35 protein-coding genes and 1 pseudogene (2 of these 36 cut by a window edge) are annotated in these 57,671 nt (G+C 73.8%); 15 read left to right on the forward strand and 21 right to left on the reverse strand.

Going from position 1 to position 57,671, the window contains the following annotated elements; all coding sequences use genetic code 11:
- The 7 genes from Q8791_RS16540 to Q8791_RS16570 all read right to left on the reverse strand — a co-directional run.
- Positions 1-687, reverse strand: the 5' portion of a protein-coding gene (locus Q8791_RS16540; protein WP_330092613.1) for an ArsR/SmtB family transcription factor. It extends 411 nt beyond the left edge of the window; the window shows 687 of its 1,098 coding nt (coding positions 1-687); its start codon is at positions 685-687; its stop codon lies off the left edge, out of view.
- 113 nt (positions 688-800) lie between these two features.
- Complete coding sequence (locus tag Q8791_RS16545) at positions 801-1,715, reverse strand: GntR family transcriptional regulator (protein WP_330092614.1); 915 nt, start codon at positions 1,713-1,715, stop codon at positions 801-803.
- Between the two features lie 217 nt (positions 1,716-1,932).
- The gene (gene pdxA / locus Q8791_RS16550; protein WP_330092615.1) at positions 1,933-2,964 is read right to left on the reverse strand and encodes a 4-hydroxythreonine-4-phosphate dehydrogenase PdxA; all 1,032 of its coding nucleotides are present in this window, start codon (positions 2,962-2,964) and stop codon (positions 1,933-1,935) included.
- Positions 2,961-4,160, reverse strand: a complete 1,200-nt coding sequence (locus Q8791_RS16555; protein ID WP_330092616.1) for a four-carbon acid sugar kinase family protein — start codon at positions 4,158-4,160, stop codon at positions 2,961-2,963. The genes pdxA and Q8791_RS16555 overlap by 4 nt, the downstream gene beginning before the upstream one ends.
- The gene (locus tag Q8791_RS16560; protein ID WP_330092617.1) at positions 4,157-5,311 is read right to left on the reverse strand and encodes a 2-keto-3-deoxygluconate permease; all 1,155 of its coding nucleotides are present in this window, start codon (positions 5,309-5,311) and stop codon (positions 4,157-4,159) included. The genes Q8791_RS16555 and Q8791_RS16560 overlap by 4 nt, the downstream gene beginning before the upstream one ends.
- 192 nt (positions 5,312-5,503) lie before the next feature.
- Positions 5,504-6,007: a DoxX family protein gene (locus Q8791_RS16565; protein WP_330092618.1), complete on the reverse strand. Its 504-nt coding sequence runs from the start codon at positions 6,005-6,007 to the stop codon at positions 5,504-5,506.
- Between the two features lie 272 nt (positions 6,008-6,279).
- On the reverse strand, positions 6,280-7,602 hold the full coding sequence (locus Q8791_RS16570) for a hypothetical protein (protein WP_330092619.1): 1,323 nt from the start codon (positions 7,600-7,602) through the stop codon (positions 6,280-6,282).
- Between the two features lie 534 nt (positions 7,603-8,136).
- Between Q8791_RS16570 and Q8791_RS16575 the strand changes: the two genes are divergently transcribed.
- Genes Q8791_RS16575 through Q8791_RS16585 form a run of 3 tightly spaced genes read left to right on the forward strand, consistent with a single transcriptional unit; the run spans position 8,137 to position 15,415 of the window.
- A complete protein-coding gene (locus Q8791_RS16575) occupies positions 8,137-9,666 on the forward strand; it encodes a TIGR02677 family protein (protein ID WP_330092620.1) in 1,530 nt (509 codons plus the stop codon).
- Complete coding sequence (locus Q8791_RS16580; RefSeq protein ID WP_330092621.1) at positions 9,666-11,147, forward strand: DUF2398 family protein; 1,482 nt, start codon at positions 9,666-9,668, stop codon at positions 11,145-11,147. The genes Q8791_RS16575 and Q8791_RS16580 overlap by 1 nt, the downstream gene beginning before the upstream one ends.
- Positions 11,144-15,415: a TIGR02680 family protein gene (locus Q8791_RS16585; RefSeq protein WP_330092622.1), complete on the forward strand. Its 4,272-nt coding sequence runs from the start codon at positions 11,144-11,146 to the stop codon at positions 15,413-15,415. The genes Q8791_RS16580 and Q8791_RS16585 overlap by 4 nt, the downstream gene beginning before the upstream one ends.
- A 70-nt stretch (positions 15,416-15,485) precedes the next feature.
- Here the strand turns inward: Q8791_RS16585 and Q8791_RS16590 are convergent, their stop codons facing one another.
- Entirely contained in the window at positions 15,486-16,274 is a 789-nt protein-coding gene (locus tag Q8791_RS16590; RefSeq protein WP_330092623.1) for an SDR family NAD(P)-dependent oxidoreductase, read from the reverse strand.
- Between the two features lie 291 nt (positions 16,275-16,565).
- The gene (locus Q8791_RS16595) at positions 16,566-17,792 is read right to left on the reverse strand and encodes a hypothetical protein (protein ID WP_330092624.1); all 1,227 of its coding nucleotides are present in this window, start codon (positions 17,790-17,792) and stop codon (positions 16,566-16,568) included.
- A 247-nt stretch (positions 17,793-18,039) separates the two neighbouring features.
- Between Q8791_RS16595 and Q8791_RS16600 the strand changes: the two genes are divergently transcribed.
- The gene (locus Q8791_RS16600; protein WP_330092625.1) at positions 18,040-18,636 is read left to right on the forward strand and encodes a histidine phosphatase family protein; all 597 of its coding nucleotides are present in this window, start codon (positions 18,040-18,042) and stop codon (positions 18,634-18,636) included.
- A 66-nt stretch (positions 18,637-18,702) separates the two neighbouring features.
- Here the strand turns inward: Q8791_RS16600 and Q8791_RS16605 are convergent, their stop codons facing one another.
- Positions 18,703-20,208 (reverse strand): hypothetical protein, encoded by a 1,506-nt coding sequence (locus tag Q8791_RS16605; RefSeq protein WP_330092626.1) that lies wholly within the window; start codon positions 20,206-20,208, stop codon positions 18,703-18,705.
- Positions 20,209-20,823: 615 nt separating this feature from the next.
- On the opposite strand from Q8791_RS16605, the gene Q8791_RS16610 reads away from it, so the two are divergent.
- Positions 20,824-22,200 (forward strand): SLC13 family permease, encoded by a 1,377-nt coding sequence (locus Q8791_RS16610; RefSeq protein ID WP_330092627.1) that lies wholly within the window; start codon positions 20,824-20,826, stop codon positions 22,198-22,200.
- Between the two features lie 114 nt (positions 22,201-22,314).
- On the opposite strand, the gene Q8791_RS16615 is transcribed toward Q8791_RS16610, so the two are convergent.
- Positions 22,315-23,013 (reverse strand): FadR/GntR family transcriptional regulator, encoded by a 699-nt coding sequence (locus Q8791_RS16615; RefSeq protein WP_330092628.1) that lies wholly within the window; start codon positions 23,011-23,013, stop codon positions 22,315-22,317.
- A 209-nt stretch (positions 23,014-23,222) separates the two neighbouring features.
- Here Q8791_RS16615 and Q8791_RS16620 point away from each other — a divergent pair, with 209 nt between their 5' ends.
- The 3 genes from Q8791_RS16620 to Q8791_RS16630 all read left to right on the forward strand — a co-directional run bounded on the left by Q8791_RS16620 (position 23,223) and on the right by Q8791_RS16630 (position 28,840).
- Positions 23,223-24,722: a carboxyl transferase domain-containing protein gene (locus Q8791_RS16620; protein WP_330092629.1), complete on the forward strand. Its 1,500-nt coding sequence runs from the start codon at positions 23,223-23,225 to the stop codon at positions 24,720-24,722.
- Positions 24,723-24,849: 127 nt separating this feature from the next.
- Positions 24,850-26,070, forward strand: a complete 1,221-nt coding sequence (locus Q8791_RS16625; RefSeq protein WP_330092630.1) for a CaiB/BaiF CoA transferase family protein — start codon at positions 24,850-24,852, stop codon at positions 26,068-26,070.
- An 811-nt stretch (positions 26,071-26,881) separates the two neighbouring features.
- Positions 26,882-28,840: an ABC transporter ATP-binding protein gene (locus Q8791_RS16630; RefSeq protein WP_330092631.1), complete on the forward strand. Its 1,959-nt coding sequence runs from the start codon at positions 26,882-26,884 to the stop codon at positions 28,838-28,840.
- A 26-nt stretch (positions 28,841-28,866) separates the two neighbouring features.
- On the opposite strand, the gene Q8791_RS16635 is transcribed toward Q8791_RS16630, so the two are convergent.
- Entirely contained in the window at positions 28,867-30,633 is a 1,767-nt protein-coding gene (locus Q8791_RS16635; RefSeq protein ID WP_330092632.1) for a PD-(D/E)XK nuclease family protein, read from the reverse strand.
- A 370-nt stretch (positions 30,634-31,003) separates the two neighbouring features.
- Here Q8791_RS16635 and Q8791_RS16640 point away from each other — a divergent pair, with 370 nt between their 5' ends.
- Positions 31,004-31,459 (forward strand): GNAT family N-acetyltransferase, encoded by a 456-nt coding sequence (locus tag Q8791_RS16640; RefSeq protein ID WP_330092647.1) that lies wholly within the window; start codon positions 31,004-31,006, stop codon positions 31,457-31,459.
- 86 nt (positions 31,460-31,545) lie between these two features.
- On the opposite strand, the gene Q8791_RS16645 is transcribed toward Q8791_RS16640, so the two are convergent.
- Positions 31,546-33,132 carry a hypothetical protein gene (locus Q8791_RS16645; RefSeq protein WP_330092633.1) on the reverse strand — a complete coding sequence of 529 codons (1,587 nt, stop codon included), beginning with the start codon at positions 33,130-33,132 and terminating at the stop codon, positions 31,546-31,548.
- A 648-nt stretch (positions 33,133-33,780) separates the two neighbouring features.
- On the opposite strand from Q8791_RS16645, the gene Q8791_RS16650 reads away from it, so the two are divergent.
- Positions 33,781-34,959: a phosphatidylserine decarboxylase gene (locus Q8791_RS16650; protein ID WP_330092634.1), complete on the forward strand. Its 1,179-nt coding sequence runs from the start codon at positions 33,781-33,783 to the stop codon at positions 34,957-34,959.
- A gap of 37 nt (positions 34,960-34,996) precedes the next feature.
- Entirely contained in the window at positions 34,997-36,379 is a 1,383-nt protein-coding gene (locus Q8791_RS16655) for a S10 family serine carboxypeptidase-like protein (protein WP_330092635.1), read from the forward strand.
- A gap of 202 nt (positions 36,380-36,581) precedes the next feature.
- Here the strand turns inward: Q8791_RS16655 and Q8791_RS16660 are convergent, their stop codons facing one another.
- Positions 36,582-37,769 (reverse strand): AAA family ATPase, encoded by a 1,188-nt coding sequence (locus Q8791_RS16660; protein WP_330092636.1) that lies wholly within the window; start codon positions 37,767-37,769, stop codon positions 36,582-36,584.
- The gene (locus Q8791_RS16665) at positions 37,753-38,538 is read right to left on the reverse strand and encodes an RNA ligase family protein (RefSeq protein WP_330092637.1); all 786 of its coding nucleotides are present in this window, start codon (positions 38,536-38,538) and stop codon (positions 37,753-37,755) included. The genes Q8791_RS16660 and Q8791_RS16665 overlap by 17 nt, the downstream gene beginning before the upstream one ends.
- A 466-nt stretch (positions 38,539-39,004) precedes the next feature.
- Between Q8791_RS16665 and Q8791_RS16670 the strand changes: the two genes are divergently transcribed.
- From Q8791_RS16670 to Q8791_RS16680, 3 genes and pseudogenes are all read left to right on the forward strand, one after another.
- Positions 39,005-41,830: a polymorphic toxin-type HINT domain-containing protein gene (locus Q8791_RS16670; RefSeq protein WP_330092638.1), complete on the forward strand. Its 2,826-nt coding sequence runs from the start codon at positions 39,005-39,007 to the stop codon at positions 41,828-41,830.
- Between the two features lie 588 nt (positions 41,831-42,418).
- On the forward strand, positions 42,419-42,604 hold the full coding sequence (locus Q8791_RS16675) for a hypothetical protein (protein WP_330092648.1): 186 nt from the start codon (positions 42,419-42,421) through the stop codon (positions 42,602-42,604).
- A 63-nt stretch (positions 42,605-42,667) separates the two neighbouring features.
- Positions 42,668-43,081: pseudogene (locus Q8791_RS16680) on the forward strand (transposase); the annotation flags it as partial.
- Positions 43,082-43,090: 9 nt separating this feature from the next.
- On the opposite strand, the gene Q8791_RS16685 reads toward Q8791_RS16680, so the two are convergent.
- Complete coding sequence (locus tag Q8791_RS16685) at positions 43,091-44,392, reverse strand: DUF2786 domain-containing protein (protein WP_330092639.1); 1,302 nt, start codon at positions 44,390-44,392, stop codon at positions 43,091-43,093.
- 440 nt (positions 44,393-44,832) lie between these two features.
- Between Q8791_RS16685 and Q8791_RS16690 the strand changes: the two genes are divergently transcribed.
- Positions 44,833-46,371: a cytochrome P450 family protein gene (locus Q8791_RS16690; protein WP_330092640.1), complete on the forward strand. Its 1,539-nt coding sequence runs from the start codon at positions 44,833-44,835 to the stop codon at positions 46,369-46,371.
- A 15-nt stretch (positions 46,372-46,386) separates the two neighbouring features.
- On the opposite strand, the gene Q8791_RS16695 is transcribed toward Q8791_RS16690, so the two are convergent.
- From Q8791_RS16695 to Q8791_RS16715, 5 genes are all read right to left on the reverse strand, one after another.
- A complete protein-coding gene (locus Q8791_RS16695; protein WP_330092641.1) occupies positions 46,387-47,616 on the reverse strand; it encodes an alpha/beta hydrolase family protein in 1,230 nt (409 codons plus the stop codon).
- 143 nt (positions 47,617-47,759) lie between these two features.
- The gene (locus Q8791_RS16700; RefSeq protein WP_330092649.1) at positions 47,760-48,380 is read right to left on the reverse strand and encodes a LutC/YkgG family protein; all 621 of its coding nucleotides are present in this window, start codon (positions 48,378-48,380) and stop codon (positions 47,760-47,762) included.
- A 101-nt stretch (positions 48,381-48,481) separates the two neighbouring features.
- On the reverse strand, positions 48,482-49,909 hold the full coding sequence (locus tag Q8791_RS16705) for a lactate utilization protein B (RefSeq protein ID WP_330092642.1): 1,428 nt from the start codon (positions 49,907-49,909) through the stop codon (positions 48,482-48,484).
- Positions 49,906-50,691 (reverse strand): (Fe-S)-binding protein, encoded by a 786-nt coding sequence (locus Q8791_RS16710; protein WP_330092643.1) that lies wholly within the window; start codon positions 50,689-50,691, stop codon positions 49,906-49,908. Before Q8791_RS16710 ends, Q8791_RS16705 begins: the two co-directional genes overlap by 4 nt.
- 292 nt (positions 50,692-50,983) lie before the next feature.
- A protein-coding gene (locus tag Q8791_RS16715; RefSeq protein ID WP_330092644.1) for a hypothetical protein crosses the window boundary here: on the reverse strand, positions 50,984-57,671 show its 3' portion. 3,629 nt of this gene lie beyond the right edge of the window; 6,688 of the gene's 10,317 nt are visible here — the last part of the coding sequence; its start codon lies off the right edge, out of view; it ends in the stop codon at positions 50,984-50,986.

Consider the following 57,671-nt stretch of genomic DNA (forward strand, 5'->3'; position numbering starts at 1 on the left):
GGAGACGAAGGCGTTCTGGAGCTTGTCGTAGGCCACCTGGGCGGTCTGGGGCAGGTAGTGGCCCCCCGGCGTCAGCGATGCCAGGACCACGCCCAGCCGGTCCCGGGACAGGCGTTCGCGCACCTCCCGCTCGGCGGTGGACACCTGCGGGACCACCGCGCCCCAGCGGGACCGGAAGAAGGTGTCGTGGCACTCCTCCAGCAGGCGGGTGAGGTCGTCGCGGAAGACGGCCGGGTCCTGGAGGAAGCGCTCGCCGAGCTCCTCCCGCTCCTCGCTCTTGGCGCGGCAGAGTTCGAGGAACTCGGCGGGGGAGGCCCCCGGGTCGCGTGAGCCGTAGCGGCGCTCCCAGGCCCCGCCGGCGATGGTCTCCGCGACCATCGACGCGAACAGGGGCGCGGGCATGTGGCGCAGCTCGGTGAGCTCGTCCGCGAACGTCGCCGGGCGGTTGGTGTCCAGGGGGAGCAGCGCGCGCAGGCGGAACCGGGCCCAGAGCGGGGCGAAGGCGCGCAGCTGCCTGCGCGCGGGGCGGTCCAGCTCGGCGTTGATCACGCGCACGTCGCGTGCCATGTCCAGGTGGTGGCCCGGCTCGGCCAGGCAGTGGAGCAGGGCCATGAGGTCCGCCAGGGGCGAGCGTCTGACCACCACTCGCGAGTCGTCGGTGGAGACGAGATCGAACACAATGGGCACGTCGGCCAGTCTAGTGAGCCGTGTCCCGGCACCGACCCGCGTCCCCGGGCCGTCCGGCCCGTGCGGGCGGCTGCTGCCCCCGGACCCGGCCCGCACCCGCGGGGAGGCCGGCCTCAGCCCCCGTCGCGCAGCCGGGCCAGCTCGGCCCTGAGCCCGTCCGCCAGTTCGACGGCGCGCTCCAGACCGGGCACGGGGGCGGCGCCGCCCGCCTCCGGGGAGGGCGCGGTCCCGGGCCGCTCCGGGGCGGTCCGGCCGATCAGGGACGGGTCGGGTGTGATGCGCACCTGCTCGGAGGCGCCCTCGGCCTCGATGTCGAACACCACCCGGTCCGAGCGGTGCCAGCTCTCGAACCACTCCAGCGGCGTGCCGTCCCGGTCGAACGTCCCGCCCTCCAGGAGCAGGAGCGGGGCCTCGGCGGCGACGCCGAGCTCCAGGGCGATGCGCGGATCGGCGGGCACGGCGCGGATCTGGCGCCGCCCGCTCGTCGGCACGGCCCCGAACCTGTCCTCCATCAGCCGGTGCAGGGAGGCGTCGCGCAGCATCGCGGCGTCCAGGCCGCCGAACCGCTCGGCGGGCAGCCAGGTGCGCACGTAGGACAGCGGATCGCCGTCCACCGAGCGCACGCGCTCCAGCCTGAGCAGGTCCCGCGTGCCCAGGTGCCCGACCGCGGCCGGGACGCCGGAGCGGGAGGGCTCCAGCGACAGCACGGCGGTGGTCAGGCGCAGCCCCTCGGCGGAGAACTGGTCGAACAGCCCGGTGACGCGCTGGACGAGCCGGTGGTGCTCGGTGGGGATCGCCGCGACCGGGGCGCGGCCGTGGATCCGCCTGACGGAGCCCTCGTCCTCCAGGGTGGCCAGGGCCTGCCGGACCACGCTGCGGGAGACGCCGAACCGCTCGCGCAGGGCCGCCTCGCTGGGCAGGGTGTCGCCGGGGGCGATGGACCGGTCGCGGATCTCGGCGCGGAGCACACCGGCGACCTGGGCGTGCAGCGGACGGGGATCGGTGCGGTCGACGGGCATGGGCGCCATTCTAGGGCCGTGGCGGACGGTGGACGGGGTGGGACCGGGCCCTCGCGGGTGAGGCCCGGGGAGGGGAGCAGCGGGTGCCGCGGAGACGGTGCGCCCGCGCCCCCTGGGGAGCGCGGGCGCACCGCACGCGGGTGTCCGGACATGCGGGAGGGGCTGCCGCGGGCGGGCGGGGAGCCCCACCCGCCGGGCGGTGCCGCCCGGCGGGTCCTGTGCGCGGCTACCGGTCGTCGGACCGGGAGGCCTGCCAGACGTGGCCCCAGCCGGGGGCCAGCTCCGCGGCCCGGCGCAGCGCCAGGACCAGGCTGGCCTCGCGGGCGATCCCCCGGCCCGCGATGTCGAACGCGGTGCCGTGGTCGACCGACACCCGGACCACGGGCAGCCCGGCCGTGATGTTGACGCCGTCGTCGCCGTACACCGCCTTGAAGGGCGCGTGCCCCTGGTCGTGGTAGCAGACCGCCACCAGCTTCCACTTGCCGTTCACGGCCGCCGGGATCAGGGCGTCCGCGGGCAGCGGGCCGTGGGCGTTGATGCCCTCCTCGCGGGCGAGCGCGATCGCGGGGGCGAGGACGTCGGCGTCCTCGTCGCCGAACAGGCGGTTCTCCCCGGCGTGCGGGTTGAGCCCCGCCACGCCGATCGGCTCGTCCGGGTTCCCCTGGGCGCGGGCGAACGCGCTCATCAGGCGCAGCACCTCCAGGGTCCGCTCCCGGGTGATGCCGGAGATCGCGTCGCGCAGGGACACGTGCGTCGTCAGGTGGAAGAAGGACAGCTCGCCGGCGGACAGCACGAGGCTGTAGTCCCGCACCCCGAACTCGTGCGCGAGCAGTTCGGTGTGGCCGGGCCAGGCGTGGCCGCCCAGGTGCATGGCGGCCTTGTTCAGCGGCGGGGTGACGATGCCGTCCACCAGCCCGCGCTTGGCCAGGTCGACGGCGGCGATGACGAACCGTGCCGCGCCGTCGCCGGCCTCCGCGCTCAGCTCGCCCGGCGGCACGTGGCCCAGGGACGGGCCGGTCTGGACGACGTCGATGACGCCGGGGTCGTCGGCGGCGTCGGCCGGAGAGGCGATCGGGTTGACCGCGGCGGGGTCGCCGCCGACGGCGGTCACCGCGTTGCGCAGCGCGTCGGCGTCACCGACGACCACGGGTCTGGCGTACTCCCGGACCTCGGGGTGGTGCAGCAGCGACTTGGCGGTGATCTCCGGTCCGATTCCCGCGACGTCGCCGAGGGTGACTGCCAGGGTGGGGCGGCTCATGCGTTCCTGCCTTTCGTGTGGCGGACCGCGTCGGCGGCCTCCAGTAGTGCGGTGGGGGATCCGAATCCCCCGGCCTTGGTGACGATGGCGCGGCCGTGCCGGGGGCCGCCGGACAGCGTGCCCAGCGGGATGCCGGGGGCGACCTCGCCGGTCAGGGCGATGGCGCGCGCGTCCAGCGCGGCGGTGAGGGCGCGGGCCCCGTCGCCGCCGGTGACCACGAAGCCGGACAGCTCGTGGCGGGCGGCCAGGTCGGCGGCGAGCGAGCCGAAGCGGCGGGCGACCGACGCGGGGTCGAGCGCCCCGTCGCGGTCCTCGGGAGCGACCAGCGCGGTGTGGGCCACGGCCGGGTCGAACCGTTCCAGGACCCCGGCGGACCACTCCCGCCAGGCGGTGTCGTCGGCGAGGTCGCGCGGGGCGGGCTGCTCGATCCTGGTCCGCTCGTCGGCGGCCAGCTCCTCCACCTGCCCCCGGGCGGTCTGGTGCAGCGAGGTGACCACGACGAGGGCGGGGGCCGGCTCCGACTCCGCGGCCCACGACTCGGCCAACCGTGCGGCGAGCCCGGCCGAGCCGACCGGCACGGCGTCGGGGCCGAGCGCGGTGACGGCGGCGGCCAGGCGTGCCAGGTCCTCGTCGGTCTCGGCGTCGGCGACCACGACCGGCCCCGCGGCGCGCAGGAGCTCCGCGTCGGCGCGGGCGTCGTCCCCGGTGAGCCGGACGTGCCCGGCGCCGAGCAGGACGGCGATCCGGCTCTCCGACACCGGGGTCACGGGGTCGGTGCCGACCGCGGTGCGGTGCACCTCGACCCCGTCGACGAGGAGGACCCCGTCGCGGACGATGCGCCCCGTGGCGGGGAAGGCCGGGCAGACGACGGCGACCGCGTCGGGCGACCACGCGTCGAGGACGGCGTCGATCTCCGCGCGGATGGGGCCGCGCAGCGTGGAGTCGACCTTCTTGTACAGGCGGGCGGTCCCGGCGTCGCGCAGGCGGCGGACCGCCTCCGCCGCGGCAGCGGCGGCCCGGTCGGCGGGCAGCGCGCGGGAGTCGGTGCTGACGGCGACGACCTCGGCGTTCGGCGGCGCGGCGTCGAGCTGGAGCTCGGTGCTCCACCCCGCCCGCAGGAACTGCACGGCGGTGTCGCCCGCGCCCGTCAGGTCGTCCGCGACGACGGCGACGCGCGGTGGGACGGGGGTGTTCACGAGTCGGACTCCTTCTGCTCGGTGGTGTCGGCGTCCGCGCCGGGGGCGGGGGACGCCGCGCCCGCCTGGTCGGCGCGGTCCGGGAGCGGTTCACGGCCGGGGTGCGCGTCCACGGCGACCGTGCCGGTGCCCGCCTCCTCGGCGGCGCGCGCCTTCTCGGCCTCCTCGGCCTTCTCCGCCTCGGCGGGGGAGGCCCCGGCACGGCGCAGGACCCAGGTGGTCACGAGCGGTGCGAGGATCGCGGTGACCAGGACGCTCGCCGCGATCTGCGAGGTCGCCGTGCCCATGTAGGCGGCGAAGGACGGGTCCGCCGCCACCACGATGGCGGGGGTGGCCACGGCGTTGCCGGACACGGTTCCGGCGGCGAAGCCGATGCCGGACTCCTTGCCGCGGCGGAGCAGCAGCCGGTAGCCCAGGTAGACCAGGCCACCGGTGAACAGGGTGATGACCACGCCCAGCACGATGCCGGTCAGCCCGCCCTGCGCCACGTCGGCGAGGTCGATGCCCGCGCCCAGCGCGAAGGCGAAGAACGGGATCACGATGGAGGGCACGGGCTTGAGCACCTCGCGCCACTGTCCGTCCACGTTGCCGACGACCACGCCGAGCAGGAACGGGACGATCGCGGCGACGAGGGCCAGCACCGGGATCTGGCCCAGGCCCGAGGCGCCGATGAACAGAAGGGCGATGAACGGGCCGTCGTTGATGGCCCCCGCGATGTAGGCGCCCCGGTCGCGGGAGCGCCCGTACTGTCCGGTGATCGCGAGCCACAGGCCGCCGTTGGCGTTGGTGGTGGCGGCGATCAGCGCCAGGATCGACACCCCGAGGATGCCGTCGGGGCCGGTGAAGGCGGCGAGCGCGATGATCAGCAGGCCGGGGATGAGGCTCTTGCCGAGCAGGACCACGCCGGTGGCGGCCAGGACGGGGCCGCCGGTCCGGAGCGTCACCTGGGTGCCGGTGGCGAAGATGAGGAGGGCGATGAGCGGCAGAGCGCTGTCCTTGAACAGCGCCGTGGTGAAGCTGCCGATGTCCAGTGCCCCGGGGGCGAAGGTTCCGATGACCGACCCCAGGACCAGCGGGACCAGCATGGCCCCGCCGGGGATCTTGTTCATCCAGTGGTAGAGGGGCACCAGGGTCCCGTGGTCGTCGCGCATGAGTGTCCGTTCGCAGGGGTGTCCCGGCGGGGACCTCGGAGGGTCCGGACCGGAACGCATCTTGTCCGTACAGAGTGTACGTACAATTTGGGATGATGCCAGTCGGGGCCACAGGAATTCACACCGGGCCCCGTCTTGGCACTCGTGCCCTGCGTATCACCGTGCGTGACGGTCGGCGGGTCGGCGTCCGCGTCAGGGCCGCACGGCCTCGCGGGCGTCGGGGCGGTCCACGGCGGTGGCCGCGGCTCGGCGGGCGCGCAGGTGGTGGACGAGGACGGCGAGCGTCGCCGCCAGGAACACCGCCTGCATCGCGGTCCGGATCGGCAGGCTCTCGGTGAACCCCGCGCTCGCCCCGGTGGTGATCGCGTAGACGTTGGCGGGGAACATCGCGACCAGGAGGGCGCCGAGTCCGGCCGCGGACCACGGCGAGGTGCGCGCCCACAGGAGTCCGGCTGCCCCGGCGAGCTCCAGGATCCCGGTCACGGTGACGAGCAGGTCCGGCGCGGGCAGCGCGGGCGGGACCATGGCGATGAGCTCCTCGCGCAACCCGACGAAGTGCGAGACGCCGGTCAGGGTGAACATGGCCGCGAGTCCGCCGCGCAGCGCGAGCGGCCAGGAGCGCAGGCGCCGCACGCCGGCCGCGCCGAGCGCGAGCAGTGCGGTGGTGACGACGGCGAGGGTGATGAGCGGTTCCATCGTGGGCCTCCATGGTGTGGTGTCCCGAAATCTTTCTAATGGCAAGATTGCCTCGCGCACCCCCAACTTGTCAATGGAAAGATGTGAGGAGGCGGGGTCGGGGAGGCAGGACGGAGCCCGGTGGCTGCGGACGGGGGCGTGCGCCGGGCGGGCCCCTCGGGTGGAGAGGGCGCGCCGGAACCCGGAAGCGGGGCGGGGCCTCGGGGCTCGCAGGCGGGACGGCGCGCGGAGGGGAGGGCGGACGGCGGGAGGCGGCCGGGAGGGCCACGGGATCAGGGCGGGGAGGCGAGCCTCTCCACGGCCTCGCGCGCGGTGGCCGCGATGCCGGGATCCGGGTGCTGGCGGCCGATCGCCTCCAGGACCCGCACGGTGTCGGGGTGCCGGTCCTGCCGGAGCCGGTCGACGTTGTCGAGGATCACGTCCTCGATGCCCTCCGTGCAGTCCGAGGTCAGGAAGGCCCGCAGGTTGGTCTCGTCGGGGGCCAGCGCCGCCGCGAACATGTCGATGACGACCAACGGCCCGTGCCGGTCCATGATCAGGTCGATGTCGTGCTGGGCGAGCATGCCGGACGAGAGCAGGACGGACGCGCCGAGGCCGATCGCCGTCGGGTCGCCGGAGTCGAGCAGGGCCCACAGGTCGGGGACGATCTCCGAACTCGTCGAGTTCAGGACCTTCGTGCCGGTCCACCGGCGCCGGGCCAGGCCCGGTCCCCGCACCGCCTCGGCGATCTCCCGGAGGGCGCGTGCGGGGGTGCGCTCGGCCAGCCACGTGTCGAACGAGCAGAGACGGCCCTCCCGCGAGAGGGTGCCGAGGAGGTCGAGGAGCTCCCCGGCCCCGGTCAGCTCCCCGACCAGGGGTGCGGGTACGCCCACCGCCAGGAGGATCCGGCGGACCCCGAACCGTCCCAGGTCCGTCAGGGACGCCCAGAAGGGGCGGGCGTCGTCCCCCGTCCCGGAACCGTGGCGCCCCACGACGACGGCGCCGGCGCCGGTGAGCCGCCACAGCGCGCGCAGCAGCCGGTCGACGTCCTCGGGGCGGGCGGGTCCGGGGTTGTCGTGTGCGGTGCCGGGGCCCGACCGGGCCCTGCGGGCCAGGGTCTCCAGCGGGGTGCGGGCGCCGTCCGGGGCCTCGTAGAGGAGTCGCAGCGCCTGCGGGAGGAGGTCGTCGGTGCCGCCGGGGGAGAGGTGGTCCTGGGCCTGCTCGACACCGGTCCGGAACACGTTCGCCCACCAGTCCAGCACATGGCCGGGGGAGCGGACCTGCTGTTCCAGGCTCCGGGAGGGGTGGGCGTGGCCCGCACCCAGTTCGACCAGCCCGAGCCGCACGGCGGTCCGCCACGGCAGGACGAACTCCTCCACGTCCGGCACGGGGCCGAGGCGGTCCAGCCACCTCCGGCGTTCGAGGGGGCGTCCCTCCAGGCCGCGGGGCCACAGCCCGCACTGTCGCACGGCGTCGCGCACGTCGGTGATCTCGGGCAGGCCCCGGGGGCAGACGGAGGTGGTCGGCCCGCACCAGCGGGCCACACCGAGGGCATCGCGCAGGGGCGGGGTCCCCAGTGCGGCGCGGGCGAGTTCGTGCGAGGGAGGGAGCGACACGAGGCGGGCCGAAAGCCGTGGGCGATCGGCGTACGCCGGGTCGTGAGGAGGCATGGGCGCTCACGGATTCTCTTGGTGGAACGTGATGCATTCCCTTCTACCGTGCCGGTGCGCGGCGGCGAGGTCGTTTCGCCAAGTCGGGACAGTGGCGCCCGGCACACCGGTCCGACGGCCGCTCCCAGCGGCGACGCGCTCGGGGCCGTCCCGCGTCCCGCGCCCTCGGTCCCGTGACCCCTCGGGCGCCCGCGCCCGGGCCCGCACAGGGAGTCGGCGGTCCGCAGGTCCGATGCGCCCGGCCCCCGGTCAGTGCGCACGCACGGGCGTCGGCGGTCCGGGTCCGCCCCGGCCCGCGAGCCGGCTCGCCGCCCCCGGCTCCGCGACCGCGCGCCGTCCGCAGGCCGGGCCCGCGTTCCGACACGGCCCGGGGAGGGCCGCGGGCGTCCGCACCTGTCCCCGTAGTCACGTAGCGTCATGGGGTGGCGGAACCCCCTCCGCTGCGGCTGTACCCCTCCCACCTCACCGAAAGAACGGCCCGTGGTCGAACGCAGAGCTTTGGACATGGACTCCCTCGCGGTCAGCGACCGGTTCAGGCTGTTCAACTTCACCCGGCGCGACGACCACATCACCTACCTGTGGATCCTGCGGGCCATGGACCGGCTGCGCGAGGTCCACCAGGTGCAGGTGGCCCCCGACGACGTCGCCGCGGCCCTGCGCGAGCTCGCCGCCGCACACGACCGCGTGCCCGTCCCCGACCGCGGCCTGCGCGACCGGTTGGACGAACTCCACGCCGACCGCGTCGTGCACCGCTTCGACGACGCCTCCCGCGCGGGGAACCTGGTGCGCTACCGCAACCGCCAGTCGGTCTACCAGTTCAGCGAGCTGGGCTACTGGGCCTACCAGTCGGTGGAGAACCTGCTCGGCGCCCGCATCGAGGACGTCAACCTGTCCCGCCTGGTCTTCTCCGAGGTCCTGGACGACCTGCGCGCCCTCGCGGAGGCCAACCGCACGGGCCGGGCCGAGCACGTCCACCGCAGGCTCGCCCGCCTGGACGCCGCCATGGAGGACATGGGGCGGCGCTCGGCCCAGTTCCACGTCACCCTGGGTGAGATCCTGCGCTCCACCGACGCCTCCCCGGACGTCTTCCTGCGCCACAAGAACGCCCTCCTGGTGCACATGTCCGACTTCACGGCCGAACTCGACCGCTACCTGCCCCGCCTGGACCGCGCCGTCCGCGAGGTCGAGGAGACCGGCCTGGCCACCCTGCTCTCCCGTGCCGCCGACGCCGACGAGCGCCCGTTCATGGAACGGGACGAGCGCCGCGCCGACTGGGAGCGCCGCTGGCAGGCCCTGCGCGCGTGGTTCTCCTCCGACGACGCCGTCCCCGCCCGCGCCGCGGAACTGCACTCGGCCACGCGGACGGCCGTCTCCGGGGTGATCGCCCTGCTGCGGCAGATCACCGAGGCGCAGCGCGGCGGCGTCAACCGCTCCAGCCAACTGAGGCACCTCGCCTCCTGGGTGTTCAACACCCCCCACGACGGGGCCGCCCACGCCCTCATGGGCGCCGCGTTCAACGTCCGCTCCGCCCGCCACCTCGGCGTGGCCCACGACGACGAGGAACAGATCTCCCCGGGGCTGACCTGGTGGGACGCGCCCGGCGTCGAGGTCTCGGTCACCTTGTTCCGCAGCGGCACCGCGCCCACCACGGGCGTGCCCAGGCCGGTGCGCCGCAACCCCGGAGCCCAGGCACGGCTGCGCGGCCGGCAGGCCGCCGACCGCGAGTCCGAGCGCCGCTCCGCCGAACGCCTGGTCGAGGACGGCGCCCACGACCGCGTCCTGGACGAGACCGACACGCGTATCCTGCTGCGCCTGGTCACCCGCGCGCTGGAGGCGCGCACCGTCGTCGCCGGACGCCTGTCCTCGGCCTCCGGCGAGGGCGACGGCACCATGGTCCGCCTGGTCCCCGACCCGGCGGGCAGTACCGTCCGCACCAGCCAGGGCCGGATCCACCTCCCGGGCCTGCGCCTGGAGGCCACCGCACACCGGACACGAACGAAGAACCCCTGATGCCCCGAACCCCCGCCCCCGCGGTCGCCCCCGCCGACCTGGGCTCCTACCAGCAGGCCATGCGCCGCGTCCTGACCTGCGACCTCATCACGGCCTCCCGGCCCCGGCCCGGCGTCCTCGACCAGGTGTTGCGCTGGGCCGACGAACTCGCCGCCGACCTGGAACGGCTCTTCGGCTACACCCTGATCGCCACCACCGACCACGTGCGGCTGGTCCGCGAGCTGGACGCCCTGGACCCCACCCAGCGCCAGAACTTCTCACGCCGGGGCAGGCCCTTCGACCGGCGCAGGCTCGCCTACCTGTGCCTGCTGCTGGCCTCCTTCCAGCGCTCTCAGATCGAGATCAGCCTCGCCGACCTGGTCGCCCGCCTCACCCCGACCGCCAACACGATCGAGGGACTGGGCTACGACCCCACCGACGGCACCCACAAGGCCGCGCTGGTGGACGCCGCCCACTGGCTGCTCGACAGGGGAGCCCTGCACCTGTCCGACGGCTCCCTGGAGGCGTGGGCGGCACACGGGGACCAGGGCGACGCGCTCTTCGACATCGACCACGAGGTGTGCGAGGTGCTGTTCCGCCCGGCCCGACCGGTCCAGCACCTGGGCAGCGCCGCGGGGCTCCTCGCCGAGCCGCTGACCGCCGCCTCCCCCCGCGAGCAGGCGGCACGCCGGGCCCGGCGCCTCCTGGTGGAGCGCCCCGTCGTGTACCACGCCGACGTCGAACCCGAGGTCTCCGCCGTCCTGCGCGGACGGGGCGCGGCCGAGGAACTGGCCCGCGCCACCGGCCTGAGGGTGGAGCGCCGTGCGGAGGGCGTCCTGCTCGCCGACCCTGCCGGCGCCTTCACCGACCGGCCCTTCCCCGGACGCGGCGGCGCGGTCAACCGCACCGCCGGACTCCTGCTCGCCAAGGTCGCCGACCTGCTGGAGACGTCCCTGGCGGCCCTGGTCCCGATGACCGTGGCCCCGCTCCCCGCCGACCAGGCCGACCTCGTCCGCCTGGTCGACGCCGGCCTGCCCCGCGACGGCGTCGTCGCCGAACTCGCCTGGACCGCGGAGCCCGGAGAGGGGCCCGGCACCGAGCCGTCCGAGCCGCTGGAGGCGCCCCTGGTCGAACGCGCCCGGTGGGAGACGATGATCCACGAGCTGTTCGCCGAGTTCGGCGCCTCCTCCTTCGGCGGCGCCTGGCAGCAGGACCCCTACGGCCTGCTGGACGCCGCCCTGGCGCTCCTCGCGGAGCTCTCCCTGGTCCGCCCGGTCCTGGGCGGGGCCCTGGTCCTCCCGGCGTCCTCCCGCTACCGCAACCTCCAGGGCGCGCTGCCCGAGCGCGCCGACAGCGGCCAGCTCCCCCTGGGGCTGACCGGCTCCGCCCCCGCGGAGACTCCCCCCGCCGACCCGCCCCCCTCCGACACCGGGTCCGCCGACGGCCCCGGCACGGACCCCGAGCCCACGGCCGCCCACGCCCCCGCGGAAGGAAACCGATGACCCCCAGGAGCGACCGCTTCCAGCCCAGCCGCGCCGGCGTCATCAACGTCTGGGACTACGTCGACGAGGAGTTCGTGTTCGCCGACGGCCGCCTCGTCCTGCGCGGCCACAACGGCTCGGGCAAGACCAAGGCCCTGGAGGTGCTCTTCCCGTTCGTGCTCGACGGGTACACCGACGCCCGCCGACTCGACCCCTTCAGCGGCCAGAACCGCACCATGAAGTCCAACCTGCTGTACCGGGGCGACGACTCCGCCTACGGGTACGTGTGGATGGAGTTCGCCCGCGCCGACGGCGACCGCACCGAGACCGCCACCCTGGTCATCGGCCTGCGCGCCCACAAGCACCGCGACGGCGTCGTCCCCTCCTTCTTCGTCACCGACCGGCGCCTGGGCGTCGACTTCGGCCTGCTCGCCTCCGACGGGCGTCCCCTCACCGAACGGCAGCTCAAGGGCGCCCTCGGCGACGCCGCCTGCCACGCCACCGCCGCCGACTACCGCAGGGCCGTGGACGCCCGCCTGTTCGGGCTCGGCGACCGCTACACCCAGCTCCTCGACCTGCTCCTGGCCCTGCGCCGGCCCCTGCTGGCCAAGGACCTGGACCCCGACAAGGTCTCCGAGACCCTCACCAGCGGACTCAGCCCCCTCGACGAGACACTCCTGGACCAGGCCGCACGGGACTTCACCAACCTGTCCGCCGTCCAGCGCAGGTTCGACCAGGCGACCGCCGCCCACACCGCGACCACCGCCTTCGTCGGCGAGTACGCCTCCTACCTCACCGTCCACGCCCGCCACCGGCTCGCCCGCGTCCGCACCGCCACGCGGCAGGCCGCCGAACAGGCCGGGGCCGTCACCGGGGCCCGCGACACCCGGCAGCGGGCCGCCGTCGACCACGCGGCCGCCACCGAGCGCTCCGAGGAGCTCGACACCCGCATCCGCGGCCTCGACGCGCACCGGAGCGGGCTGGAGGCCGACGACGCGTTCAGGAGCCACGCCGCCCTGGAGGTCGAGCGCTCGCACAGCGCGGAGACCGCCCGCGACCTCAGCGAACAGCAGGCCCGGATCGACGCCCAGGCGGGGGAGGTGGGTGCCCTCCGGCGCGAGGCCGACCAGGTCGAGCAGGGCCTCGAACGCGTCCGGGCGCGCACCGGCGAACTCGCCGCCGAGCTGGCAGAATCCGCGGACCAGGCCGGCCTCGGGCACGACGGAGAGGGGCCCGCCGACAGCGGCGACGACCTGCCCGCCACCGCCCGGGCGCGCGCCACCGCCCGCCGCGCCGACGTGGACGCCGTGCGCGAACGCCTCCGCGGGCTCACCGGGGCGGAGACCGCCCGCACGGCCGCCGACCAGGCCGCCGCCCACGCCGACCAGCGGCTCCGGCAGCGCGACCAGGAGTGCGCCCGGGCGGCTGACGCCCTGGCCGACGCGCGGAGCACCGCAGCCGACGCGCTCGCCGCCTGGACCGGGCACTGGGCGGACGGCCCGTCCCCGGTCACCGGCCCCGTCTGCGTCGAAGCCCTCGGACAGGCACTGGAACGGTTCGGCGACCCCGGCACCCCCGCCCTGGCCGAGGTCTACGGCGAGCACACCGACCAGCAGCGCCTGGACGCGGCCGGGCACGTGCGCGCCCTGGAGGACCGCAAGGAGCAGCTGGACGCCGAGGCCGCCCGCCTCACCCGAGAGCGGGCGGACATCGCCGCCGAACGCGACGACGCCCCGGCCGCCGACGCCCGGCGCACCGCCTCGCGCGAGGGCCGTCCCGGCGCCCCGCTGTGGCGGCTCGTCCGGTTCGCCGACACCGTCGCGGACGCCGACGCGGCGGCCGTCGAGGGCGCGCTGGACGGCGCCGGGCTGCTCACCGCGTGGGTCCACCCGGACGCGGACGCCACCCGCTCCGCCCTCGCGGCAGGGGAGGCCGACGCGTACCTGCTGCCCACCGGCGACACGACCGCCGACGGGGGTCCCACACTCGCCGACGTGCTCGTCCCCGAACAGCAGGACCTGGTGCCCGAGGACGTGATCGCCCGCGTCCTCGCCTCGGTCCGGCTGAACGGCCCCGCGGCCGGGGACCCCGGCGCGACCCCCGGACCCGCCACCCCCGCGACCCCGGGCACGGGCGCCCCCGCGGCGCACACCGTCACCACCCGGGCCGGGTTCGCGCTGGGCCTGCTCATGGGCACCAGCCCCAAGGCCGTGCCCGAGTTCATCGGCGCCACCAACCGGGCCCACCGCCGCCGCGAACGCCTCGCCGACTGCGACGCGCGCCTCGCCGAACTCGCGGAACAGGACGCCCTGCTCTCCGAGGACCTCGACCGGGCGGGCGACCTCCTCAAGGCCTTCACCCGGGCGCGGACCGCCCTGCCCGACACGGCCCCGGTCGAACGCGCCGTACGCCGCGTCGAGCACCACTCCACCCTCCTGGCCTCGGCGCGCGAAGAGAGCGGCGAACGGCGCCGCGCGCTGGACGCCGCCGTCGCCGAGGTCGACGCCCACCGCCACCAGGTGCGCGCCGTGGCCGCCGAACGCGCCATGCCCGTCCGGCCGGAGGCCGTCGAGGCCGTCGCCTCGGCCGTCGACGACTACGAGTCCGCCGCCCGCGACCTCCACGCCGCCCGCGCCGAGGCCGCCCGGCACACCGCCGACCTCGACGGGCGCCGGGAGACCATCACCCGGCTGGACGGACGGCTGGAAGAGGACCGCGAACGCCACGAGGAGCGCCGGCGCGAGCACGAGCGGGCCGCCGCCGAACTCGCCGCCCGCGAGGCGAGCATCAGCGCCCCGGTCCGCGAGCTCATGGCCGAACTGGAGGGGGTGCGGGAGTCCCTGCGCGAGGCCCGGACCGAGCAGCGCGACGTCCAGGCCAGGGTGACCTCCTCCCACGAGACGATGATCCGCGCCGACCGCGACCTCGAACACGGCCGGAAGGCCCTCACCGACGCCTTCACCGCCCTGTTCGAGCACGGCGACGCCTTCGCCGCACTCACCCACCCCGACCTGCGCGCCACCCTGGGCGTGGAGCCCGGGCCCGCCTGGCCGGACCGGAGGCTGTGGCCCGCACCGGAACGGGCCGCCGAGGAGGTGCTCGCGGCTGCGGCCGAGGACCCCGCGGACGCCGTCCGCGCCGTCCTGCCGCACCCCGCGGTGGCGCTGACCGACGAGTTCGCCGACGTCGTCGACCCGGGCCGCACCGTCACCGACAGCGACCTCAAGTCCGCCTCCACCCGCGTCTCCAACGCCCTGCGCGCCTTCCAGGACGCCCTGGGCGGCGACGCCGAGGGCTACCGCGTCGACCACGACTTCGGGACGAGCGGCGTCATCACCGTGTTCGTCAACGACGAGACGGGCCGCAACCCGGTGTCGGCCTTCGCGCGGGTCATCGCCGACCGCGTCGAGGACCAGGGGGCGCTCCTGCGGGAGGAGGAGCGCGGCGTCCTGGAGGACGAGCTGCTCAGCGGCATCGCCCAGCAGATCCACGAGAGGGTGCGCGTCGCCCGCGACCTCGTCACCGGGATGGACCGCGACACCCGCTCGCGCCCCATGTCCTCGGGCACACGGATCGGTATCCGCTGGAGCCGGTCGGACCGCCTCACCGACGACCAGGCCGTCGCGGCGGGGCTGCTCAAACGCGACGCCGCGGGCCTGGGGCACGCCGGCCTGACCCGCCTGCGCGAGGTCCTGCGCCAGATGATCAGGGCCCACCACGCCGCCCACCCCAGGGCCACCTACAAGCAGGTCCTGTCCGCGGTGCTGGACTACCGCACCTGGTACCGGTTCGAGCTGCGCATGGCCGTCCCGGGGCAGGACGAGGTCCGCCTCACCAAGAACAAGCACGAGCAGATGTCCGGCGGCGAGAAGTCCGCCGCGATCCACCTGCCGCTGTTCGCCGCCGCGAACGCCCTCTACACCTCGGCGTCCCCCACGTGCCCGCGGATGGTGGCGCTGGACGAGGCCTTCGCCGGGATCGACGACCGCTACAAGCCGGAGCTCATGGGCCTGACGGTCACGTTCGACCTGGACATGTTCATGACCGGGCACGACCTGTGGGTGCACTACGACAGCGTGCCCATGGCCTCCCACTACGACATGCACCACGACAAGGGCTCGCACACCGTGTCGTCCCTGTTCATGCTCTGGGACGGCGCCCAGACGATCGACGCCGACGCCGGGTTCGCCGGTAACGAGGAGCTCGCGGCCGAACTCCTCGGCATCACCCCCAGCCGCTACGCCCCGCTGTCGGCGGCCGGAACCCTCCTGGAGGACACGGGGGACTGAGGCGGCGGGGCCGTGCGGTCCGGCCCCGTGCGCGTGCCGGGGCCGGACCGCGCACTCGCGGGCCGCACGGTCAGCGCAGGAAGGAGGCCCCGTTGACGTCCAGGACGGCCCCGGAGGACCACACCGCCTCCGGTGAGGCCAGGTACAGGACGGCCGCCGCCACCTCCTCGGGGGCGGCCACACGCCCGAAGGGGCTCTGCGCGCGGACCTCGTCGGTCACCCTGTCGGCGACGCGCTCGGTCGCCACGAACCCCGGCGCCACCGAGGCGACGGCGATACCGTGCGGCGCCAGGGCCACGGCGAGGGACTGCCCCAGGGAGTGCAGCGCGGCCTTGCTCGCGCCGTAGGCGGGGTGGTCGGGCTCCCCCTTGTACGCGCCGCGCGAGCCGACGTTGACGATGCGGCCCCGCGTCCCGCGGTCGATCATGTGCCGGGCCGCGAGGTAGCCGATGTTGGCGGCGGCGACCACGTTCACGTCCAGGGTGGTCCGCCAGGCCTCCTGCCACTGCTTGTAGGAGGTCCCGACGACCGGGTGGGCGGTGTTGACGGCCGCGTTGTTGACCACCACGTCGATCCCGCCCAGGGCGTCGACCACACCGGTGACGAGGCCGGCGGTGGCGTCGGGATCGCGCAGGTCGGCCCGGAACAGCGCGTGCCCCTCTCCGGGCAGGCCCGCGACGGTGCGCTCGGCCTCCTCCACGCTGTTCCCGCAGTGGACGGCCACGCGGTCGCCCGCCTCCGCGAAGGCATGGGCGACGGCCCGGCCGATGCCCCGGGCCGCCCCGGTGACCAGGACGTTCCGGCTCGCGGGGGCCTCCCCGTGGGCGGGGCGGGCGGGGGTCATTCGGTGATCTGACATGGGCGGCATCCTAGGGCGTGTTCCGTGGATGCTTTCGGTTGACTCGGCGCTTGCGCCGATCGACGCGAGCGGCTTCCAGGCCATCTCTCGCAAGACGAGTGGCGCAGGTCAGCCCGGGTTTGGCTGTCCAAGCGCAGTCGGCGCAGCGAGAGGCAGCCTGGGGGACGCGAGCCCGGAATGATCCGCGGAACGCGGCCTAGCCCCGCACCCCGGCGGACGACCGGCGCGGGGGCCGCGTCCGGGCGGGACGCGGGGGCGGTCGGGACACGGGGGCGGACACGGCCCGCGGGGTCAGGAACCGCCGTCCGCGACGCGCCCGTCCCCGGCGCGCAGCCCGAAGGGCACCCCGAAGCCGGTCAGCCAGCCGCCCTCGCGCAGAAGGCGGAACACCTCGTGGGTGACGTCGTGGTCCGGCGCCTGGCGCGCCGGCCAGCCGAACTCCTTCTCGATGGCGGACCAGCTGGGCCCGTGCCCGTGCTCGTCACGGTAGGAGCCCACCCACCGCGCCACCGAGGCCTCCCGGCCCGAGAGCAGGTCCCTCGCGCGGTCGGGGACGGGCACGTCGAGCGGTGTGGTCGCCGAGGCCTGCTTGGGAGGGGTCCGCGGCGGTTCCGGCCGCACGGCCAGGGGCAGGGTGACCTCGGTGAGCCGCGCGCCCACGGTGCCGCCGTCGGTGGAGAGGTCCTCGATCCACGAGACCTCGGTCAGCCAGGTGAGGAGCTCGGACAGCTCCTCGGCGCCGGAGAGGGCGCAGGCCGCCACCGCGTCCGCGGCGGGCAGGGACACCGCTCCGCCGTGGTCCGCGTGGACCGCCAGGTAGGCGGCGACCAGGCGGAGCCGGTTGGGCTTCTTACGGAGCTTCTTGTGGGCGAGCGCCTGGGAGAGCCACCCCGAGGCACGGGACCGCACGCCGTTGCCGACCGTCCACAGTTCGCCCCGCAGGCCGGGCAGGTCGCACAGCGCGGGGTCGGCGGCGTCCGCCTCGGCGACCGCCTCCGGGGTCGAGGCCAGCCAGCCGGTCGAGGTGAGCTCGACGAGGGCGGCGTGCGGGTCCTCCAGGCGCAGCATGCGCAGATCCTGGCCGGTGAAGTTCGCCCGACCCGTGACGGCGCCCCGCACGGTGAAGGTGAGGGCCAGGAGCCGCCCGTCCGGGGTGGTGCCCGTGCGTTCGGCGCTCAGTCGCGCCCACAGGTCGCGCAGGAGCGCCGCGTGGTGGGGGCCGATCGGCAGGGCGCGCTTGCGGTCGACGGGCACCTTCACCTGGGGCCTGTCCCGCGCCTCCTCCCGGGCGCGCCTGCGCTCCTTCTTGAACGCCCGCAACTCCGCGTTGGACAGCTTCCTGGGCGCCCCGCCCGGCGGGGTGGTGATGCCCTGCTCCTCGCAGCGCCCGCACGCCATGGCCGCGGCCAGGTCCTTGTTGGGGCGGAGGAAGCGGGGCTGCGCGATCTCGTGGGGAACGGGTTCGTGGGGCGCGGGGTCCGGCTCCCGCACGTCACTGTCCGCGGTGTGCTGCGTCATGGTCAGGAGGGTAGCGACGAATCGGCTCCGGTGTCCGGCATCTGGCAAATGTGACCGGGTGGCCCCGCCCGCCCGCGCCGGTTCCGGGGACGCGGCCCCGCCGTGTGCAGTGCGTGTGGCGCCGGGCAGGGGCCGTGTGCGGAGGGTGCCGGGGCCGTCGGCGGCGTCCACGGCCGTCCGGGGCGGTGCGGGGACCCGAACCGCCCGGAGGGAGTCCGGCGGGGCCCGACGGGGCAGGTACCCGGGCATGGGTGAACTGGTGCTGATCAGGCACGGGCAGACCGAATGGAGCCGGGACCGCCGGCACACCGGGTGGACCGACGTCCCCCTCACGGAGGCGGGGGAGCGCCAGGCGGGGGAGCTGCGGCCCCTGCTGCGGGGTCGCGACGTCGGGCGGGTGGTGACCAGCCCGCTGACGCGGGCCGTCCGCACCGCCGAGCTGGCCGGGCTGCGCGGCGGCGAGACGGACCCGGACCTGCGGGAGTGGGACTACGGGGGCTACGAGGGGGTCACCACCGTGGACATCCGGCGCGAGCGCCCCGGGTGGGACCTGTGGAGCGACGGCGTCGTCCCCGGCGGTACCGGGCACCCGGGCGAGACGGTGGAGGAGGTCGGTGAACGCGCGGACCGCCTGCTGGCCCCGCTCGCGCCGCTGGTCGGCGACGCGGGAGCCCCCGACGTGGTCCTGGTGGCGCACGGGCACGTCCTCCGCGTCGTCACCGCCCGGTGGCTGGGGCTGGACCCCCGCAACGGGGCGCTGTTCGCCCTGGGCACGGGGACGGTGAGCACGCTCGGCCGTGAGCACGACCGGCCGGTGGTCACCTCCTGGAACCTGTCGCCCTGAGCGGGGCCGCGCCTGCGGCCGGACGCCCGGGAGGGCAGACCGCCCCGCGAGGGGGCAACCGGGCCGTCACAGGCCGCGGAGCCGGATACGCCCGGCGGCCTCGTACGCGGCCCGGGCCACGCACGGGTCCCGGTGCAGGCGCCCGATCGCCTCCAGTGCCGGGACGGTGTACGGGTGTCCGCACAGCCACAGGCGGTCGGCGTTCTCCAGGAGGGACGCGTCGAGGCCGGAGGGGAACGCGAAGGCGAGCGCGGCCGTGAGGTCGTCCGCCCCGGACCCGGCCGACGACGCCAGGTCCAGCACGAGCCAGGGCCCGAACCGGTCGAGGACCGCGTCGATCTCCTCCTGCGGCAGCATCCGGGAGGACAGCAGGACGAGGGCGGCCAGCCCGGCGGCGACCCGGTCGGCGTCGCGCAGCATGGCCCGCAGCAGCGGGGTGAGGCGCGAGCTGACCATGTGCAGGACCGCCGCGCCCAGACGCCTGCGCAGCGTCAGCCGGGGGTCGGTGACCGCCCCGACGATCTCCTCCAGCGCCTCCTCCGGTGTGCGCCGGGCCAGCCACGGGTCGATCAGGGCCCCCTGGTCGCTCTCGGCCACGCGGGCCAGGGAGTCCAGGAACTCCGGTGCGCCGGTCAGGGCGAGGTCCTCGGCCAGCGGGGCGCGCACGCCCCGTCGGAGCAGCAGCCGGTGCACGCCGTACCGGCCCAGGTCGGTGAGTTCGACGTCCGGGTACCCCGACGCGTCGGGGACGTCCGCGGCGGGCCCGGACGGAGAGCGCGCGCCGTCGCCCCCGTGCGCCGCACCGTCGCCGTCGTCCCCGCCGCTCCGGGGACAGCGCTGCGGAGGGGCCCAGGCCCCCGGACGTCCCGGGCTGAGGATGACCGCTCCGGTGTCGGAGAGCTGCCACAGGAGGTGGAGCACCAGGTCGGGATCGGGTTCGGGGCCGGGCGGCAGCGGGGGTGCTCCGGGGAAGGGCGGGGCGCTCGTCGCGAGCGAGGGCAGCGGGACCCGGGCTCCGTCCGGCCCCTCGTAGAGGCGGAGCAGGACCGCGGGCAGCAGTTCTGGGCGGTGGGCCTCCGGCGGGTCCGGGTCCAGGAGGCCGCCGCGCGCGCACCGCACGGCGTCCTCGAACAGCCGCCTCCACCAGTCCAGGACCTCCTCGGGGTCGTGGACGCGCTCCTCCAGCCCCGGTGCGGGGCGGGCCCGGTCGGCGTCGAGCTCGATCATGCCGAGGACCACGGCCGCCTGCCAGGGGGCCATGAACTCCGCGGCGTCCGCTGCCGAGCCGAGGCCCCGCAACCAGGCCACGCGTGCGCCGCGGTCGCGGACGAGCCCGTACGGCCACAGGCCGAACCGCTCGATCGCGGCGCGGACGCTCTCCGGGCCAGGCACCCCGGGCTCGGACACGGCGGTCGCCGGGGCGCTCCACCGGGCCAGGCGCAGGGCGTCGCACAACAGGGGGGTGCCCAGGGCGACCTGGGCGAGCACCTGCGGGCGTAGCAGGGACACCGGCCGGAGCGCGGCCTGGTCGATGTCGCAGTGGTCGAGGTGCGAGGTCTCGTTCGACGCCATGTCCGCTCCCGGCTGTCCCTCGTGGTGCCCGTCCCTCCCCTTTTACCGTTCCCCGGCCGTCCCCGTGGGTCGTTTCGGTGAAGACGGGGGCGGGAAACGCCCGCGAGGGGGGCCGTGGCCGGTCTGGGGGCGCCCTGATCGTCGGACGAGGACCCGGTCGGCCACCGGATCGGCGACTCCGGTCGGGGCCGCGACGGGGGAGGGACGGTTCTCCCACCGGCGGCAGGACCGGGGTCGGTGCGGCGTGTGGCCGACATGCGCCGACACCTGTCTCCCCACGAGGGGGACGGTCCCGTCATTGAGGGGTGAGCAGGGGACACTCGGGGCTCGACGGACCGGACCGGTCCCCGCTCCTGTCGCGGGAACCAGGCATTGGTTACGACGTGCCCCTGGGATCACCGGTTCCACATTCGGTGGTTTCGGTGGCGCGGATACCGGGGCCGTTCGGCGGCCACTGGGGGAACATCTGTACCTTCCGGGCACGGGGAGGGCGGGGCGGGTGAGTCAGGAGTGTGCTGGCGAGGGGTTGACATGGAGAGCAAAGGCATATTGGCTAGGCCACTGAGCCGTATGAGCCAGATCACAGCCCTGCTTTTCGTCTGATCGGTACACGACATGACCCCGCAACTCCTCACCATCCTCGCCCTCCTGGCGATGTTCGTCATCGCCACGGTCCTGCCGATCAACATCGGCGCCCTCGCCTTCGTCGGGGCCTTCCTCGTCGGCGTCCTCGCCCTGGGCATGGACACCGACGCCATTCTGGGCGGATTCCCGGCCGACCTCTTCCTCACACTGGTCGGCGTCACCTACCTCTTCGCGATCGCCAAGAACAACGGGACGATCGACCTCCTCGTCCGCGGCGCCACGCGGCTGGTCGGCGGCCGGGTCGTCGCCATCCCCTGGATCATGTTCGGCATCACCGCCTTGCTGACCGGCGTGGGCGCGCTCAGCCCGGCGGCCGTGGCCATCGTCGCGCCGATCGCGCTGGGCTTCGCCGTCAAGTACCGGATCAACCCCCTGCTCATGGGCATGATGGTGATCCACGGCGCCCAGGGCGGCGGGTTCTCGCCGGTCAGCGTCTACGGCGCCACGGTCAACGGCATCGTCGCCGACAGCGGGCTCGCGGTCGCGCCGCTCACCCTCTTCCTCGGCAACCTCGTCTTCAACCTGTGCATCGCGGTGGTCCTGTTCGTCTCCCTGGGGGGCAACCGCCTCATCGGCGCGAGGGCACACGAGTTCGAGGCCGCCGAGAGCGCACCGGTCCCGGCGGGGGCGGCCGCGGTCGGCGGCTCCGGTGCGGGCACGGCCGGAGGCCCCGTCGCGGTGGCCGCCGGCGGATCCGCCGGTGCGCCCGGTGCCGAGGACGGGACCGCGGGCGGACCCGACCGCAGCCCGGTCCGGTTCGACCAGCTCGCCACCATCGCGGGCATCGTGGTCCTGGGCGTGCTCGCCCTGGGCTTCGGCCTCGACGTCGGGTTCGTCGCGCTGTCCGTGACGGTCGTGCTGGCGCTGATCTCCCCCAAGGCCCAGAAGAACGCGCTGTCCCAGATCAGCTGGCCCACCGTGCTGCTGATCACCGGCATGCTCACGTTCGTCGGCGTCATGGAGAGCGCCGGGACCATCGACTACGTCGGCAACGCCGCGGCCGGGCTGGGAGCTCCGCTGCTGGTCGCGCTCGTGCTCTGCTACATCGGCGCCATCGTGTCGGCGTTCGCGTCCTCGACCGCGATCCTGGGCGCGACCATCCCGCTGGCGATCCCGTTCCTCCTGATGGGCGATGTCAGCGCGACCGGCGTGATCGTGGCGCTGGCGGTCTCCTCCACCATCGTCGACGTCAGCCCGTTCTCGACCAACGGGGCCCTGGTGCTGGCCAACGCCTCGGGTGTGGACCCGGACCGTTTCTACCGCCAGATCCTCGTCTACAGCGCCATCGTGGTGGTGGTGGGACCTCTGATCGCGTGGGGGGTGCTGGTCGTCCCCGGCCTGCTGTGAGTCCGGGCCGCACCGGCGCAGGCGCGGTGCGGTGCCCGGGGCCGGTCCGCCGGTGTCGCGTAACCCCTGGCTCGCACCGGACCACAGGCCGAGCCTGTGGTCCGGTGCGGCGCCTCAGGGAACGGCCGGACCGACCACGCGGGAGACCAGCAGCAGGTGGTCGCGCATCGCGTCCGCGGCGGCCTTGGGGTCGGCCGCGTGGATGGCGGCGCCGATCCGCTCGTGCCCGCTGAGCGAGGCCTGGGGCCGGTCCGGCTGGGAGAGGGACTCCAGCCGGGTCTCCCGGATCATCGGTGCGAGCTCGTTCATCATCCGGGTCAGGAGGCGCGAACGCGCCGCCGCGGTGATCGCCGCGTGGAACCGCTCGTCGCCGGTGACCCCCCGGTCGCCGTTCTCGACCTCCTGGCGCATGAGGTCCAGCGCCGCGTCGATGGCGACCAGGTCCTCGGGGGTGCGCCGCTCGGCCGCCAGCTCCGCCAGCTTGACCTCCAGGGCCTGCCGGGCCTCGATGATCTCCGCGCGCCGGTTGGCCCGGTCGCGCAGCAGGGCGAGAACGCCCTGCTCGGAGACGGTCTGGCGGATGATCGCCCCGTCGCCGTGCCGGACCTCGATGACCCCCTGGACCTCCAGTGCGACCAGGGCCTGGCTCACCGAGGCCCGGCTGACCTCCAGGGCGGAGGCCAGTTCCCGCTCGGGCGGCAGCCGGTCGCCGACGCCCAGCCCGGCATCCCGCATGTGTTCGACGAGACGTTCCACGAGCTGTTCGTACAGACGGGGTCGAGCCGGTGGTCGGGGTCGGGATTTGGCAGGCACGCTCGGTGGCTCCTGATCTACGCATCCGGCTGTGTCAGAGGGCTTCCAGGCTAGAGCATCCCGCCCCCGGGCCCCGGGGGTTCGGCGGGTGACGGCGACCGCTCCGGCGGGCGAACGCGGATCGGGAGGGGCTTCACAAACCGGGGGTGGGCATGCCACCCTGGCGTTAAGGCCTAGTGGCCTAGCCACTGAACCATTTGGAGGTTGCTGTGGGGACCCGACGCACCGCTCACGAACTCCTCGACCTCGTCCTCGACACGGGGTCCTACCTCTCCTGGGACAGCGCCCCCGCCGACGTGCGCCCCGACGCCGCCTACGCCGTCGCCCTGGCCGACGCGCACACCGCGAGCGGATGCGACGAGGCCGTCCTCACCGGCGAGGGCCGCCTGCACGGACACCGCGTCGCCGTCGTGGCCTGCGAGTTCGGCTTCCTCGCCGGCTCCGTCGGGATCGCCGCCGCCGAACGCCTCCTCGACGCCGTCGAACGCGCCACCGCCGAAGGACTGCCACTGCTGGCCGCACCCGCCTCGGGCGGCACCCGCATGCAGGAGGGCACCCGCGCCTTCGTGTCCATGGCGCCGATCGCCGCCGCCATCACCGCGCACAAGGCCGCCGGACACCCCTACCTCGTGTACCTGCGCCACCCGACCACCGGCGGCGTCCTCGCCTCCTGGGGATCGCTGGGGCACCTCACCGCGGCCGAACCCGGCGCCCTCATCGGCTTCCTCGGCCCCCGCGTCTACGAGGCCCTCCACGGCGACGCGTTCCCCGAGGGGGTCCAGCGCGCGGAGAACCTCCGCCTCCACGGACTCGTCGACGCCGTCCTCCCCCCCGAGGAACTGCGCGGCGCCGCCGGACTCGCCCTCGACGTCCTCCTCGACCGCGCGGCCGACGCCGCACGGTTCCCGGCCGCGCCTCCCGCCGCGCCCGCCGCCCGCGTCCCCACCTGGGACTCGGTGCTGAGGTCCCGGCGCAAGGAACGGCCGGGCGTACGCGACCTGCTGCGGCACGCCGCCACCGACGTCGTCCGGCTGCACGGCACAGGCGAGGGGGACGACGACCCCTCCCTGCTGGTGGCCCTGGCCCGGTTCGGCGGACGCCCCTGCGTCCTGGCCGGCCAGGACCGGAGCAGGCAGGGCGCCCGGACCCCGATGGGCCCGGCCGCGCTGCTCCAGGCCAGGCGGGCCATGCGGCTCGCGGCCGAACTCCGGCTGCCGCTGGTCACGGTCATCGACACCCCCGGCGCCGAACTGTCCGCGGCGGCCGAGGAACGCGGCATGGCCGCCCAGATCGCCCACTGCCTCGCGGACATGGCCACACTCGGCACCGCGACGGTGTCGGTCCTGCTGGGGGAGGGGACCGGCGGGGGCGCGATCGCCCTGCTCCCCGCCGACCGCGTCCTGTGCGCCCAGCACGCCTGGCTGTCGCCGCTCCCTCCCGAGGGCGCGAGCGCGATCGTCTACCGCACCGTCGACCGGGCCGGGGAACTGGCCGAGAGCCAGGGCATCGGCTCCGCCGACCTGCTGGCCTCCGGCGTCGTGGACCGGGTGATCGCCGAGGACGGAGACGCCGCCGACGAGGACGAGGCGTTCTGCGTCCGTGTCGGCGCCGCGGTCGCCCACGAGCTCGCCACCCTGCCGCCGCACGCCGAGGGGGCTCCGCACGCCGGGCGCACGGGGCGCTACCGGCTGCTCGGGGCGGGGGTCTGACCCGGACACCCGACGGCCGGACCGTGCGGACCGGCCGCCGAGGACGCCCCTCCGACGGGGCTTCCCGATCGACACACGTGCCCGGTCGTCGCCGACCGGGCAGGACGAACAACACCGGAGGTGGAACATGGACCGCTCGGACGGCCCGCTCAAGGGAACCGTGGTCGTGGATCTGTCGCGTGCCCTCGCGGGGCCGCACGCGGCGATGCTGCTCGGAGACCTCGGGGCGAGGGTGATCAAGGTCGAGCAGCCCGGCACGGGTGACGAGACGCGCGGGTGGGGTCCGCCGTTCGTCGGACCGGAGGAGGAGCGGATCAGCACCTACTTCCTGTCCTGCAACCGCAACAAGGAGTCCATCGAACTGGACCTGAAGTCCGACGACGGCGTGGAGCAGCTCACCCGGCTCGTGCGCGCCGCCGACGTCCTGGTCGAGAACTTCAGACCGGGTGTCCTGGACCGGCTCGGGTTCTCCGTCGAACGCCTGGAGGAGCTCAACCCCCGGCTGGTGGTCTGCTCCATCACCGGGTTCGGACACGACGGGCCCGAGGGCGGGCGCGCGGGCTACGACCAGATCGCCCAGGGCGAGGCGGGCCTCATGAGCGTGACCGGCCCCTCGTCCAAGGAGCCGACCAAGACCGGTGTGGCCATCGGGGACGTGCTGGCCGGGATGAACGGGGCACAGGGCGTGCTCGCGGCCCTGGTGGAACGGGGGCGCACCGGACGCGGACGGGTCGTGCGGACCTCCCTGCTCTCCTCCATCGTGGGCGTGCACGCCTTCCAGGGGACCCGCTGGACGGTCGCGCGCGAGGTACCGACGGCGCTGGGCAACCAGCACCCCTCCATCGCCCCCTACGGCGCCTTCGCCTGCATGGACGGGATGCTGCAGGTGGCCGTGGGCGGTGAGGCGCAGTGGGCGCGGTTCGCCGGACTGCTCGGCCTGGACGCCGAGGACCCCAGGTTCCGGGACAACGCCTCCCGGGTGGCGCACCGCGAGGCCCTGATCGCCGAGGTGGAGGCGGTCCTCGCCCAGGGGACCCGGGACGAGTGGCTGAGCCGCATCGGCGGGGCCGGGGTGCCCTGCGGCGCGGTGCGCACCGTCGACCAGGTCTACGAGTGGGACCAGACCCGCTCCCAGGGCCTGGTGGTCTCGGTCGAGCACCCGGTGCTGGGCGACGTCGAACTGCCCGGCTCGGCGCTGCGCTTCGATCCCCGCGGCCCCGACGAGGCGGAGGAGTTCGGACGGGGCTACCTGCCGCCCCCCGCCCTGGGCGAGCACAACACCGCCGTGCGGACCTGGCTCGACGAGGCCGAGCGGGAGCGGGAGGCGGTGGCGGAGCCGGTGGGCTGACCCCCGGCGGAGCACCGGACCGTCGGCCGCCCCTCCCCGCCCGGACGGCAGCCCCGCGCCCCCGCCCCGCGGCGGACCGCCCTGCCGGTGCACCTGCCACCGGCCGCCAGGACCACCACGACAGCCATGCGAACGGCCGTACCGCACCCCCGGGTGCCGGTGCGGCCGTTCGGCTTCCCCCGTCGTCGCGGGGGCGCGCTTCCCGGCCCGGTCGGCGCCGTCGCATCGCGCCCGCCCCGGGGAGGCGGCCCGGGGCGGGCGGCCTTCCCCGCGTGACCTGTGCCGCGGGAGCGGCGAGAGCGTCCCGGCCCCTCGGTCGGCGGGCAGGGCGGCTTCTCCCCGCCCCACCGCACGGGCGAGAACCGGGCCGGGAGCCACTGCCGGACCGCCCGCCCCACCCGCGTCCCGGACACGGGAACCCGGGTTCCGGGTGCCGACCCGGCGGCCGACGACCCGCCCCGGGGATTCCGGGCACGGGCGGGCCTTGGATCGGTGACGGACCGGCCTGCTTCGGGGCGGCCCGTATCCGGGGCCGATCCGGGTGTGCCCCTCCGACAGGTTTTCGATTCGGGCGTGCGGGCCGGGACACCCGGTCCTCAGGGCGACGCCGCGACAGGCCGGGAACGGGTGCCCGGATCCGGTCCGACCGCAACCGCGAAACCCCCTTCGGACTGTCCTGCGGCGGGTCCATGATCAGCAGCACTTCAACGCCGGTCACGGAGGAGGCTGCGGCGGACACACGGCACGGCCGCTCTTTCCGCGCGCCCGGAAACGGGCGTGGACCGGCTCCCGACCACGTGAGGACATCACGATGCGCACCACGTCACCGCCCACACCCGACGACGAGGCCGGTGAGGGCCTCTCCCTGCCCGCACTGACCACACCGAGCTGGCGCCACTTCGGCGCCCAGGCGGCCGAGGCCACCTGGGCCCGGATCGGGCGCCGCCTACCGGCCCTCACCGCCCAGGCCGCCGCCCTGGCCTGGCGCAGCAGCCCGCGGGACGTCCTCGCGACCACCGTGCTCAACATCGGTGTGGGAGCGGCCACCGCGTGGGCGCTCATCGCCACCACCGGTGTGCTCGGAGAGCTGTTCCAGGCGGCGCCCACCCCCGACCGGCTCCGGGCCGCACTGCCCTCCCTGGTGGTGCTGGCCCTCGCCCTGGTCCTGCGGGGGATCTGCTCGGCCGCCGCCGGACGGGCCCAGGCCCGACTGCAGCCCAAGGTGGTGCTCGCCGCGGAGAGGAGGTTCCTGAGCCGGTGCACCGCCGTCGAACTGCGCGCCTTCGACGACAGCGGATTCCACGACCACCTCCACCGCTCCTATGCGCGCGGCAGCGACCAGGCGGGGGAACTCGTCCGCCACACCGCCGACGTCCTCACCGGGGTCGTGGGCGTGGTCGCCGCCGTCGGCGTCCTGGGCGTGCTGCACCCGGCCCTGCTCCCGCTGCTGTTCCTGGCGATGGCGCCCCAGTGGTGGGGGTCCTCGGCGGCGGCCCGCCTGCGGTACCGGATGATCATGGCGTTCACCGAGGGGGCCCGCCGCAAGTTCCTGCTCGAACAGATCATGGTCAACCGCGACAACGCCGCCGAGATCCGCTCGTTCACCATGGAGAAGCGGCTGCTCGCCGAGTTCGACAGGGTCGCCGACCGGGAGCTGGACATCCAGCTCGGACTGGCCACCCGCCAGTCCCTGATCCGGCTGGCGGGCAGCACCGCCGGCGGCCTCGCGGCCGGGGCGGTGTTCGTGGTCCTGGGGCTGCTGCTGGTCGAGGGGGTCGTGGAGATCGCCGTCGCGGGGGCGGCCGTGGTCGCCATCCGGGTCGCGCAGGGCGCCCTGGGCGGCGCCCTGCCCTCCCTGACCCACGTGTACGAGTCCGGACTGTACTTCGCCGACTTCGTCGCCTTCGAGGAGGAGGCCGCGCGCAGGCTCCCCCCGGCGGACCCGGAACCGGCTCCCGAGGGGTTCGAGGAGATCCGGGTCGAGAACGTCACCTTCACCTACCCGGGCGGGAGGGACGGGGACGCCCCCGCGCTCGACGACGTCAGCCTCACCCTCCGGCGCGGCCGGACCGTCGCGCTCGTGGGGGAGAACGGGTCGGGCAAGACCACCCTGGCCAAGCTCCTGTCCGGCCTGTACGGCCCGGGACGCGGACGGATCCGCTGGGACGGAACCGACCTGGCCCGGGTGGACGCGACCGATCTGAGGCGACGGATCTCCGTCATCGCCCAGGACCACACCCACTGGCCGCTGACGGCCCGCCGCAACGTCGTCATGAGCAGTCCCGGCGACGACCCCGAGCGCCTGGACCGTGCCGCGCTCGCCGCGCACGCCGACACGGTGGTGGCGGAGTTCGCCCACGGGTGGGACACCCTGCTGGACAAGCGCTTCGCGGAGGGGGCCGAACCGTCCGGTGGACAGTGGCAGCGGCTGGCCGCGGCCAGGGGCTTCTACCGGGGTGACGACGGCGACGCCACGCCCCTGCTCATCGCGGACGAGCCCACGGCGGCGCTCGACGCCCGGGCCGAGCACGCCTTCTTCTCCTCCCTGCACGCCCACGCGGGACGCACCGGGGCGGCCGTCGTGCTGATCACGCACCGTCTCGCGTCGGTGCGGATGGCCGACCACATCGTGGTGCTTCGCAGGGGGAGGGTGGTGGAGGAGGGCTCCCACACGGAGCTGCTGGAGGCCGACGGGCTCTACCGGGAGCTGTGGGACCTGCAGGCCAGCGCCTACCAGTGGTCCGTACCGCAGCAGCGCCGGAGCGCCTGACCCGGGGGCGGTGGCGGCCCCGACCGTCACCGCCCCTCCCGCCCGGGGCCACGACCCGGGGCGGCTCCGCAGGCGGGGGCCGGGCACCAGCGCCGGTAGGGGCAGTCCCGGCAGATCCTGCCCGGGGCCGGGGGGTACCGGAGGTCGTGGTGCCAGGGCCCGGCGAGCGCGTGGACCACCTGCCGGGCCTCGGCCCGGGCCCAGGCCGAACCGGGGTCGATCGACCGCACGTCCGCGCCGCCGGGGGAGAGGACCTCCAGTTCGACCGCGGACCCCGCCTCCAGGGGAAGCACCCCGAACGCGAAGAGCAGGACGGCCAGGGCCAGCGCGGGCTCGCGGACCATCAGCCCGCGCTCGTCCGAGGGCAGGTCCCCGGTCGTCGTCCCGATGTCCCGGTAGCACCAGGACCCGCCCCGGTGGAGCAGCAGATCGGGCCTGGCCAGGACGAGGACGTCGGCCCGGGTGTCGTCGGCGGCCACGGTGCGGCCCACCCGGGCGTGGCTCCCCGACCGGAGCCCGACCAGCGGACAGACCCCGACGTGGGCGGCGAGCATCGCGGCCCCCAGGCGGGCCTCCCCGCCGCTGAGCTCCCACCCGCCCGCACCCCAGGAGCCGTGGTCCCCGGGGAGGTCTTCCGGACCGCAGGCCCGGCGCGGCTGCCGCCCGTGCAGCCGCCGCAGCCAGGCCCGGACGGCCCCGTCCCGGCGCGAGGCCGAGGGCTCCCCGGGCGCGGAGCCCTCGGGCGGGTCCCCCGGCAGGCCGAGGGTGTGGAAGTGGTGGCGCGCCGGGCAGCCCCGGAAGCGCAGGCCATCGGCCACCGACCACGACCTGCGCGGCCGGGTGCTGTCGTGGACGCCGAGGATGCCGGGCGCGGCCGGAAGGCGACCGCAACCGGACCGCACCCCGCAGGACAGGCAGTCGGTACCGGGGGACCGGGCCCCTCCGACCAGGGCCGAGCGCAGGCCCTCCCGGCCCACGGCGGCGAAGAACTGCTCGGCCTCGGCGGCGGTGGACTCGTAGAGCACGGCGGTGGAGGAGTCCAGGCAGGACGCCTGGACCACCCGCACCCGGTCCGGCGGTTCGCGGTCGGCGGTGGAACCGCCCAGGCGCCCCCGCATCGGGTAGGGGACACCGTGCCGGTAGCGGTCGGGGCGGCTCGCGTAGACGTCGCGGTCGACCCCGGCGCCGGTGGCCAGCACGTACGCGGCGACGGCCACCTCCGCGTCCGGGAGGCGCCGGTCGCCCGCCGGGCCCAGGAGCGGGACGCGCAGCTCCCGCACCCGGTGTGCGCCGTCCCGGTACGCGTATCCGCGGCCCCGGGCGCACACCTCGTAGGGACGGGAGTGGGAGGAGCCCCGGTCCGGCAGGTACTGGCGCACCCAGAAGTCCGGCACCGGGGCGCGGTCGAGGCCGTCCCGCGCACGGTCCCCGGACAGGCCGTCGAGGTAGGCCCGTGCGGCGTGCCGGACCCAGGCCAGCAGGCCGCCGTGCGGCGGGGCGACCCGCTCGCCCATCACGTCCAGGCTCCGTCGGCCGGGGCCGGGGCCGGGGAGCTGCGAGCACGCGTCCTCGACCGTCAGCCCCCGGTGCTCGACCAGGTCCAGGACGGCGTCGAGGAGGGCGAGCGGGGAGCCCGCGAGGGGAGGCGGCCGGAGCGCGGGGTCCCGCCGGACGGCGTGGTCGGCCCGCGTGCGGCGGTGCGTGGGGCAGCCGTCCCGGGCGAGCACCGCGGAACTGCTGAGGAGTCGGATGACGGGGGCGTGGTCGTCGCTGTCACGGGTCCGGTCGGTCACGGTGTCCTCCCTGGAAGAAGGGTGACACGATCCGGGTTGCGCCGCCGGAGGCCTGTGGACAGACCTGGCGGAGTGCGACGGTGCAACGTTCGAAGCGGGCTGGGGCAACGGCCCCGGGACCCTGCCGGGGACGCCTGCGACCGCGACGCCCACCGCGCCGGGGGCGGGCCCGCCCCCGGTACCCGGGGGCACGGCGGGGCCGGTGGCCGGGGCGGATTTCCAGGTGCGGGGAAGCTGGGAATAAACCTCCGTAAAAAGTCACTCACGGTGACGATTTCCCCTCCTTGAGTGGTGCGGCGAAGACCCGTCCGGCACCCCCTCATCATGTTGAATGACCTGCATGATCGTGCGTCGAGTACTTCCCGATGAGATGAACGCCGTCAGCGAACTGCGCGTGATGGCCTACACGGCCGACGGCCTTGTGAACGTGAACCCGGCCTACGTCGATGCGTTGCGGCTCCTGGGAGCGGACGGTCGCGGCGAGGTCCTGGTGACGGCCGACGACGAACGGCTCCTGGGGACGGTCATGTTCGAGCCCTGGTCGCCGGAGAGCGAGGTCGCCCGCAACGCCGACGAGGCCGAGGTGCGCGCCTTCGCCGTGTCGCCCGAGGCCAGGGGCCTCGGTGTCGGCCGGGACCTGGTGAACGCGGTGGTCGGGAGAGCACGCGAGGAGGGGGTCTCACGGCTGCTGGTCGCCGCGCTTCCGGAGATGGTCGCGGCCCGGTACGTCTACGAGGCGCGCGGCTTCCGGCGGGCGCCCGACCGCGACCTGTCGCCGCTGCCCGACGTCGAACTCATGGCCTACGAGCTCGTGGTCAAGGACTGAGGACCGGGCCCGGGAGAGCCGCCTGCCGGACCCGCCCCGGGCGGAGCCGGGGACGGGGGCCGCGCGGGGCGGGCCGGGCGAGCGGCTCAGGAGGCGGCCGGGGCCGGCCGTACCCGGTCGGCGGCCTCGGCCAGAAGCGCTCCCAGCGCCCCGTCGGAGATCCGGTCCAGCACCGTGTCGGCAGCCGGATGGCCGGTCAGCCACACCGCCCGGACGAACTTCTCCGGGCACGCCGCGTACCGCTCCCGGTCCCGCTCCGGGAGCGGCCGGCCCGTGTCGAGCCGGATCGCGTAGTCGTCGAGAACCGCCCACACCGCCTGGTGCGACAGTGGCTCGGCGGCGGGGGACGCGTCGCGCAGCCTCCGCGCCCACCCGCCCAGGACGGGGTGGTGCACGTACAGCTGGAGGACCGGGGACAGGTCCTCGTCCAGGGCCGACAGGACCCCCGCCACCCGCTCCCTGCGGTGCCAGGCTCCGGGCGCGTCGGCGGCCTCGAACAGATCGCACACGGCGCTCTCGGTGTCCCGCGAGGCGAGCCACCGCTCCACCAGGCCCTCGGTGTCCACCGGGCGTCCCCCGTCCGCGAGTGCGAGGACGTCCTCGGCGTCCATCTCGGCGAGCGAAGGGGCGATCACGACCTCGGCCCCCGACTGGCGCAGCTGGCGCACCATGAAGTGGTCGCCGAGCCGGGTGACGCGGAACAACCCCTCGTCGGCGGGGTCGACCGCCCCCAGCGAGGCCAGGACGCCGAGCACTCGCCGGACGTGCCGCCCGGGGTCCTCACCCGGTGGAGCGGCCCCGGAGCCGTACACCTCGACCAACTCGTCCGGCGTGCGTGCGTCACCGTGCGCGAACAGGTCGGTGAGCAGCAGGAAGGTCGTCATCCCGCGACGGCCCGCCATGGTCAGCAGGGCGTCGGCCCAGGCGTCCGCGGCCGCGCCCGGCACCCCCTCCGACCACGCCCGCGCGGACCGTCCCGGCAGGACCCGCGTGTACGTCGTGCGCAGCAGGCCGGCGTCGCGGGCGACGGAGAACAGGGTCCGCACCTCGTCGGGGGACCGCCCCAGTGCGGTGGCGGCCCCGGCGGTGTCGCCCGGGGCCAGCTCGTCGCCCCCGTCCCCGTCGGAGCGCAGGTCCTTGCCGTCGCCCACCCAGGCGGCCAGCCGGACGGCGTCGGCGAGCGGGCGGCACCGGCGGGCGGCGGCGTCCAGGTCCTCCGGGCGCGCGGGGACGACGGGGCGCAGGGGTGCGGGACTCCCGCCCTCCCCGACGCCGAGCCGGTCCAGCAGCGGCAGCGCGGCCTCGTCCACGGCGGTCCGGTCCGCCGGTCCGGGTGCTCCGGCGGTCCCGTCCGGGGAGAGGTCGACCGCGGCGATGGCCCCGCGCAGCCTGCGCGGGCTGTCCGAGGACAGCAGGAGCCCCCGCTCGACCAGGAAGTCGCACCAGGTCAGCCAGGTGCCGCGGAGGTCGGCGGGCGTCTGGTCCCAGTGCCGGACGGTGCGGGCGATGTCGTACACGTCCGCGATGGACCAGTCGCCGGGGTCGGGCGCACCGGCGTCCAGGTGCGCGGTCAGGAGGAAGAGAAGGGTGTCGGGATCCAGCACGGGCTGCGGGTCGACGCCCCTGGCCCAGTTCAGACACGCGTGCACAGCAGAATAGATGCGCTCAGTCATTTCCCTATCACCCAAAGTGGTGTGAGTCGCCGAAACGGCATCAGGCTAACGTCGCCGGACGTACCCGCGCGGGAAAACGCCGAAATCACTCCCATCCCAGGTCGGAGGCGGTGGAACGGGGCGTTCGGCCCGCCCCGGGGCGACGGAGTCGGGGAAGTTCCGGCCGCGCCGCCCCGGGACGTGACGCGAGTGCGGGGGCGGTACCCCTGCGGAGGCCGGGTGAGCCCCGGGGTTCGTCGCCGACCCCCGGCGCGCTCGCCCGCCGCTCCTCCGGCTCACTGGCCGCGGGGGGCTCCCGGTCCGAGTCGATTCACTCCCAAGGTCCCGATGCGGTCATAAAGAAAATACCCCTCAGAATTCAGGTCGGCGCTTTTGTGGAGAGCCGAAAGCGTTTTTCCCTCTTGGGGGTGTTTGTGCGGTCGATGGTTTCATGGCGGGCGAAATAAAGGAACGGTTTGTGGTTACGGGGATCGGAACATGGGGATGTCCGGTCCGCGCGCCGCGATTGTGCCCCGAAAGCCCCGCGGGGAGTCGAGCGCACCCCCTTGGTGAGACGTTCCCCTCTGGCCGAAGATCGCATCCCAGGAGCCGGTCTTCGGTCCCGGTCCACTGCGCGCGCATCCGGCATCCGAAGAATGAGGCATAAAAGTGACACACCACGACATCGCTACCATCGGCGAGTTCACCAAGCTGCTCCGGTACTGGTACGAGACCGACCACGAGGGCTTCGCCACCATGTTCGACGCGGCGATCGAGAACGTGAAGCCGCTTCCCGAGGAGGCCGAGGCCGAGGTCCGCTACGACTGGCGGAACCGCACCATCGACGACCTGTGCCAGTTCTTCCGGGACTGGGACAAGTGGGAGCCCGGGGTCGACAGCGGTTTGGACTACATCGAGAAGTTCAGCTGGATCAACTACGAGAACGACTACGGAATGGTGTTCGTCACCTCCGGCCCCGGGTACAGGATGACCGCCCTGTTCACGGAGCTGCAGGGCCGGTACATGGACTCCGGGGAATCACTCGGGCTCGTGGAGAAGTGGAAGGAGCAGCTCGGCCCGAAGATGGACGACTACGTCGTCCCGAAGGGCGGATACAAGAACTTCAACGAGTTCTTCGTCCGGAAGGTCAAGGACGGCAGGCGTCCGATCGACGCCCCGGCGGACGAGTCCGTGGTGGTCGCGCCGGCCGACTGCGTCATCAACATGATCGTGGACGACCTGACCGAGGAGACCCCGATCCCGGTCAAGACGGTCACCATGAACATCAGGGAACTGCTCGACGGCTCGGAGTACGCCGACAGGTTCGTCGGGGGCACCGCCGTGTCCTGCATCCTCATGCCCTCCGGCTACCACCGGTACCACTCCCCGGTGGCCGGACAGGTCGTGGAGTCGAACGCCGGGATCAGCGGCGTCTACTACGGCATGCGCAACTTCCCCGAACTGCTGAACAAGGGGAACGTGGGCTACGGATACGACTACAGCATGTTCGAGAAGTTCCGCCGGGGCTATCTCCTCATCGACACGGGCAACTCCACCCACGGACTCGTCGGCATGGTGCCCGTCGGCCTCAACTCGATCGCCTCGGTCGAGTTCCGCCCGGAACTCTCCCGCGTCACGCCGGAGAACCCGGTCACGATCGCCAAGGGGGAGGAGGTCGGATGCTTCAAGTACGGCGGTTCGCTGAACATCCTCCTGTTCGAGAAGGGCTGCTTCCCCGCGCTCCAGCTGCTCCAGGGGCAGCGGATCGGGAACTTCGAGAACCCGAAGAAGTCGCGCTCCCTCTTCACCGGTTCCTGGCGCACCCCGTCCCGGCGCCGCCGGATCTGACCCCCACCCCCTCCCAGACTTCGAACGGACAGTGAACATGCCCTCGGATCTCGTCACATCGATTCCGGCGAACGTCGCGAACACCCTCCAGATCGACCTCAACACCGAGCAGGCCAAGAAGGCCCGCTCGTACGCCGGGCACGTCGACATCCCCAGCGCGGGGAACAGCGGTGCCGAGAACCACCTCTTCTACTGGTTCTTCGAGAGCCAGACGTGCAGCCCGAACGTGGCGGTGGACGACCAGCGGGACCTGATCAGCGGGACGCCCCTCATCATCTGGCTCAACGGCGGCCCCGGCGCCTCCTCCCTGGTGGGCCTGTTCCTGGAGAACGGCCCCTTCGCCATGGGCGACGACGCGGCCGGGACCGTCTCGGTACGCTCCGAGAGCTGGAATCAGGAGGCGCACCTCCTCTACTGGGACCAGCCCGTCGGCACCGGGTACAGCTACTCGGACATCCAGGAGTACGTGCAGGACGAGGAGGCCCTCAGCCAGATGTTCTGGGAGGGGCTCCAGGGGTTCTTCGAGCTCCACCCCGAGTACGCCGAGTGCCCGCTCTACCTCTGCGGTGAGAGCTACGCCGGAAAGTACGTCCCGGCGATCGCGAAGCGGATCGACGAGCGCAACCGCGAGACGCCGGGTCACCGGATCCGCCTCAACCTCCGAGGCGTCTCCGTCGGCAACGGCTGGATCACCCCCGAGGTGTCGGTCCGGGCCCTGATCGACTACGCCTACACGACCGGCTTCGTCGGGAGGAGGCAGCGGGAGGACCTGTACGGCCGCTACGCCGAGTTCCAGGAGGCCCTGCACTCGCAGCCTCCCCAGTTCGAGACGGCGACCAAGCTCGGCAACGCCCTCGTGGAGAGGACGCTGGCGCTCGGCGGCGGCTTCGACCTGTACGACGTGCGGCGCTGGGACGACCTGCCCTTCGGCGCACTGCGCCCCTACTTCCTGAGCCCGGCCGTCAAGGCCGCCCTGCACGTGCCCGACGAGGTCACCTGGGAGTTCTCCGACAACGAGGGCCCGGTGGCCGAGGCGCTCGTGAGGGACAACATGGCTGACTGCTCGCAGCTCTACGCCGAGCTCCTCGACAAGGAGTACCGGATGCTCCTCTACACGGGGAACTTCGACACGGCGTGCGGGTACCGGAGCACCGAGGAGATCCTGTCCGACCTCACGAAGTGGGGCGGCGGTCAGGAGGACGAGAACTGGCTGGACGCGCCCCGGCGGGTCTGGAAGCAGGCGCAGGGGGACCCCAAGGGGTTCGTCCGCCAGTACCGGAACCTGACCCAGGTGAGCGTGCCCGACTCCGGGCACGAGGTGCCGGCCTTCCAGCCCCGGATCTGCCGGGAGATGATCTACAACTGGATCTTCGAGCGCCCCTTCCCCGGCTACGACCCGGAACAGTCCCTCCGGGAGTGAGCCGTCCGCCCGGACCCCCACCGGGAACGGCTGAACGCGCGCCTGACGAGGGGCGTCGGGGACGGTACCGGCCGGCCCCGCCGCCCCTCCCGGGGGCCTTCCGCGTCCGGCGGGGAAGGGGAGTCCCCGGCCGACCGCCCCGACGGTGCGGGCCACCGGCCCACCGGCGGGCGGGTGTCCGCGACGGCCGCTCCTGTCCCGGTCAGCGCGGCCCCTGCCCGCCGGACGCGACGCGGACGAGGCGGTACGCCTCCGTGGGGTCGGGGCACTCCCACCGGCGGACCAGCCGCTCGACCGCCGCAGCGGGGACGGGCGACGCCCTGCGGTCCAGGCGCGCCCGCAGGACCTTCGGCGGCGCCTCCACGGAGACGATCTCCACACGGGCCCGGTAGGCGGCGGCCAGACCGACGCACTGGTCGCGCACCTGGCGGGACACGTTGGTGGCGTTCCACACGAACGGCCGCCCCGCGCGCAGGTGCTCGCGGGCGCGCTCGTGGGCGGCGGCCGCCACCGGACGCTGGTCGGCGGTCGGGCGCACACCCAGTTCGGTGCGCAGCGCGTCCAGGCTCACCACCGGCGTGTCCGGGAGGTGGCGCGCGATCCAGGTGTCCTTGCCCGCCCCGGGCAGCCCCGACATCACCGTCACCGAGGCGCGGGTGTCGTCGTGGGCCGCGTAGTCCGGATCGCGGTCGGGTTTGCGGAAGAACCAGAACCGCGCGTGGTCGGAGGGGAAGTCCCGCGGCCGGTCCAGGCACCGCTGCTCGGCGCAGTACTCGCCGTACAGTCCGATGCTGTCCAGCACCTCGGAGGCGTCGGCGCAGCGGCGGCCCAGGATGTCCGCCGTGGCCAGCAGCACCAGGTCGTCGTTGCGCGCGAGCAGGCTGACCCGGAACGCGATCTGGCGCAGGTCCGGGCGTTCCAGCGCCCAGAACGGCACCTGGTGGTGGCGGACCAGCGCTGCCACGTGCTCACGCCACTCCGCCGCGGCGAGGTGCTCGGCCTCGGTCGCCCGGCCCGAGCGCGCCGCGCCGTCCGCGCCCGACTCCCACAGCAGGCGGCGCACCATCAGGTCGCCGCGCCGCGAATGACCGTGCGCCGTCACCCGGCCCTCCCCGTCCCGGCGCGTGCAGTAGGGCTTGGCGACGTCGTGCATCAGGACCGCGGCGAACAGCCTCACCCTCTCCGGCGCGGGCCGTGCCCGCCACGCGGGGAGTCCGGCCAGGGCCTCGCACGCCATCCGCGTGTGCACCTCCACGTCGCCCTCGGCGTGGTGCACCGGGTCCTGCTCCACCCCCGCCAGGTCGCGCACCCACGGGAACGCCTCCCTGACCCGCTCCCAGTCCAGGTCCCAGTACGGGGGAGCCGGGCACAGCTCATCGAAGACCCGCATGGAGCACCTCCGGATCGGCCAGGCCGTTCGCGATCACCGGCCGGTCCAGCCAGTGCGAACCCGAGTCCAGGACGGCGGCCGTGAACCCGGAGCGCACCCACTTGTACCGGTCGACGGTGCGGTCCCCCTCCTCGACCTTGACGTAGAGGCCCTCCATCAGGTCCGAACCGTCCCCCTCGGACAGGGCGCGCTCCGGGTCGGCGCCGCCGGCCACCGCCGCCCGGGTCAGGGACTCGCGCCAGGAGGGCGTGCGGCAGGTCGAGGGCCCCACCAGGGCGGTCAGGTCCCCCAGGCGTTCCAGGGGCCCGGCGTGCAGCACGGGCACCGACACCACGGGGGTCCCCTCCAGGAGTTCCCTGCGGCGGGGTGTGGACAGGAACGCGTCCTCCCGGGTGTCCAGCACGTCGAACTCGCAGAAGTAATGGGGGAGCGCGTCGTAGAAGACCGTGTGCCTTGCGTACAGCCACTCGCCGTAGAGCACGTACCGCTCGCCGAGCCGCGGCCACAGCCGGGGGGCCACGGCCGCGGCCCACGCCTTGAACGGGGCGAACTGCCGTTCGCGGGGGCCGCCCGTCAGGTAGTGGCCCCGGCTCTGGAGGAGGAGCGCGCCGCCGGGCCCGAAGCTGATGCCGGCGTTGGCGCCGTCGAGCTTCTCCTCCACGACCAGGTGCCGCCCGGCCAGCTCGCCGAACGGCACGGCGGACAGGTCGTGGTCGCCCGCCTGGAGGCGGGAGCCGCGGATGTGCCGGGTGCGGGGGTACTTGCGCATGGGTGCGGTTCTACACGCCGGTGCGGCCGTCCGGCCACCCGTTTTCCCGGCGGGGGAGGGGCGCCGTTCCACGCCGCATCCCAGTAGCGGACATCTTTCTCCGGCTCGGGGACGCTGCGGTGGCTGCTGCGTCGGCCAGGCCGTCCGGGCGCAGGTCCAGGAAGCGCTTGCGCCAGATGGTTGCCGTGGTGTCCGACCCGCCCAGCTCTCGTCCCCCGGGTGCTGGTCATGTCTTTCCTTCGGCGCAGCGAGTACGATCCGGGCGCGCAGAGGCCGATTCCGGGCGGTGATGCGGCGTCTGATCTACCGTTGGAGCTCGTCGCGTTCGTGTGCGGTCAGCCCCAGCGGTGGCAACTCCGACCCGGGAGAACTCCTCCTTCAGCACACTGGCGGGCAACAGGCCTTCGAGCGGTTCTGCTTGCAAGCAAGGCTGCTCGAAGGCGATGCTGCGACAGGCACTCCCCTGGTGACCTGGCAGTACGACACCCGCCTCAAGGGACACCTGTCCATGGAGACGCGCCACCACCTGGGGCGCGACTACCGGACGGCGGTCACCGAGCGGGACACGATGTACCGGCCGACCAAGACCGTCGTCGGCATCCCCGACGGGCACAGCGAGCTCACGGGCAACTACACGTTCACCACCTCCTACAACCAGGACGGCACCGTCCGTGAACAGGGCTACCCCGCCCTGGGAGGCCTGCCCGCCGAATCGGTGGCGGTCGGCTACGACGAACTCCGGCGTCCCACCACGTTGACCGGTCATGACACCTACGTCACCCGGACCGACTACGCGCAGACCGGTGAACTGCTCCAGGTCGAGCTCACCACGGGCCAGGGCCCGACCTCCTGGATCACCTACGAGCACGAGAAGGGCACACAACGCCTTCTCGGCGCGCGAATCGACCGCCAGGGCCAGGATCCCCTGGCCAATCACCGGTACACCTACAACGACGCCGGCAACATCCTGAGCATCGCCGACGCCCCGGCGAACTCGGTATCGGAGGTCCAGTGCTACGACTACGACGGACTCAGCCGTCTGGTCGACGCCTGGACGACAACCGGCACCGGCCATGACTCCTGCGCCGCGGAACCCTCGACAGCTCAGGTCGGCGGCCCCGCCCCCTACTGGACCTCCTACACCTACGACGCGTCGGGCAACCGCCTCCAGGAGATCGGGCACGCGGTCGGCCAGGGCACCGCTGCCGACACAGTGCGGGACTACACCTATCCGACGGTGGAACAGGGACGGCCGCACACCCTCACCAGCGTCGCTCAGTCCACACCCGAGGGGGAGACCCTCTTCACGTACGACTACGACGAGGCCGGGAACACCACCCGACGTGTCGAGGCTGCGGACGAGTACACCTTCGCCTGGGACTCCCAGGGGCGCCTGTCGAGCGCAGAGAGCCCCACGGGCACGACCTCGTTCGTCTACTCGTCCCAGAACGAGAAGCTGATCAAGGAGGCGCCGGGGGAGAGCACCCTGTACCTGCCGGGCATGGAGGTGCGCCAGGACAGGCTCACCGACGAGGTTCAGGCGACCCGCTACTACTCCCACGGCGGGACGATGGTCGCCATGCGCGATACCGGTGGTGTCACCTTCTTCGGGGCCGACCACCACGGAACAGCGAACGCGGCGATCAACGCGTCCGACACCCAGAACTGGATCCGTCGATTCACTCCGTTCGGTTCCGAGCGCGGTGAAGAGCAGCAGTGGCCCGATGGCAAGGGATTCCTCGGGAAAACCGTGGACGAGGTACTGGGCGTCATCCACGTCGGAGCCCGAGAATACGATCCACTGACTGGACGATTCCTTTCAGACGATCCCGTCATGGATTTCGAGGACTCACAACAGATCAACGGATACGCCTACGCCAACAACACCCCCGTCGCCGCTTCGGACCCGAGCGGACTCATGCTGGCCGGCTGCCACTGTTCTTCAGGAACGGTCTCCCATGGTGGTGACAGGGCAGCACAGTCCGGCCGTGGAGGAGGCGGCGGCGGTGGGGGAGGTGGAGGCGCGAGGCCCAGCGCTCCTGTATGGTTCGTCGGAAACCAGGGCGGCGCTGTTGTTGGAAATATCAACAGTGTCAGCGACTACCGGATGACCGCGCAACAGTTCAGTTTGTTCATGACGTACTTCGAGGAAACGGACTCGGGGATCATCCGAGTTCCGTCCGTCGACTTCTCCGACATGAGCGAGTACGAGGCCGGCGATCTTGTCGCCCTGATGCACGCAGAGGATGCGGGCATCATTCCCCCTCAGGACAGAATCGATGCGATCATCGTCACTGAACTCCTAATGCTCAGTGGCGGAATCGACATCAACTCGTCCGAGTTCAAAGCTGGATATGACGCACACTTCACCCTGAGAGAACTCAGCGAATCGGGTTACGTTGCTTTCGGTGGGATGAATGCAGGAAGCGGTGCCGCAGGACTCGGTGCGCGCAGTCTGCTGAAAAATACTTCCTGCAGAAACAGCTTCGTCGAGGGGACACTCGTTCTCCTGGCTGACGGAACGCACAAGCCCATCGAGGAAGTCTCGATCGGCGACGAGGTCCTCGCGACCGACCCGGAGACCGGGGAAGAGGGCTTCAGGCCTGTCGTGGCCACCATCATCGGCCAGGGAACCAAGACCTTGGTCGAGATCACCATCGACCCGGCTGTTGAGCGTCTCAGTCCGACAGAAGACCCCCTGGATGGAGAACCTGCCCGGGGTGACACGGAAGAAGCGGGTGTTCCAGGACCGGTTGCGGTCGGCGATGTAGTTACAGCAACCGATCACCACCCCTTCTGGGTGCCAGACTTGGGCACGTGGGTGGATGCGATCGACCTGGCCCCAGGCATGTGGCTGCAGACCTCTGCGGGCACCTGGTCCCAGATCAATGCCATCGCGAGCAGGTCTCAACCGGCCACGGTTTACAACCTGACCGTCCAAGACATCCACACCTACTATGTACTGGCGGATGAGACTTCTGCACTCGTTCACAACGCCGGCCCGTGCTCGCAGTGGGCATCGCGCTATGAAAGGATTGGCGATCTTGTTAACAACTACACAGAGGGCCAATCGACTCGGGACCCGGTATCGCAGTGGTACCACGAGTACCTGACTAATGATGAGCTTGTGAATGGGACCAATAATGCGAAGCCGGGAGATGCTATTGCAGTCACTCCAGGTGGGACAATTGTCGACGGTCATCATCGTTGGGATGAACTGGACGCGAGGATCCGGGGCGGGCGCATCGATCCGAATGCTCTTATACGTGTAGATGTCTATCGTGGAGAATAGCTATCTGATGTCGATGATTAGTTCAACTGACCCCGACTTTCGAATTTGTCGGATAAATTTTAAAACTCTGCTTGATATTCAAGTGGATGCAGAGGGGCGAGGCTGGGGGGCTCGGTGGACCTCGGTGGAGAAACTCCGAAGTCAAGTCAAGGAAGATTCGTCTCTTCTTCAAACCTTTATGCGAGAGGAGTGCGAAGGGGTAGTCAGGTCTTACCGATGTCTTCTCTTGTTCTCCTCGGTCCAAGGGGAGGGGGGTGGTGGTATCACAACGATCGATCTCGACCCGAAAATGCTCTCATCGTTGGAAAGGATCGATCGAGAACTTGATGTAAGAAAGTCGCTCATCCGAGTCTTCTCGCTTGCGATGAATGGGATCGCCATGATGTCAAAGTGTTGATAATTTCTGATTATTTAGAGCTCATCTCATTTGGGTTCTCGGTAGCCTGTCCCCGTGTCGATGGTGGAACGGCTGGTGTCGGACGAGCTGTGGGAACTGTTCCAGCGGTGGCGCCCGGGGAGCCCACACGTCCCCAGGGCGGTGGCAGGCGCTGACACGGCGACTGCCAGGTGCTGGCCGCGATCATCTTCGTGTCCGCCAGCGGCTGCACCTGGGCCCAGCTCCCTCCGGTGTTCGGTCCCTCCCGACCCACCGCGCACCGGCCTTTCACCGAGTGGACCCGGGCTCGGGTCTGGGCGAAGCTCCACCGCTTGGTCCTGGAGGAGCTCGGTTCCCGCGGTGAGCTGACTGGTCGCGGTGCGCGATCGGCTCGGTGAACATGCGGGCCCTCTAAGGGGGACCGGACAGGTCCGAATCCTGTCGACCGGGGCAAGAAAGGGTCGAAGATCCACCTGATCACCGACCGGGCAGGGCTGCCCCTGTCCGGGCGATCTCGGGGGCCAACACCCACGACAGCCAGGCCCTGCAAGCCCCTGGTGGCGGGGCTCCCTCCGATCCGCTCCCGCTGCGGGCCGCGGCGGCGCAGGCCCGCCAAACTGCACGGAGACAAGGGATACGACTACAACCATCTGCGCCGCCGGCTCCGCGAACGCGGGATCGTCCACCGCCTGGCCCGCAAGGGTGTGGAGTCCGCCCGGCGGTTGCGCAGACATCGGTGGCAGGTGGAGCGCACCATGGTCTCGCTGGCCGGATGCCGCCGCCTGCACCGACGCTACGAGCGCAAAGCTGAGCACTTCCTCGCGTTCGCCGGCATCGCCTGCACGTTGATTTGCTTCCGCAGACTCACCAAATGAGATGAGCTCTTAGGGCAGATGGCGGCGGGAGCCCAGCGACGCGGCGTCGGCCGCCGCGCGCCCCTCGACCCAGCCGTCCTCGCTGTAGGGCCCCCGCACCCGTGAGTAGGTCAGCTCTCCGAACGCCTCCGCGACGGCGGCCTCCACCTCGCGCTCGCGTGCGGCGAACACCGGGACCAGGTCCGTTCCGGTCTCGGCCTGCGCGGCCCTCTCCGCGGAGCGCGCCGTCTCCACCAGGCGCTCTCCCACCCGCACCGAGAACGCCGACATGAACGAGGCGCGGAACGCCTTGCCCGCCGCGCGACCCGACCGGTCCCGCACCGAGCCGCTGGCCCGCATCGCCGTCTCGGCCTGCACCAGCAGCGAGGTGAACATCAGGTCCACGGCCTCCACGTCCCCCGGGAAGCCCATCACCGTGCACAGCCCCAGTTCCTGGTGCCACACGGCGCGGCAGTGGTTGGCCTCGGCCACCTCGTGCAGAAGCACGGCCTTGTGCTCGTCGTAGGGGGCGTCCACCGGCAGGCGGCGCCCGGACGCGGCCTCCGACTCCCCGGGCTCCTCGGCCAGCAGGGCCCGGTCGATGCTGTGCCGGGCCATCATCTCCTGGGCGCGGGCGCTCAGCGCCTCCGCCTCCTGCGGGAACTCCGTCGACTCGGCCTTGGCCAGCAGCGCCCGCACGCGGGCGAGCTTGCCCGCGTCCACCCGCTCCGGACTCCGGGCCGCACCCGGCCGACCCGGCCGGAACGCGCCCGGCGGCGGGCACAGCCGCCGCACGGGCGGCAGCACCCGCAGGGCCGCGAGCACCCGCAACACGACCTCCACGGCCTCGAACCGGAGCAGCCCGTGCCCGGTGCCGACATGGGCCGGATACCCCTCGCCTCTGCCCCACGACGCCGAGACCCCGAGGTCGCGCACCTGTTCGGCCCAGCGCGGGTCCACCGTGGCGGGGGAGTGGCGGGCCAGGTCGGACGTCACCGCGTCCGCGCACACCGCCGCGGCCACCGGCCCGAGCTCCCGGCCGACCTGGCGGACCGTCTCCGCGGGCTGCCATCCGCGGGTCCACGCCGAGGCCACCGCGTCGAGGAGGGCGGACAGGAGCGCGCGCCCGGCGGCGTCCGCCCACTCGCGGTCCTCCGCGTCGGCGAGCCGGGCCGCGGCGAGGTCGACGCCGCCCCCCTCCTGGCCGGACACGAGCGCGTCGACGGCCCCTGACACCACCTCGCCGGGGGACGCCGAGGCCGCCGGTCCGGCCCAGCCGGCCGTCGGCGCCTCGGTGGCGCGCCGCTGTCGGCCGCGACCTTTCTTGCCCACGGTGGTTCTCCCCGGTGGTGTCGTCGAGTGGTGGTGGAGCCAGCGGACAATCCTACCGATCCCCGCCGGTCGGATTCACGGTGAGACAACGGAAATCTCCGGGAAAAAGACCGGTCAGGGGCCTGCGTCGCGCTGTGGAGCATTCGAGTGCCCCGCATCACGCCTGTCTCCGCCGAATACGGCAGGGGGTCGCCTGCGGGAGGTCTCCGACCGCGACGGGGCAGATCAGCCCGCACGCGGCCCACCGCCACCTGCCGGCGGGCGGTGCGGTGCCGGTACGGCGACAACGCCCCCGTTGGGCGCCGTGCCGCGAAATCCCGCCTTGTCCCCTCGTGCAACCCGGTGCCCCGGAAGGAAAGGTGGTGCTTTCCTCCCGGAAGCACATCGGAAACACGGGAGGAATACCGTCTGTTCCCATCCGCATCCACCGAGGAGTCTCCATGAGCCAGGGAACCGGACCGGACGGCCGAGACGACGCCCCGGAAGGTGCGGCGGACACGGCGCGCTGCCCCCTCGGAGCGGGGTCGGCCCTCCCGCTCCACGGGAACGCGGCGGCCGACGTGCCCTGGGACCGGTTGCGCAGCCGCTACGGCGGCCTGGTTCCCGTCGAGATCGGCCCGGGCGTGCCCGGTTGGCTCCTGCTCGGATACAAGGAGAACCTCCAGGTCCTGCGTGACCAGAGCCACTTCTCCGCCGACCCGCGCCCCTGGAACCCCGCGGGCACGGCCCCGGCCCGCAGCGCCGCCCTCACCCGCGACGGCGAGGAGCACCAGCGGCTGCGGATCCCCCTCGTGGAGGCCCTGGCCAGGGTGGGCACGCCCCAGCTGGTGCCGGTGGTCGAACGCGCTGCCGTGCAGCTGATCGGCCGGGTCGCCGCCGGTGGGAGCGCCGACCTCATCGGCCAGTACGCCGCCCCGCTTCCCGCGCTCGTGCTCAACGAGCTCTTCGGCCTGCCGGACGCCTACGGCCGCCTGCTGGCCGACCTCACCCTGCGGCTGTGGAGCGGCGACCCGTCCCGTGCCGAGCCCGCGGCCCTGGCCATCCGCTCCTACTTCGCCGGCCTGGTCGCCCGCAAACGCGCCGAACCCGGCGAGGACGTCACCAGCTGGCTGCTGGCGCACCCCCACGCGCTCACCGACGACGAGGCCGTCGAGTCCCTGTCCCTCCTCTGGGAGACCGGGCACGAGCCGACCACCCACCTCATCGGCAACGCGCTGCTCAAGCTGCTGGAGGACCCGTACGTGTGGACCGCCTACCTGGGCGGCACCCTCACCCCGGAGGACTTCGTCGACTACGTCATGTGGACGGACCCGCCGATACGGATGCTCGCCGGACGCTACTCCACGGCGGACATCCGCTTCGCCGGTGCGAGTATCCGGCGCGGCGAGCCGATGCTGTTCGGGTTCGCCTCCGCCCACACGGACCCGTCCGTGTTCCACGGCGGGGACGACGCGATGGCGATGGCGGGCAACCGGTCCCACCTCCTGTGGGGAGCCGGGGCGCACCGCTGCCCCGCCACCGGGTTCTCCCGCGAGCTGGTGCGCACCGCCCTCGACATCGCCGTGGACCGGATGCGCGGCATGGTCCTGGCGGTCGAGCCGCACGAGCTGCGCCGCCGCGGCTCGCCGTCCGTGCACGGCCTGGTGAAGCTACCCGTGTGGTTCACGCCCACCGGCGAGCGCGCCGAACCCGCCGCGGTGGAGGAGGAACAGGCCCCGGCGTCCGTCCGCAGGTGGACCCGCAAGAAGCGCAAGCCCGCGTCGCAGGGCGCCCGATACCAGGCGCCGCTGGCCAGGGAGGGCACGGTGGACGAACGCGTCGTCCGTGCCCCCGCCCCCGCCCCCGCAGCCGGGGCCGGGTCCCGGCCGCGCCGTCCGCCCCAGGGCGCCGGGGCCCGGTACCAGGCGCCCTTCGCCGAGGAGGAGATCCTGCCCGACCCCCTGGAGAGGCTGCTGGCCACCTGGCGGCCCGGGCACTGACGGGTCGGCCCGCCGCTACCCGGGGTCCACCACGACCAGCTCCGGGTGGACGCCCTGCGGGTCGTCGAGGAGTGGCTGGTCGCCGCCGCGCAGGTGGTGGTCGAAGAACGCGACGCTGTAGGCGCGCACGAGCTGCAGCCCCCGGTCGAGGGGGATGTCGCCGTACAGGTTGCGCCATTCCCCGGGCGTGTACAGGTCCCGCAGCCCCAGCTGCTCGGTGACCAGGCCCTGGTCGATGCCGTTCGAGTGCCCGGAGCCGGTCGGCCTGATCCACTGCCGCCACCCGGTCAGACGCGGCCACATCTCGCCGGCACCCTCCCAGCTGTGCCCCTGGTCGTTCTCGATCAGCGCCAGCGGCTTGTCCAGGTCCCCCTCCAGGGCAGAGGCGTAGTAGGGGCCGTCCAGGTTGATCCCGGCGTCCATCCGCTCCTCCGCGCGCAGGGTCTCCGCGGTGGCCGCACCGCCCCAGGAGTGCCCTGCCATCCCGACGCGGGAGGGGTCGATCACGTGTGACCACCTCCAGGCCGGGTCGGGGCCGGTGAGGCGGTCCAACAGGAAGGAGACGTCCTCGGCGCGGTTGGACGCACCCAGGGGCCAGTCCCCGCTGGCGCACCCCGCGCACCCGGTCACCAGACCGTGGGGGTACTCGACGGGGGCGGACTCGTGGGCGTGGTCGACGGCGGCCACGACGAAACCGTGGCTCGCCAGCTCCTCGGCGAGGGAGGAGAACCAGATCCGGTTGTGGCCCGCGCCGGGGGACAGGACGACCAGGGGGAGGCCGCCGTCGGAGCGGACGGGGGCGACGTCCTCGCGGGAGTGGGTGCGCACCCGGTGCAGGACGTCCGCGGGGAGATGGGTCACCCCGTTGGCTTCGACCACCGCCGCCGACTCGGCCTCGGTCATGTACGGTGCCCGCCGCCCCGCGTCCGAGCGGGCCGGGTACCACAGGGTCGTCATCAGCTCGCGGGGCCCGCCGACCCACACGTCCTCGCGGTCCCCGTCCACCAGGTGGAGGGTCGTCCTGCCGACGGGGAGCTGCCCCGTGGGGGCGGGCAGGAAGGCCCGGGGAGCCTCCGGCGGCCCCGGTGCCGGTCCGGCCAGGGCGCCCGCCGACGAGGCCAGGACCAGGGCCGCGGTCAACGCCAGCGCGGTACCGAAACGCAGGGGGAGGGGGGAACCGGAGGCCGCGCGCGGTGCGCGCGGAGCTCGGTGGGAGGGGCGGTCGTTCCGTCGTACGTGGGGCATGGGCGTCCCGTTGCTCGGTGCGGTCGTGTCGCCTTCGACCCTAGGAATTCCGCAGCCGCCGGACCATCCCGCCCACCTGACCATCGCCCGGGGGCACGCACGACCCGGGGGGTGGGGGCAGCCCCACCCCCCGCAGGGCGCGGTCAGGGCGCGGACTCGACCAGTAGCACCTCCAGGGTGCGCGGGCCGTGCACCCCCTCCACCCGGTTGAGCTCGATGTCGCTGGTGGCCGACGGGCCGCTGATCCACGTCAGCGGCCGGACCGGGTCCAACAGGCGCACGGCCTGCGGGACCCCGTCCACCACCTGCTCCGCGCGCACCACGCACAGGTGGTAGTCGGGCACGAGGGTGATCGCGCGGCGCCCCTGGTCGGGGCCGCCGTCCAGGACGATGGTGCCGGTCTCCGCGATCGCGACGGAGCACCCCGTGACCACGCCGTCCACCCCGTTCAGGTCCCCCACGGACAGGGGCTCCTCGCGGGAGTCGGGCAGCCGCTCGGCGGAGGCGCCCTCGAACCACGCGCCGGGAACACCCGGCGGGGCCACCACCCGTCGCGCGCCGCGCCGTTCCAGGGCCGCGGCCACCTCGGCCCCCACCCGGTCGGCGGGAACCCGCCGCACCTGGGCCTTGTAGTCGCGCAGCCGGTCCTCGAACACGTCCAGGGTCGGCCCCGCACCGTGGCTGTCGGCGAAGCCGCCCCCCGGGGTACGCACCGCGGACTCGTCGGAGGGGACGTCGGCGAGCGCCGCCCGGACCCTGCCCAGGACGCGCTCCCTGCCGCCCGGCGCGGAGCCCCTCGGCCCGCCCCCGTCCGCCCCGGCCCGCTCGGGCCCGTTCCCCCGCGACCCGTTCCGACTCGCCCCGCTCACCGCTGCCCCTTCCCACGCTTGTTCCACCACGCCCGGAAGGACTCCGCGGGCACGTCCGGCACGTCCCGGGTGTCCGTCCACTCCCCGGCAAGGCCCGGCAGGTGGTCCGGCACCATGTTCCGGCCCAGACCCGCCGCGCGCTGGGCCGCGCCCAGGGCGCGCGAGGAGGAGAAGACCGCCTCGGCGCCCGCCATCATCGCCTTCTCGCCCAGGTGGCCCGGGGTGGCGGTGACCTCCTCGCGCAGGTGCACCAGCACCTCCGGGATGTCGATCGCCACCGGGCACACCTCGTAGCAGGCGCCGCACAGCGAGGACGCGTACGGCAGCGCCTCGTCCACCGCCGAGGACATACCGCGCAGCTGCGGCGTGAGGATCGCGCCGATCGGCCCCGGGTACACCGACCCGTAGGCGTGGCCGCCCGTGCGCTCGTACACGGGGCAGGTGTTCAGGCAGGCGGAGCAGCGGATGCAGCGCAGGGCCTGGCGGCCCACGGTGTCGGCCAGCACGTCCGTGCGGCCGTTGTCCAACAGCACCAGGTGGAACTCCTGGGGGCCGTCGCCCGGGGTCACCCCGGTCCAGGTGGAGGTGTAGGGGTTCATCCGCTCGCCGGTGGACGAACGCGGCAGGAGCTGCATGAACACCTCCAGGTCCGACCAGGTCGGCACGATCTTCTCGATGCCCACCACCGAGATGAGGGTCTGGGGGAGGGTCAGGCACATGCGCCCGTTGCCCTCGGACTCCAGCACCACCATCGTTCCCGAGTCCGCCACCGCGAAGTTGGCGCCCGAGATCGCCGTCCGGGTACGCAGGAAGCGCTCGCGCAGGTGCACCCGGGCCGCCTCGGCCAGGGCCCGGGGGTCGTCGGTCAGCCCCTCGGGCGCGGGCGTCCCCCACTCCGCCATCTGCTCCAGGAAGATCTCCCGGATCTGGGAGCGCCCCAGGTGGATGGCGGGCACCAGGATGTGCGACGGCAGGTCGTCGCCCAGCTGCACGATCAGCTCCGCCAGGTCCGTCTCGTAGGCGGTGATCCCCGCCTCGGCCAGCGCGTTGTTGAGCTCGATCTCCTGGGTGGCCATCGACTTGACCTTGACCACGTCGGTCTCACCGGTGGCCTTCACCAGCCGTGTGACGATCGCGTTGGCCTCGTCTGCGTCGGCGGCCCAGTGCACCTGGCCGCCCGCGCGCGTCACCGACTCCTCCAGCTGCTCCAGGTAGCGGTCCAGGTGGCGCAGGGTGTGCTCCTTGACCGCGGCGCCCTCCGCCCGGAGCCGCTGCCAGTCGTCGTGCAGCTCGTCGACCACCGACGCCCGCTTGTCGCGGATCGTGTGCGTCGCCTTGCGCAGGTTGTGGCGGGTCTGGGCGTCGTTGACGGCCGTTCTCGCGGCCTCGGGGAAGGGCGGGATGCCCAGGAACGTGGCGCTCATCGGGTGGCGGCCTCCTTCGCGGTGCGGACGTCGTCGGGGCGGGGGTCCGACGAACCGCCCTTCTCGGTACTGGCCAGGATCTCGGCGATGTGCGCCACCCGCATGCCCGACCGCTGCCGGGACAGGACGCCGCCGATGTGCATCAGGCAGGAGTTGTCGACCGCGCACAGCACCTCGGCCCCGGTCTCCACGGCGTGGCGGGCCTTGTCGGCGCCCATGGCGGAGGACACGTCGCCGTTCTTGACCGCGAAGGTGCCCCCGAAGCCGCAGCACTCGGTGGCGCCCTCCAGCTCCACCAGCTCCAGGCCCCGCACGGCACGCAGGAGCTGGTAGGGGCGGTCGCCCAGGCCGAGCATGCGCAGCCCGTGGCAGGTCGGGTGGTAGGCGACCTTGTGCGGGTAGTAGGCGCCCACGTCGGTCACCTCGAGCACGTCCACCAGGAACTCGGTGAGGTCGTAGACGCGCGGGGCGAGGGAGGACACCTTGCGCGACAGCCTGCTGCCGCCGGCGCCCAGGCGCGGGTAGTTGTCGCGGATCATCGCCGCGCAGGAGCCCGAGGGGACGACGACGGCGTCGGCGTCCCCGAAGGTCTTGACGAAGCGCACGGCCAGCCGGGTCGCCGGTCGCCGGTACCCGGTGTTGTAGTGCATCTGCCCGCAACAGGTCTGGTTCTCCGGGAAGACGACCTCGTGGCCCAGCCGCTCCAGGAGCCGTACCACCGCCCGCCCGGTGTCGGGGAAGAGTGTGTCGTTGACACAGGTGATGAACAGTGCGATCCGCATGGGCCTCCCTCGTGCCGTCCCCATGGGTCGGCGTCCCGCTCGCCACGAGCCTTCGAATGGTCTGACCACTTTTGCACACAGAGGGAAGAGCGGCAAGAACAGCGGGGTATTTCCGGGGGTGAGGTGGAGGGGTGTGCGGGATTGGTACGATCACTTGACTTTTGTGTGTCCTGGATCACTCGCGAAGTCGCGGTGGCCGCGTCCCGCCGAGCCGGGGGTGGCACGGGCTCTCCCGGCACTCTGGGCGCCCCTCGGCCGCCGGGCGCGGGCGTGCCGTGCGCGGCTGTCGGTGTCAGCTCCGGCCGGAGTGGGCGGGGGCCGCGGAGCGGTCGGATCCGTCCCCGGCCGACGGGAGCGGAGCGGTTCCCGCCGCCGTCGTGGACCCGTTCCCGGACCCCCGCAGGTTCCGGAGTGCCTCCCCCAGGGCCAGGGCCAGAGCGCGTGCGGCCTCGGCCCTGGTCCTGGCCTGCGCGGCCAGGCGCACCGCGGCGGCGCGGGCCTTCTCCGCGTCGGCGGCGGCCCCGGCCGCGACCGCTGCGGCGGCCTCGGCGCTGGTTCGGGCCTCGTCCGCCGAGTCGCGCGCGCTCCGGGCCTTGGCGGCCGCCGCGTCGGCGGCGTCGCCGGTGGCGCGGGCGGCGGCCTCGGCCGCCTCTGCGGCTCGGAGGGCGTCGGCGGCGCGCGTGGCGGCGGCACCGGCCTGCGCGGCCACCGCGTCGGCCCGGGTCCGCAGGTCCTCGGCCAGGGCCGCCAGCCTCCGCGCCTCGGTGGCGGCAGCCGCGGCGCGCTCCGCCGCGGCCAGGGCCTCGCGGTGGGCCTGTGCCGCCGTCCCGCGCGCGGCTCTGGCGTCCGCGGGGCCGGTGCCGTTCCCCTGCGTGCGGGGGCCGGTCGCGGTCCGGTCGGTGGTGCCGCGTTCCCCCGCCAGAGCCCGCCGGATGGCGCGATCGGCCTCGGTGCGGGCGGCTCGGGCCTCGTTCCGGGCCCGCTCCGCGTCCCGGGTGATCCGGTCGGCGCGGTCGAGGGCGGTCCGGGCGGCGGCGGCCGCGTCGCGGGCCTGCCGGGCCACGTCCCGGGCGGCGGCCGCCGCGGAGTCCGCCCGCGCGGCGGCGGTTCGCGCGTCGTTCGCCGCCTGTCCGGCGGCACCGCGGTGCCGGGCCGCGGCGTCGGAGGCCCGCTGCGCCCGGTCGCGCTGGGCCTCGGCGTCCGCGCGCAGCGCCTCGGCGTCGCGTGCGGTCTTCTTCGCGCCCGTCTCGGCCCGGGCGGCCGAGTCCCGCGTGTTCTCGGCGTTCACCCGGGCGGTGTCGGCCGACCCGGCGAGGCCGTCCAGGTGCGCGGCCGTACGCACGGCGCCCGACCGCTGGTCCCGGAGCCGCGCCTCCCTGGTCTCCGGGTCCTCGCCGAGGCCGTCACGGCCGCCCGCGGATCCCGGCGGGGTGCCCGGGGCCGTGGCATCCGGGCCCTTGTCCGCGTCCAGCAGTGCGAGGTCGCCTTCGAGGGCGGAGACCTCCGCCGTGCGCTGGTCCGCCGCGCCGCGCGCGCTGTCGGCGGGGTCCGCCGCCTGTTCACCGGCCCGGACGATCGGCGGGACCCTGGCGGTGACGGTGTCGGGCAGGCCCGCACGCGCTCCCTCGGCCGCCTGCTCACCGGCGCTGACGGCGGCCGCGTGTGCGGCGTCGGCCGCCGTGCGCGCTGCCGTGACGGCGTCCCGGGCGTTCGGCGCCGCCTCACCCGGCGGGCGCTCTCCGGTGAGTGCCCGTTCCGCGTCGCCGACGGCGTCCCGCGTGCCGCGCAGGTCCCGGGTCACCTCGGCGGCGTCGGTGTCCGCGTCCCGGGCGTGCTGCCGCGCGGTGTCCGCCGTGCCGCCATCCCGGTTCGCGCCGTCCCCGACGGCCGGAGGCGCGGGGGCTTCGTGGCTCGGCGGTGTCAGGTTCAGCTCCGAGCGGAAGCGGTCGACCAGGGACTGCCGGGGGCCGGTGGGCGCCGGCTCGGCCGCGGGGGAGGTGACCGTGATCGTCGGCGTGCTCCGGTCGTCCCTCGCCGTGTGCGGATCCGGTGCCGGGCTCTCCGTCGCCGGGGGCAGCGGGGCGGTGCCCGGCTCCGGCGTCGGCGCCGCCAGCGCGGCGCGCGCGCCGTTCACGGCGCCGACCCAGGAGTCGAGCGCCGTGTCCAACTCCGTCAGCGCCTGCCCGTACTCCGTCGCCGCGTCGGCGTAGGCCTTCGCCCGACCGGTGTCGTCGGGGTTCCCGACGTACCTCTCGGCCAGGCCCTCCAAGGGGGTCCGGGCCCCGGCGTACTTCTTCTCGGAGTCCGTGAACGAGGTGCGCGTGGTGTCGAGCTTGTCCAGGGCCCCGGTCATCGCCTCGGCCTGCTCGGGGGTGAGGATGCCCCGCGCCACGGCGTCGGACTCCGAGATCCATCCGGTCATCCTGACCGTCGTGTGCTCGACGTCCCACCGCGTGGGCCTGGAGTGGAGGGGGGTCTTCGGCAGGCTCGCGTCCCCCTGGTGCAGCAGTCCGGGGGCCTTCAGCCTGGTCGCGGCGCCGATCGCCCAGGTGGCGTCGTACTCGATGAGGTAGGCGGGACCCTGGCGGAGCACCGTGGACTCCGGGTAGCCCTTGACCGCCTGGCTGCCGCCGGCCGAGGACCCCTGGGCGGTGTGGGTGTCGACCGAGGCGTCTCCCGTCTGGACGCCCCGGTGGTCGTCGTAGGGCAGGCCGCCGCTGGTCGTGCCGGTGGGGCGCAGTTCCCCGCCAGTCCCGCTTCCGGCCGTGCGACCGCTTCCGAACGTGTCGGTGCCCGCCACCGTGCGCGAGACGCTGAGCTGGCTGCCCGGGACCACGTCCAGGATGCGGGCGTTTGCGGTGTCGGACAGGACCTTGAGGGCCCATTCGGTCCGGCCCATCGAGGTCAGCCCCACCCCGTCGTCGTTCGTGGCGGCCGACGGGTAGACCGCCTTGAGCGCCAGGGTGTTGATGTGGTGGTCGATGGTGTTGTACTTCGGGTCGAGGCCGAGTTCGCGGGCCACGTGCGCGTATGCCGCGTCGGCGGCGGCCTGTGTGTAGCGGCCGTTCTGCGACGCGTCGGCCGGGGGCGTCCAGCCGAGGGTCCTGGCCACGACGACGGCGGCCGTGTTGCGCAGGGGGCGGGCGTCGTCCTCCACGGTGGTCGGCAGGACGGGGGCGCTGTCGTCTCCCGCCCTGCTGCCGCCGTCCGCGCTCTGGTCGCGCATCATGTCGGGCACGGAGGCGTAGTGGAGGGCGGGCCGGGGCGCGTCGGTCCCCGCAGTGGAGGACGTGTCCGCGGTGGCGGTGTCGGGGGCCGGTGGTGTGCCCTGTTCGCCGGTGGCGGCGGAGGCCGCCGGGTCACGGGAGTCGGAGGCGTTCCGGCCCGCGTCGGAGCCGGCGGGAGATGCGGCGTCCTCCGCGCCCGTCCGGGGCGCCGTCCCGTCGCCGCCCTCCCCGCCCCCGGTGGTACCGGTGGCGACGACCGCAGGGGCCTCCGGCGGGGTGAAGACGACGTAGGGGGACGGGTACACGGTGTCGACGCGACCGCCGTCCCCCGAACCCCGGTAGGCGGTTCTGGAGTCGCCGCCGTGGACGAAGCTCCTCGGCTTGTCGAGTTCGAGCGTGAGGGTGAGCGTGGTCTGCGCGGTGACCTTGACGTACGGGGTCTTCATGCGCAGCTTGACGATCCTGCTGTCGTCCTCGGTGACGCCGGTGGAGCGGCTGTCCTTGGTGGACGCGGAGACCCCGCCCGCGGGGCTGAGGGCCAGGGGCCGGTGGTCCGGCTGCGCCTCGGGGCCGCTCTCGTCGCCCGTGTAGGGCAGGGGCTGCCTCAGCACGCCGTTGACCGACGCGGTCGTGACCGTGTTCCGGCTCTCGCTGAAGGCGTCGGACGCCTTCCAGGTGTGCGTCTCGGAGTAGGAGACGGATCCACCCACGTACCGCGCGTCGCCCGGGCCGGTGCGTTTGTCCAGGTGGACGTAGACCTTGGCGCCGTCCGCCGCACGCATGCGGTGCGGCGCCGAGTCCTCCTCGGTGTGGGCGCCGGCGCTGCGGACCTTGACGGGGACCGGCACGGTGGGGCTCGGGTTGTTACCCAGGTTCGTGGTGAGCGCGTGGAGCAGTGTCTCCCGGCTGTCGCCGGTCAGTTCCAGGTCGTTCGCGGCGAGGTCGTCCACGAGCGACTGGAGGGCGGCGCTCGGGTCGGCCGGGCGCATCTGCCTGCCGCTGTGCTCGAACCCGGGGCGCACCCGGGCGGTCTCGGGGCTCTTCGGGTTGGGCTGCGGAACCAGCTCCAGGCCGCTGTCGGTCCGTTGCACGCGGTCCAGCACGAGTCCGGCCTCGTGGGCGTCGCGGGCGTGGAAGTAGCCCGAGACCAGGTCCTGGACGGGGACGGTCCACCCGCGGAAACGGGTGTTCCAGTTCAGGGGCGGGCCGATGCTCCAGTTCTTCAGGAACTCGAAGGCCTGGGTGAGGTGGCCCGAGCCCCGGAACGCGTACACCTTCTCCATGTTGGGGACGAAGAGCACCGCCGAGGAGAACGTGTCCGAGTGCGTCGCCGCCGTGTTGGCCGAGGTGAGGGTGCGGCTCGCGGAGGGGCCGGCGGCCGGGGTCGGTCGGACGGCCTCGGAGGGGAGGGAGTCCTCCCCCGGTTGGGGGTTGGGGTTCCTCCCGGAGACCGCTCCGCCCCTGAGGGTGAGGCTGTCGGTCTTCGTGGACGAGGTGGACAGCTTGATCTCCTGGACGCCGTTCCACTGGATCTGGGCGTCGACCGCCCGGAAGTCGGTGACGGAGTCCACGTCGACCTTGGTGGCGACGGTCGTGCGGACCTGGTGCGGGGACCTGAACCCGCCCCCCGTGTCCTGACGTGTGCGCGCGCCCCCGGGCCCGGTCGCTCCCTTGTTGGTGGCCAGGTTCTCCGAGGACAGGACGTTCTCGAACAGCCTTCCTCCGCCGGTGGAACTGGTGAGGAACCGGTCGAGCTTGAGGCGGTAGCCGTCGAAGAGCCCCTGGCGGGGTGAGGAGAAGGCGCGGTAGGTCTCCTCCAGCAGTCCGCGCCGCCCCCGCGTCCGGGTGTCGAAGTCGGTGCTCACACGCTCGACGGTGCCGCCGCGGTGGATGATCTCGCGGGCACGCCGCACGTTCAGCGACGGTGCGTCCCGGGGGTGCTCCTCCGGTCCGGTCCCCCGGCCGGTCGTGCTCGGGCCGTTGTCGCCCGGGGGCGGCTCGGGGTCGGTGCCCCGGCCGCCGGTGGTCACGGCCGTGGCGGCGTCGTCGGTGCCCGTGGTGCCCGTGGTAGTGGGGGCGGCGGTGGTCGCGGGAGCCGGAGGTGTGCGGGGGGTCGGCACGAAGTTGCCCCGGATGATCTCCTCGGCCTGCTGCGGTGTGAGAGGGGTCGGGTCGCCGACGACGGTGGCCGTGGCCGGGGGCACGTCCTCCGGGCTCGCGAGGGTCGTGGTGTGCTCCGTCCCCGGTGGGTTCGTCGCGCCGTCCTGCCCGTGCGGAGCCGCGGGGGTGATCCCGTCGGGCGCTGTTTCCCGCGGTGTGTCCCGGGTGGTGCTCCGGGTGTCCGCGCCCGTGGCGGGCCGGGCGGGGGTGTCGGAGGAACCGGTGGCCGGGGGCGCCTTCGGGGTGAGCAGGGAGGCCTCCCCGTCCATGCCCTTCCCCAGGAGGGGGATGCCCCGCTCCATCGGGTGGCGGTCGTCGCGGGCGAGCCCGATGTCGTCGTGCTCGAACAGCCGCGCGTCGAAGCGCACCCGGGAGGTCCACTGGTCGGAGTCCCCGATGAAGTAGACGGTGTCCTCCGCGCTCCGGGTGACGGACCTGGCCTCGCTGTGCCCGCTGCCCCAGCTCTTGACCAGCGAGACGGAAGGGGCGCCCGTGACCCGGGGGACTCCGCGTGCGTCCTGGGAGGACTCGTCGCGGATGATCCCGCCCACGGTCCCCGTGACGGAGTGGGTGAAGTTCGACCCCTTCGTGGTGGTGATACCGGCCGAGCCCGTGGAGCGGGCGCCGCCGCCGGCGGACGTGTCGAAGGTGTGCTCCAGGCGTCCGAATGCGGCGGCGACCCGCACGGTCACGTGGTCGGGGCGCAGACCCTTGTCCAGGGCGAGCATCGCGGGGTCGATCACGGCGGGCTCGGTGAGGCGGATCGCCACGCCGTCGCCCGGCAGGTCGTGCCCCGAACTCTTGAGGTTGGACTCGCCGAGCCCGTTCAGGATCTTGAGTGTGTTGGCCTGCGCGATCTCGTGGTTGCGGCGCAGGAGGTACCGCTCGCGGGGGGTGCGGTGCGCGTCGTCCCCCATGTGGCTCGGCCTGGTGGCGTAGTCCGCGCGGGTGCGCGTGATGTCGGGGATGACCAGGCCGGGCCGCTTGTCGGCGATGGCGGTGAGGACCCTGTGCGCCAGTTCGTCGTAGAAGGTGCGCTGGGGGACGGGGGCCGCCCGGGTGCCGCCGTCGGTGCCGTTGTTCCCCGTGGTACCGGTGGGAGAGGTGTCGCCCGCAGGCGATCCCTGGGCGGGGGTTTCCCCCGGCGCGGCCGGGGGTGTGGTGGCGGGCGGTGCGTGCCCGAAGCCGCGCAGGGTGGCGCCGCTCAGGTCCGTGGGGTGGTCCACCGCGAGGTTCGGGAACGGGGGCCGGGGCGGCTGGGGCGGTTGGACGGTGGAGGCCGCGGTGTCCGTGCCGTCGGCGGACCCCTCCGGCGCCGGGGCCTTGGGCGGTTCGCCGTTCAGCAGGCGGGCGTCCTCGATCGTGAGCAGTTCGACGGATGCGCCCTCGAAGCGGTGAGGGTTCGGCTCCCCCTGCAGGTGGACGTAGTAGTCGCGCTTGACGTCGTAGGCGGCGTGCCCGGCCGGGTTGTTGACCGTGTGGTTGGTCAGGCCGGACTGGTCGCGGGTCACACCGGTGTCGGACTCGTAGGAGGCGGCGTACTCGACAGTGGGGACGTCGAGTCTGACGCTCCTGCCGCCGGGCAGTTCCAGC

The sequence above is a fragment of the Nocardiopsis codii genome, from assembly GCF_036327455.1.
Classification (GTDB): domain Bacteria; phylum Actinomycetota; class Actinomycetes; order Streptosporangiales; family Streptosporangiaceae; genus Nocardiopsis; species Nocardiopsis codii.

Coding starts and splice junctions, on each gene's coding strand:
- Q8791_RS16545 (WP_330092614.1), bottom strand. CDS start 1,715: ATGGCGCCCATGCCCGTCGACCGCACCGATCCCCGTCCGCTGCACGCC.
- pdxA (WP_330092615.1), bottom strand. CDS start 2,964: ATGAGCCGCCCCACCCTGGCAGTCACCCTCGGCGACGTCGCGGGAATC.
- Q8791_RS16560 (WP_330092617.1), bottom strand. CDS start 5,311: ATGCGCGACGACCACGGGACCCTGGTGCCCCTCTACCACTGGATGAAC.
- Q8791_RS16565 (WP_330092618.1), bottom strand. CDS start 6,007: ATGGAACCGCTCATCACCCTCGCCGTCGTCACCACCGCACTGCTCGCG.
- Q8791_RS16580 (WP_330092621.1), top strand. CDS start 9,666: ATGCCCCGAACCCCCGCCCCCGCGGTCGCCCCCGCCGACCTGGGCTCC.
- Q8791_RS16585 (WP_330092622.1), top strand. CDS start 11,144: ATGACCCCCAGGAGCGACCGCTTCCAGCCCAGCCGCGCCGGCGTCATC.
- Q8791_RS16590 (WP_330092623.1), bottom strand. CDS start 16,274: ATGTCAGATCACCGAATGACCCCCGCCCGCCCCGCCCACGGGGAGGCC.
- Q8791_RS16595 (WP_330092624.1), bottom strand. CDS start 17,792: ATGACGCAGCACACCGCGGACAGTGACGTGCGGGAGCCGGACCCCGCG.
- Q8791_RS16600 (WP_330092625.1), top strand. CDS start 18,040: ATGGGTGAACTGGTGCTGATCAGGCACGGGCAGACCGAATGGAGCCGG.
- Q8791_RS16605 (WP_330092626.1), bottom strand. CDS start 20,208: ATGGCGTCGAACGAGACCTCGCACCTCGACCACTGCGACATCGACCAG.
- Q8791_RS16610 (WP_330092627.1), top strand. CDS start 20,824: ATGACCCCGCAACTCCTCACCATCCTCGCCCTCCTGGCGATGTTCGTC.
- Q8791_RS16625 (WP_330092630.1), top strand. CDS start 24,850: ATGGACCGCTCGGACGGCCCGCTCAAGGGAACCGTGGTCGTGGATCTG.
- Q8791_RS16630 (WP_330092631.1), top strand. CDS start 26,882: ATGCGCACCACGTCACCGCCCACACCCGACGACGAGGCCGGTGAGGGC.
- Q8791_RS16640 (WP_330092647.1), top strand. CDS start 31,004: ATGAACGCCGTCAGCGAACTGCGCGTGATGGCCTACACGGCCGACGGC.
- Q8791_RS16645 (WP_330092633.1), bottom strand. CDS start 33,132: ATGACTGAGCGCATCTATTCTGCTGTGCACGCGTGTCTGAACTGGGCC.
- Q8791_RS16655 (WP_330092635.1), top strand. CDS start 34,997: ATGCCCTCGGATCTCGTCACATCGATTCCGGCGAACGTCGCGAACACC.
- Q8791_RS16660 (WP_330092636.1), bottom strand. CDS start 37,769: ATGCGGGTCTTCGATGAGCTGTGCCCGGCTCCCCCGTACTGGGACCTG.
- Q8791_RS16665 (WP_330092637.1), bottom strand. CDS start 38,538: ATGCGCAAGTACCCCCGCACCCGGCACATCCGCGGCTCCCGCCTCCAG.
- Q8791_RS16690 (WP_330092640.1), top strand. CDS start 44,833: ATGAGCCAGGGAACCGGACCGGACGGCCGAGACGACGCCCCGGAAGGT.
- Q8791_RS16695 (WP_330092641.1), bottom strand. CDS start 47,616: ATGCCCCACGTACGACGGAACGACCGCCCCTCCCACCGAGCTCCGCGC.
- Q8791_RS16705 (WP_330092642.1), bottom strand. CDS start 49,909: ATGAGCGCCACGTTCCTGGGCATCCCGCCCTTCCCCGAGGCCGCGAGA.
- Q8791_RS16710 (WP_330092643.1), bottom strand. CDS start 50,691: ATGCGGATCGCACTGTTCATCACCTGTGTCAACGACACACTCTTCCCC.